The sequence below is a fragment of the Anabaena sp. UHCC 0451 genome, assembly GCF_034931405.1.
In the GTDB taxonomy this organism is placed as follows: Bacteria; Cyanobacteriota; Cyanobacteriia; order Cyanobacteriales; family Nostocaceae; genus RDYJ01.
Genome location: NZ_JAYGHA010000012.1, coordinates 32,164 through 89,322, shown reverse-complemented (window position 1 = coordinate 89,322; position 57,159 = coordinate 32,164). Strand labels below are relative to the sequence as shown.

Annotated in this window: 54 protein-coding genes; 31 read left to right on the top strand and 23 right to left on the bottom strand. The window is 36.6% G+C overall.

The annotated features are described in order from the left end of the window. A partial coding sequence (locus VB694_RS10350; protein ID WP_323360234.1) for a DUF4114 domain-containing protein occupies window positions 1-1,396 on the top strand: 1,396 nt, incomplete at its 5' end. Window positions 1,397-1,731: 335 nt separating this feature from the next. On the opposite strand, the gene VB694_RS10345 is transcribed toward VB694_RS10350, so the two are convergent. Beyond that, a complete protein-coding gene (locus tag VB694_RS10345; RefSeq protein WP_323360233.1) occupies window positions 1,732-2,808 on the bottom strand; it encodes a PIN/TRAM domain-containing protein in 1,077 nt (358 codons plus the stop codon). Window positions 2,809-3,195: 387 nt separating this feature from the next. Here VB694_RS10345 and hemW point away from each other — a divergent pair, with 387 nt between their 5' ends. The 9 genes from hemW to lepB all read left to right on the top strand — a co-directional run bounded on the left by hemW (window position 3,196) and on the right by lepB (window position 20,239). Beyond that, a complete protein-coding gene (gene hemW, locus VB694_RS10340; RefSeq protein ID WP_323360232.1) occupies window positions 3,196-4,380 on the top strand; it encodes a radical SAM family heme chaperone HemW in 1,185 nt (394 codons plus the stop codon). 496 nt (window positions 4,381-4,876) lie between these two features. Then, a complete protein-coding gene (locus tag VB694_RS10335; protein ID WP_323360231.1) occupies window positions 4,877-6,301 on the top strand; it encodes an ATP-binding protein in 1,425 nt (474 codons plus the stop codon). Then, window positions 6,298-12,465, top strand: a complete 6,168-nt coding sequence (locus VB694_RS10330) for an eIF2A-related protein (RefSeq protein WP_323360230.1) — start codon at window positions 6,298-6,300, stop codon at window positions 12,463-12,465. Before VB694_RS10335 ends, VB694_RS10330 begins: the two co-directional genes overlap by 4 nt. A gap of 412 nt (window positions 12,466-12,877) precedes the next feature. Then, a complete protein-coding gene (locus VB694_RS10325) occupies window positions 12,878-15,094 on the top strand; it encodes an Hsp70 family protein (RefSeq protein ID WP_323360229.1) in 2,217 nt (738 codons plus the stop codon). Further along, on the top strand, window positions 15,091-15,582 hold the full coding sequence (locus VB694_RS10320) for a LysM peptidoglycan-binding domain-containing protein (RefSeq protein ID WP_323360228.1): 492 nt from the start codon (window positions 15,091-15,093) through the stop codon (window positions 15,580-15,582). The genes VB694_RS10325 and VB694_RS10320 overlap by 4 nt, the downstream gene beginning before the upstream one ends. After that, window positions 15,583-18,024: a peptidase M, neutral zinc metallopeptidase site gene (locus VB694_RS10315; RefSeq protein WP_323360227.1), complete on the top strand. Its 2,442-nt coding sequence runs from the start codon at window positions 15,583-15,585 to the stop codon at window positions 18,022-18,024. It abuts the gene before it with no gap. A gap of 16 nt (window positions 18,025-18,040) precedes the next feature. Continuing rightward, window positions 18,041-18,676 carry a molecular chaperone DnaJ gene (locus VB694_RS10310; RefSeq protein ID WP_323360226.1) on the top strand — a complete coding sequence of 212 codons (636 nt, stop codon included), beginning with the start codon at window positions 18,041-18,043 and terminating at the stop codon, window positions 18,674-18,676. Next, window positions 18,669-19,220, top strand: coding sequence for a nucleotide exchange factor GrpE (locus VB694_RS10305; RefSeq protein WP_323360225.1), 552 nt, complete (start codon window positions 18,669-18,671; stop codon window positions 19,218-19,220). Before VB694_RS10310 ends, VB694_RS10305 begins: the two co-directional genes overlap by 8 nt. A gap of 446 nt (window positions 19,221-19,666) precedes the next feature. Further along, window positions 19,667-20,239 (top strand): signal peptidase I, encoded by a 573-nt coding sequence (gene lepB / locus VB694_RS10300; RefSeq protein ID WP_323360224.1) that lies wholly within the window; start codon window positions 19,667-19,669, stop codon window positions 20,237-20,239. 97 nt (window positions 20,240-20,336) lie between these two features. Here lepB and VB694_RS10295 read toward each other — a convergent pair whose 3' ends face one another. Both VB694_RS10295 and VB694_RS10290 read right to left on the bottom strand, forming a co-directional pair. After that, a complete protein-coding gene (locus tag VB694_RS10295) occupies window positions 20,337-20,867 on the bottom strand; it encodes a ComEA family DNA-binding protein (RefSeq protein ID WP_323360223.1) in 531 nt (176 codons plus the stop codon). A gap of 11 nt (window positions 20,868-20,878) precedes the next feature. After that, window positions 20,879-21,253: an NINE protein gene (locus tag VB694_RS10290; RefSeq protein ID WP_323360279.1), complete on the bottom strand. Its 375-nt coding sequence runs from the start codon at window positions 21,251-21,253 to the stop codon at window positions 20,879-20,881. 311 nt (window positions 21,254-21,564) lie between these two features. On the opposite strand from VB694_RS10290, the gene VB694_RS10285 reads away from it, so the two are divergent. From VB694_RS10285 to VB694_RS10265, 5 genes are all read left to right on the top strand, one after another. Next, on the top strand, window positions 21,565-22,509 hold the full coding sequence (locus VB694_RS10285) for a J domain-containing protein (RefSeq protein ID WP_323360222.1): 945 nt from the start codon (window positions 21,565-21,567) through the stop codon (window positions 22,507-22,509). A gap of 241 nt (window positions 22,510-22,750) precedes the next feature. Next, window positions 22,751-23,506, top strand: a complete 756-nt coding sequence (locus VB694_RS10280; RefSeq protein ID WP_323360221.1) for a TspO/MBR family protein — start codon at window positions 22,751-22,753, stop codon at window positions 23,504-23,506. Window positions 23,507-23,692: 186 nt separating this feature from the next. Beyond that, window positions 23,693-23,914 carry a hypothetical protein gene (locus VB694_RS10275; protein WP_323360220.1) on the top strand — a complete coding sequence of 74 codons (222 nt, stop codon included), beginning with the start codon at window positions 23,693-23,695 and terminating at the stop codon, window positions 23,912-23,914. Continuing rightward, window positions 23,911-24,327 carry a PIN domain-containing protein gene (locus tag VB694_RS10270; protein WP_323360219.1) on the top strand — a complete coding sequence of 139 codons (417 nt, stop codon included), beginning with the start codon at window positions 23,911-23,913 and terminating at the stop codon, window positions 24,325-24,327. Before VB694_RS10275 ends, VB694_RS10270 begins: the two co-directional genes overlap by 4 nt. 82 nt (window positions 24,328-24,409) lie before the next feature. Beyond that, on the top strand, window positions 24,410-26,239 hold the full coding sequence (locus VB694_RS10265; RefSeq protein ID WP_323360218.1) for a hypothetical protein: 1,830 nt from the start codon (window positions 24,410-24,412) through the stop codon (window positions 26,237-26,239). Window positions 26,240-26,319: 80 nt separating this feature from the next. On the opposite strand, the gene VB694_RS10260 is transcribed toward VB694_RS10265, so the two are convergent. From VB694_RS10260 to rimI, 6 genes are all read right to left on the bottom strand, one after another. Continuing rightward, a complete protein-coding gene (locus tag VB694_RS10260) occupies window positions 26,320-26,766 on the bottom strand; it encodes a hypothetical protein (RefSeq protein WP_323360217.1) in 447 nt (148 codons plus the stop codon). A gap of 93 nt (window positions 26,767-26,859) precedes the next feature. After that, the gene (locus VB694_RS10255; RefSeq protein WP_323360216.1) at window positions 26,860-27,108 is read right to left on the bottom strand and encodes a hypothetical protein; all 249 of its coding nucleotides are present in this window, start codon (window positions 27,106-27,108) and stop codon (window positions 26,860-26,862) included. A 13-nt stretch (window positions 27,109-27,121) separates the two neighbouring features. After that, window positions 27,122-27,514, bottom strand: coding sequence for a hypothetical protein (locus tag VB694_RS10250; protein ID WP_323360215.1), 393 nt, complete (start codon window positions 27,512-27,514; stop codon window positions 27,122-27,124). Then, complete coding sequence (locus VB694_RS10245) at window positions 27,507-28,064, bottom strand: Panacea domain-containing protein (protein ID WP_323360214.1); 558 nt, start codon at window positions 28,062-28,064, stop codon at window positions 27,507-27,509. Before VB694_RS10245 ends, VB694_RS10250 begins: the two co-directional genes overlap by 8 nt. A 226-nt stretch (window positions 28,065-28,290) precedes the next feature. Further along, a complete protein-coding gene (locus VB694_RS10240) occupies window positions 28,291-30,762 on the bottom strand; it encodes an ATP-dependent Clp protease ATP-binding subunit (protein ID WP_323360278.1) in 2,472 nt (823 codons plus the stop codon). 410 nt (window positions 30,763-31,172) lie between these two features. Continuing rightward, window positions 31,173-31,730 (bottom strand): ribosomal protein S18-alanine N-acetyltransferase, encoded by a 558-nt coding sequence (gene rimI, locus VB694_RS10235; protein ID WP_323360213.1) that lies wholly within the window; start codon window positions 31,728-31,730, stop codon window positions 31,173-31,175. A 148-nt stretch (window positions 31,731-31,878) separates the two neighbouring features. Between rimI and lysA the strand changes: the two genes are divergently transcribed. The 4 genes from lysA (at window position 31,879) to VB694_RS10215 (ending at window position 35,567) form a co-directional block, all read left to right on the top strand. Continuing rightward, complete coding sequence (gene lysA / locus VB694_RS10230) at window positions 31,879-33,306, top strand: diaminopimelate decarboxylase (RefSeq protein ID WP_323360212.1); 1,428 nt, start codon at window positions 31,879-31,881, stop codon at window positions 33,304-33,306. Between the two features lie 89 nt (window positions 33,307-33,395). Then, on the top strand, window positions 33,396-34,334 hold the full coding sequence (cdaA, locus tag VB694_RS10225; RefSeq protein WP_323360211.1) for a diadenylate cyclase CdaA: 939 nt from the start codon (window positions 33,396-33,398) through the stop codon (window positions 34,332-34,334). Further along, window positions 34,331-35,080, top strand: a complete 750-nt coding sequence (locus tag VB694_RS10220) for an isoprenyl transferase (RefSeq protein ID WP_323360210.1) — start codon at window positions 34,331-34,333, stop codon at window positions 35,078-35,080. The genes cdaA and VB694_RS10220 overlap by 4 nt, the downstream gene beginning before the upstream one ends. A 46-nt stretch (window positions 35,081-35,126) precedes the next feature. Beyond that, window positions 35,127-35,567, top strand: a complete 441-nt coding sequence (locus VB694_RS10215) for a DUF29 domain-containing protein (protein ID WP_323360209.1) — start codon at window positions 35,127-35,129, stop codon at window positions 35,565-35,567. Between the two features lie 59 nt (window positions 35,568-35,626). On the opposite strand, the gene VB694_RS10210 is transcribed toward VB694_RS10215, so the two are convergent. The 3 genes from VB694_RS10210 to VB694_RS10200 form a co-directional block, all read right to left on the bottom strand. Beyond that, window positions 35,627-35,899 carry a DUF3143 domain-containing protein gene (locus VB694_RS10210; RefSeq protein ID WP_323360208.1) on the bottom strand — a complete coding sequence of 91 codons (273 nt, stop codon included), beginning with the start codon at window positions 35,897-35,899 and terminating at the stop codon, window positions 35,627-35,629. A 7-nt stretch (window positions 35,900-35,906) separates the two neighbouring features. Then, window positions 35,907-36,434 (bottom strand): J domain-containing protein, encoded by a 528-nt coding sequence (locus VB694_RS10205; protein ID WP_323360207.1) that lies wholly within the window; start codon window positions 36,432-36,434, stop codon window positions 35,907-35,909. Between the two features lie 288 nt (window positions 36,435-36,722). Next, window positions 36,723-37,217 (bottom strand): pentapeptide repeat-containing protein, encoded by a 495-nt coding sequence (locus VB694_RS10200; protein ID WP_323360206.1) that lies wholly within the window; start codon window positions 37,215-37,217, stop codon window positions 36,723-36,725. A gap of 172 nt (window positions 37,218-37,389) precedes the next feature. Here VB694_RS10200 and gcvT point away from each other — a divergent pair, with 172 nt between their 5' ends. The 3 genes from gcvT to gcvP all read left to right on the top strand — a co-directional run bounded on the left by gcvT (window position 37,390) and on the right by gcvP (window position 42,339). Then, window positions 37,390-38,526, top strand: coding sequence for a glycine cleavage system aminomethyltransferase GcvT (gcvT, locus tag VB694_RS10195; RefSeq protein WP_323360205.1), 1,137 nt, complete (start codon window positions 37,390-37,392; stop codon window positions 38,524-38,526). 186 nt (window positions 38,527-38,712) lie between these two features. Beyond that, complete coding sequence (gcvH, locus tag VB694_RS10190) at window positions 38,713-39,102, top strand: glycine cleavage system protein GcvH (RefSeq protein ID WP_323360204.1); 390 nt, start codon at window positions 38,713-38,715, stop codon at window positions 39,100-39,102. A 360-nt stretch (window positions 39,103-39,462) separates the two neighbouring features. Continuing rightward, window positions 39,463-42,339 carry an aminomethyl-transferring glycine dehydrogenase gene (gene gcvP / locus VB694_RS10185; protein WP_323360203.1) on the top strand — a complete coding sequence of 959 codons (2,877 nt, stop codon included), beginning with the start codon at window positions 39,463-39,465 and terminating at the stop codon, window positions 42,337-42,339. A gap of 94 nt (window positions 42,340-42,433) precedes the next feature. On the opposite strand, the gene VB694_RS10180 is transcribed toward gcvP, so the two are convergent. The 4 genes from VB694_RS10180 to VB694_RS10165 all read right to left on the bottom strand — a co-directional run bounded on the left by VB694_RS10180 (window position 42,434) and on the right by VB694_RS10165 (window position 46,677). After that, entirely contained in the window at window positions 42,434-44,023 is a 1,590-nt protein-coding gene (locus VB694_RS10180; protein WP_323360202.1) for a hypothetical protein, read from the bottom strand. A 536-nt stretch (window positions 44,024-44,559) separates the two neighbouring features. After that, a complete protein-coding gene (locus VB694_RS10175) occupies window positions 44,560-45,066 on the bottom strand; it encodes a hypothetical protein (RefSeq protein ID WP_323360201.1) in 507 nt (168 codons plus the stop codon). Between the two features lie 1,012 nt (window positions 45,067-46,078). Beyond that, the gene (locus tag VB694_RS10170) at window positions 46,079-46,426 is read right to left on the bottom strand and encodes a type II toxin-antitoxin system RelE/ParE family toxin (protein WP_323360200.1); all 348 of its coding nucleotides are present in this window, start codon (window positions 46,424-46,426) and stop codon (window positions 46,079-46,081) included. Then, entirely contained in the window at window positions 46,423-46,677 is a 255-nt protein-coding gene (locus VB694_RS10165) for a hypothetical protein (protein ID WP_323360199.1), read from the bottom strand. The genes VB694_RS10170 and VB694_RS10165 overlap by 4 nt, the downstream gene beginning before the upstream one ends. Window positions 46,678-46,814: 137 nt before the next feature. On the opposite strand from VB694_RS10165, the gene VB694_RS10160 reads away from it, so the two are divergent. The 4 genes from VB694_RS10160 (at window position 46,815) to VB694_RS10145 (ending at window position 48,362) form a co-directional block, all read left to right on the top strand. Next, on the top strand, window positions 46,815-47,114 hold the full coding sequence (locus VB694_RS10160; RefSeq protein ID WP_323360198.1) for a hypothetical protein: 300 nt from the start codon (window positions 46,815-46,817) through the stop codon (window positions 47,112-47,114). Beyond that, on the top strand, window positions 47,111-47,515 hold the full coding sequence (locus tag VB694_RS10155; protein WP_323360197.1) for a toxin-antitoxin system TumE family protein: 405 nt from the start codon (window positions 47,111-47,113) through the stop codon (window positions 47,513-47,515). Before VB694_RS10160 ends, VB694_RS10155 begins: the two co-directional genes overlap by 4 nt. A gap of 158 nt (window positions 47,516-47,673) precedes the next feature. Next, a complete protein-coding gene (locus tag VB694_RS10150; RefSeq protein WP_026103943.1) occupies window positions 47,674-47,913 on the top strand; it encodes a hypothetical protein in 240 nt (79 codons plus the stop codon). Further along, window positions 47,910-48,362 (top strand): HNH endonuclease, encoded by a 453-nt coding sequence (locus tag VB694_RS10145; RefSeq protein WP_323360196.1) that lies wholly within the window; start codon window positions 47,910-47,912, stop codon window positions 48,360-48,362. Before VB694_RS10150 ends, VB694_RS10145 begins: the two co-directional genes overlap by 4 nt. 47 nt (window positions 48,363-48,409) lie before the next feature. On the opposite strand, the gene VB694_RS10140 is transcribed toward VB694_RS10145, so the two are convergent. Beyond that, window positions 48,410-48,634, bottom strand: a complete 225-nt coding sequence (locus tag VB694_RS10140; RefSeq protein ID WP_323360195.1) for a hypothetical protein — start codon at window positions 48,632-48,634, stop codon at window positions 48,410-48,412. Between the two features lie 122 nt (window positions 48,635-48,756). Between VB694_RS10140 and VB694_RS10135 the strand changes: the two genes are divergently transcribed. Both VB694_RS10135 and VB694_RS10130 read left to right on the top strand, forming a co-directional pair. After that, window positions 48,757-48,969, top strand: a complete 213-nt coding sequence (locus VB694_RS10135) for a type II toxin-antitoxin system VapB family antitoxin (RefSeq protein WP_323360194.1) — start codon at window positions 48,757-48,759, stop codon at window positions 48,967-48,969. Window positions 48,970-49,075: 106 nt separating this feature from the next. Continuing rightward, a complete protein-coding gene (locus tag VB694_RS10130; RefSeq protein WP_323360193.1) occupies window positions 49,076-49,363 on the top strand; it encodes a PIN domain-containing protein in 288 nt (95 codons plus the stop codon). Between the two features lie 363 nt (window positions 49,364-49,726). Here the strand turns inward: VB694_RS10130 and VB694_RS10125 are convergent, their stop codons facing one another. The 6 genes from VB694_RS10125 to VB694_RS10100 form a co-directional block, all read right to left on the bottom strand. Continuing rightward, a complete protein-coding gene (locus VB694_RS10125) occupies window positions 49,727-50,026 on the bottom strand; it encodes a type II toxin-antitoxin system RelE/ParE family toxin (RefSeq protein WP_323360192.1) in 300 nt (99 codons plus the stop codon). Beyond that, entirely contained in the window at window positions 50,023-50,289 is a 267-nt protein-coding gene (locus VB694_RS10120; protein WP_027401608.1) for a ribbon-helix-helix domain-containing protein, read from the bottom strand. The genes VB694_RS10125 and VB694_RS10120 overlap by 4 nt, the downstream gene beginning before the upstream one ends. Before the next feature lie 112 nt (window positions 50,290-50,401). Next, window positions 50,402-50,713, bottom strand: coding sequence for a helix-turn-helix domain-containing protein (locus VB694_RS10115; protein ID WP_323360191.1), 312 nt, complete (start codon window positions 50,711-50,713; stop codon window positions 50,402-50,404). A 134-nt stretch (window positions 50,714-50,847) separates the two neighbouring features. After that, window positions 50,848-51,252 carry a nuclease gene (locus tag VB694_RS10110; RefSeq protein ID WP_323360190.1) on the bottom strand — a complete coding sequence of 135 codons (405 nt, stop codon included), beginning with the start codon at window positions 51,250-51,252 and terminating at the stop codon, window positions 50,848-50,850. A 2-nt stretch (window positions 51,253-51,254) separates the two neighbouring features. Beyond that, on the bottom strand, window positions 51,255-51,491 hold the full coding sequence (locus VB694_RS10105; protein WP_323360189.1) for a hypothetical protein: 237 nt from the start codon (window positions 51,489-51,491) through the stop codon (window positions 51,255-51,257). 340 nt (window positions 51,492-51,831) lie between these two features. Continuing rightward, window positions 51,832-52,848: a ribose-phosphate pyrophosphokinase gene (locus VB694_RS10100; RefSeq protein WP_323360188.1), complete on the bottom strand. Its 1,017-nt coding sequence runs from the start codon at window positions 52,846-52,848 to the stop codon at window positions 51,832-51,834. Between the two features lie 542 nt (window positions 52,849-53,390). Here VB694_RS10100 and VB694_RS10095 point away from each other — a divergent pair. From VB694_RS10095 to VB694_RS10085, 3 genes are all read left to right on the top strand, one after another. Continuing rightward, entirely contained in the window at window positions 53,391-55,082 is a 1,692-nt protein-coding gene (locus VB694_RS10095; protein ID WP_323360187.1) for a serine/threonine-protein kinase, read from the top strand. A 77-nt stretch (window positions 55,083-55,159) separates the two neighbouring features. Then, window positions 55,160-55,840 carry a dethiobiotin synthase gene (gene bioD, locus VB694_RS10090; RefSeq protein ID WP_323360186.1) on the top strand — a complete coding sequence of 227 codons (681 nt, stop codon included), beginning with the start codon at window positions 55,160-55,162 and terminating at the stop codon, window positions 55,838-55,840. 66 nt (window positions 55,841-55,906) lie between these two features. Further along, entirely contained in the window at window positions 55,907-57,124 is a 1,218-nt protein-coding gene (locus VB694_RS10085; RefSeq protein ID WP_323360185.1) for a M20 family metallopeptidase, read from the top strand. Window positions 57,125-57,159 lie beyond the last annotated feature (35 nt).

The following is a 57,159-nucleotide window of genomic DNA, read 5'->3' as shown; positions in this document are numbered from 1 at the left end:
TGTATTTGCGATCGCAGATGCTGAAGCAACTGAAGGTAATGCGCTCACTTTTACCGTTACGCGGACAGGGGATACCCAAACAGCACAAGCAGTAACTTTGGCGACAGCCATTAATGTTAGCGATACAGCTAGTGAAAACGACTTTACACCAAAAACTGAAACTCTCACCTTTGCTGTAGGAGAAACAGAGAAAACCTTTACAGTTGAAACAGCAGAAGATTTCCGGGTGGAAGAAAATGAAACTTTCACAGTCAACTTGAGTAGTGCTGCAAATGGAGCTACTATCAGTTCTACTAACGGCGTAGCTAAGGGAACTATCAATGATGATGATATTCCACTAGCTTCTATTAATAACAACAACATCTTTACCATCAAAGGTATTAGTGAATCTGTAAGACTCAAAGCCACTCTCATTTCTAGTAGTTCTAGTGTTGTTAATGAACTTGGTGTATTTGCTGTTGATGACGAAGACGGTAGCATTGAGGGTATTAAACCTGGAGAACAAGGTTACAACGAAGCAGCTTTAGAACGAGCCAGACTCCAAGGTAAAAGCATTTTCTCGACTCTTGCTAATCTTCCTGATCTGTTTAAAACTGAAATTGACACTAACAGTCTGACACGCTTACTAGGATTTAATTCTGGTAGTCACTTGCAATTCTTTTTAGTCAGAGAGGGTACAATTGATGGTTTCCGGGCTGGAAATATTTCAACTACAAACATTGTCTTTGCTGAATCTTCAACCCAAATAGTTACTCAAGAAGAGGGTAGTTTTACTCTTTCTTGGAAGGAAAGTAGCACTATTACAGAATTTAATTCTTTAGTAGTGAAGATTGAATCTACTGAAGAATTATCAACTATAGGTACAAAATACCAAGGGGATAACCAAGCAGAATTAATTGATTTAACAGGTATAACAGGTACGGTGAGAGCAGATTTTTCTGTTTTCCGAGAAGCAGCATTTAATAACGAAGTCTACTTTTATAAAGTCGATACTGCTCAAGGAGAAATTGGCGGTTTACAAGCCACCGCTGCTAATCGAACAAATTATTTGCAAGCTGCAATCAACAATCTGCTTACAGATGTGGATAGTGGTGAAGCCATCAAATTTGCTGTTGCTAACCAAGGTAAATTTACAGACAGCGCCATAATTGCAGGTGGTTCAATATTTGCGCCGATGATCATTGTCAATGGAAGTTTATCCCAGTTAACTGATAGTAACACTAGCAATGATCCCCAAGTTTATTTCCCTTACTTGGGAGTAAATTCTGATGGAGTAGACCACATTCGTTTGTTGGGAGATAACACTTTTGGTTTTGAAGATTTACCTGGTGGTGGTGATTTGGATTACAATGACATAATTATTAAATTCAATTTTTCGATTACCCCTGTTGGTTAATTGAGTAAATACCTGGGAATTAATTCCCAGGTTAATCACCAATCAATACTTTTCGGTTAAGCCCAAAAAATATAATTATGTAGGTTGGGTTGACGTTAGGAAACCCAACATTGATAGACTTTTGTTGGGTTGCGCTATCGCTTAACCGAACAGTATTGGTTCATACCCAGATCCCCGACTTCACCAGATCAATTTATCATTTATGGACATAATAAATAAAAGAAGTCGGGGATCTTATCGCCTCACCTGAATTTTGACAAGATATCAATAACAAAATCCCCAACTTCTTCAAGAAATCAGGGATTTGAGAACTGCTATTTTTTTTACCATTTCCCTCACGCTAAAGCGGAAGCTTGAGGTTTAGCAAAAATCATTCTTCCGGCTGAAGTTTGTAAAGCACTGGTGACAACTACCCGTAATTCGCCACCAACATAACCGCTTCCTTCTTCGACAACAACCATTGTTCCATCATCCAAATAACCAACACCTTGACTTGGTTCTTTACCTTCTTTGAGAATTTTTAAGTCAAGATTATCGCCAGGTAAATAAGATGGACGAACTGCGTTTACCAAATCATTCACATTCAAAACTGGGACTTTCTGCACACTAGCAACCTTAGATAAATTGTAGTCATTAGTTAACAGAGTACCGTTGATTTCTTGGGCAAATTTTACCAATTTGGCATCAACAGTAGCAATATCTTCGTAATCAGCCGGGTTAATTAAAATCCTTTCTGGATAAGCTTCTTTAATGCGGTTGAGAATTTCTAAACCCCGTCTTCCTCTGACTCGCTTGATGTCTTTAGTTGCGTCTGCGACTTGTTGCAGTTCTTGTAAAACAAACTGCGGTACAATAATTACCCCTTCTAAAAATCCGGTTTCTAGTAAGGTTTCAATGCGGCCATCAATAATGCAGCTAGTGTCTAAAACTTTGGTATTAGCAGGTTTAAGAGTTCCTTCTACTACCAAAGTTTCTACGGTGTTGGGATTAATTAAGCGTAATAAACCCCGTCCGTGAGTATCTGCCAAATTCATGCCAGTGACGGAAAGTATTATACTACCGACAACTGCGACTAGAGGTTTAATAAAGCTGAAATCTGGGGGAATGGGTAGTAAAAATAGCGGGGCTAACATTAAGTTGGCGAGTAATAGCCCAATTACCAAGCCAATAGCACGAGTTAAAATGACTTCGAGGGGCATTTCTCGGACTTGTGCTTCTAAACGACGGTATGTGGTTTGGAAACTTAGCCCAATTGCACCACCAATAATAGCAGCAAAGACAGCAACGACTAACCGCAATGCGTCTAGGTTTGTTACTCCGTCGAGAGTTCCTGCGGGGAGTAGATCGGTGCTAAAGTAACCTACTCCCGACGCTGCCAAAATAAATGAGAGAATGATAATGATATCAAGCATGATTGTGTTTTTTTCCTACAACTGTAGTTACCCAAGAGAGTAAGGTATGTTTTATTTCCACGGTCAGATTGATGAAGAAATAGAGACTTACGCTAGGGATTTCGGCAATAAATACAATATATGCAAACATTATAACCAAAGAGTTTTCCCTGCATAATTATTCTGACAACAGCTATCAGCAGTCAGTAGGGACATTCCGGCGGAACATCTCTACAGCAATCAAATCCTTTTGCTATATGGATTTTTAAACAAAGTGGGGATTTCATTGGTTGGTAATACACTTTATTTTTGTGATCAAAAGTGTGATCAAAAGATTAAAAGTTGTAAACTAAGCACTCATTGTCATTATTTGTAGTTGTTTGTTAATTAAATTAATTCTTGTTCATAATGATTCAAAAAGTGATTATTTCGCAAATACCTAGTGCTGCTTACGTGCATATTCCCTTTTGTCGGCGACGGTGTTTTTATTGTGATTTTCCGGTGTTTGTTGTGGGCGATCGCTTGCGGGGTGAAACTTCTAGTACAATTTCCCAATATGTTCAGGCAGTGTGTCAGGAAATCAGCATTTCACCAGCATTTAGTCAACCCCTAGAAACTATTTTCTTTGGTGGTGGTACACCTTCGCTGCTATCTACAGAACAATTGCAATGTTTATTAACAGCATTAGAAAAGCGTTTTGGCATTACTGAAGGTGCAGAAATTTCTATGGAAATGGACCCCGGTACTTTTGATTTGGCACTTATGGCAGGTTATCGCAGTGCAGGTGTGAACCGGGTAAGCTTAGGGGTGCAGACGTTTCAAGCAGAGTTGTTAAAAATTGCCGGGCGATCGCACTCAGTTGAAGATATTTTTGCAGCTATCGAGTTAATCCACCAAGTCGAGATACCCGAATTTAGCTTAGACCTAATTTCCGGGTTGCCACATCAGTCTTTGGATCAATGGCAAGATTCCCTGACTAAAGCGGTAGAAATTGCCCCCAATCATATCTCTATTTATGATTTAACCATAGAACCAGGTACAGCTTTTGGTCGTTATTACAAACCAGGAGATCAACCTCTACCGACGGATGAAACCACGGTCAAAATGTACCAACTAGGTCAACAGGTTTTAACTGGTGCAGGTTATGAACATTATGAAATTTCCAACTATGCCAAAAGCGGACATCAATGTCAACATAATCGAGTTTATTGGCAAAATCTATCTTATTACGGTTTCGGAATGGGTGCGGCTAGTTATGTGCAAGGTAAACGCTTTACCCGTCCCCGAAAAACCAAAGAATATTATCAATGGTTGGAAAATGGTGCAATCATTGATTGTGAAATCACACCTTTGGCAGAAGAATTATTAGAAACTTTAATGTTGGGTTTGCGTTTAGCAGAAGGTTTGAGTTTAAGGATGTTGGTGGAAAAGTTTGGAACAGAAAAGGTAGAGGAAATTAAACGTTGTTTGCAACCTTATTTTCCTCAAGGTTGGGTGGAAATTATCGGGGAAAGATTGCGGTTAACTGATCCTGATGGGTTTTTGTTTTCTAATGTGGTGTTGGCAGATTTGTTTGATAAATTGGGGGAATGATAAATTATATGCCTTTTCTGAACCAGGAAAAGCATATTTTCATATAAATTAAATTTCTTCTCAAAAGGTAAGAATTCAAGTAAGGCGATAAGATCCCCGACTTCTGAAGATCAATTTATCATTTATGGACACAATAAATAAAAGAAGTCGGGGATCTGGATATGAACGATGGCAAAAGGCAAGAGGCAAGAGTTTGGGCTATCTTTAACAACCAATTTTTCCTTTTATCAGACCCAAAATGCACGCTTTTGATGGTACATCCTTCAAAATACTTGTACCTAATTTTCTGTTTATCAGCCTCAAACCTTTGATTTCTCTAGGTTTCACATTTATATGCCTGACGGCACGCTCCGCGTTAGCGAAGCTTTCGCTTTAGCGATACAGCAAGCCCTAAATAAATTTTTATAACAAAAAATTACATAATATTATAAATAACATCTTACTTGCACCAAAGCTCTCATACTGAAATAGTAATTTTTAGAGAGATCAAGGGTTCATGACATTAGACTTAAAAAAGTTTTTTCAGGCTACAAGTCCTGGAAAGACCCTATTTGTAGATAACAATCAAGAAGATCATAAATATTATATTGATTTTTCCTCAGTTCGAGGTGGTCGAATTATTGAAGAATTAAAAGATAATATTACCTTATGGCATAGAGATGAGGCTTACTGTCAATTATTTACAGGACATATTGGTTGTGGCAAATCTACAGAATTGTTGCTACTGAAGGCACAATTAGAAACAGAAGGGTTTCATGTAGTTTATTTTGATTCTTCCCAAGATTTAGAAATGGGAGATGTTGATGTTAGTGATATTTTACTAGCGATCGCCCGTCGTGTGAGTGAAAGTTTTGACCATTTGGCAAATTCTCAACCAAAAACGATCCAAGATGTAATTAAACAAGTTTCTCGGCTATTACAAACTGAAATTGAACTAACTGCGGATGCTGAAGTACCAGGAATGGGGAAAATATCAGCTAATAGTCAAGGCAAATTTGAGGTGGAAGTGGGGATTCCGGGAATTGGAAAAATTAGCTTTGATCAAAAAGAAGGAGTTTCCTTAGTTGCACCTTTAATTGGTAAAATCAACGCTAAAACTAAAGCTAGTCCCGATTTAAGAGGTAAATTAAGGGGATATCTCGAACCCCGTACCAGTGGTATTTTAGAAGCGATTAACCAAGAATTATTAGCACCAGGAATTAGTCAACTTAAAGAACTGGGTAAAAAAGGATTAGTTGTGATTGTTGACAGCCTTGACAAAATTGATAATATACCTAAACCTTGGGGAAGATCCCAGCAAGAGTATTTATTTGTAGATCGTGGAGAACAATTGCGATCGCTAAACTGTCATGTAGTTTATACAATGCCCTTGGGTTTACGCTTTTCTAATGATTTTAATACTCTCAAACAACGATTTTTAACAACTCCTTTTGTCTTACCAATGGTTTCTCTTAAATTAAAAGATGGCAGCCAGTGTGAAGCAGGAATGGAATTGTTACGACAAATGATTTTAGCACGAGCATTTCCTTATTTAACTGAAGCAGAACGGTTAACTAAAATTGGGGAAATTTTTGATCATGAAGAAACATTCAATTACCTTTGTTTGATGAGTGGAGGTCATGTCAGACAATTATTACGTCTTCTCAATGACTCCCTTAAAAAACAAAAAGGATTGCCGATTTCTCGTGAGACGCTAGAAATGGTAATTACAGTTGATTGCAACGAACAACGTTTAGGAGTCGATCAACATGAATGGCAATTGCTACGCGCTGTGTTTCAAGAGAAAAAAGTCGCAGGTGATCAAGAATATCAAACCCTAATTCGGAGTATGTTTGTATATGAATATCACCAGTCAGAAAAATCAGAATCTTGGTTTGATGTTAATCCGATTTTGGCAACAGCTAAGGAGTTACAACCATGAATAATGATAACCTGAAACCATTTGTTCAAGCTGTTGACTATAACCAACAGGCATTAGAAGAATTTCAGTTTGCCGTTGAAATGTCTCAAGGGCAATTTTCTTTAGTTTTGGTTAAGTGTAACTATGCCGTTTTAAGGGATGGTATTAGAACCAGATTATCAGAACTTTGTCCTAATATTCGAGAACTTGATTTAGAACCTTCTGTTACTAAACTCTACTCAAAAATCCAAGAAATTCAAGGAAATCAGCAGTTAAACGGATTAGTAATTTATGGATTAGAATCTGTTCAGAATATAGAACAATTACTATTATCCTTAAATCCGGTCAGAGAAGAATTTAGAAAAAACTGCCATTTTGCCATATTTTTATGGATTAATGATGATATTGTCCGGCTGTTTAAAAGATTAATCCCTGACTTTGAAAGTTGGACAACTAGGATTAGTTTTATAATTCCACCTGAGATTTTAGTTAGTAAATTACAACATAACTGTCATGTTTTATTTAGCAAAATTTTAGAATTAGGCGCAAATAGTCAATTTGTACCTAATAATCAGCTTTTTAGTACAGATGAACGCTTAGAGATTACAGCAGCACGAAGAAATTTAGAAAATCAGGGATATGAATTAGACTTAGCATTAAGAGCAAGTATCGAATTTGCCCAAGGGCGAAATCTTAATCGGAAAGATGAAATTGATACAGCTTTAGCTCACTATCAACAAAGTTTAGAATTGTGGCAAGAATTAGCCCAAGAATTAAAAAATATAGAACAGCAAAAGCTGGATTCTTCTTCAGTATCTTCTGAACCAGAAGCACAAACAGAAGAACTGCAAGATTTACCATTAAAACAAGCAGTTTTACTATTTTATATTGGGTTATGTCATAGCCGAAAAGCTGAATTATTTTACAAAAATACAACAGGTCAATGGCAACTAGCAAAGCAATATTTTCAACAATGTCTTGATATTTTTGAGGAACAACAGAGATTAGATTTAGTAGCTAAATTTATTTTCCCATACCAAAAGATTTTAAAGGAATTAGAATCTTGGGATGAATTAAAAGAAATTACCCAAAAGGTACAAAAGCTACACCAAACCTACCATAAGCAGGTAGAATTAGCACAAGATTATGCCTTTTTAGCAGAGATAGCATTGAGTAAAAATGATGCGGTGCAAGGGAAAAGCTTAATTGAACAAGCTTTAAGTATTTTGGATGCTCAAGGGACTGAACAAGATCGAGGATGGTATTGGTTTCTATTAGGTAAAGCTCAACGTCAATTAAAAGATATTGACAACGCTGTTACAAGTTTGAAAAATGCTCAAAAAAGCGACCCTTATAAAAATCCTCAACTTTATCTTTCTATTGTCCAAGAATTGCATGATATTTATTACGTTGAACAACATGAATATCTTCAGGCTTTTGAACTAAAAGAAGAACAACGCTATCTTAAAACTCAGCTAGGAATTACGGCTTTTGTTGGTGCAGGACGTTTACAAGCATCAATCAGATTAAAATATCAACAAAGAAAAAACGATAAAAAAGAGCAAATTCCTCAAGAAATTGCTGCATCGGGACGACAATATGATATTGAAGAATTAGTCAGTAGAATTGGTAGCACTCAGCATAAATTGACCGTAATTCATGGTCAGTCAGGAGTGGGTAAAAGTTCCCTTGTTAATGCGGGGTTAGTTCCTGTTTTACAAAGTAAATCCATTGGTACTCTTGATATTTTACCAATTGTTTTAAGAGCTTATACAGATTGGGTGAGAGAACTTGGTAATAGTTGCCAAAAAGCTCTAAAAGAGAAGGAAATTAACGGATTTTTGGTACTAGATTCAACTCAAACAATCATTAATCAGTTAGAGCAAAATGCTCATCATAATTTATTAACAGTATTGATTTTTGATCAATTTGAAGAATTTTTCTTTGTTTCTAATGACCCAACAAAAAAGAAAGAATTTTTTGATTTTCTCAGTCAGCTTTTAAATATTAAAAACAGCGTTGTTAAAATAATTCTTTCTTTGCGTGAAGACTATCTACATTATTTGTTGATTTGCAATCGTCTGGAAAATATGACAGCAATCAACAATGATATCCTGAATAAAAATATTCTTTATCATTTAGGAAATTTCTCCCCTGAAAATGCCAAAGAAGTTATTAAAAGATTAAGCCAAAGTTCTCAATTTCAGTTAGAACCTGAATTAATTGATTATATGGTGGCAGAATTGGCAAAGAGTCTAGGAGAAGTGCGTCCGATTGAAATGCAAGTTATGGGCGCACAAATGCAAGCTGAAGGAATTACCACTTTAGCTAAATATAGAGCATTTGGAACAAAAGAAGAATTAGTAAAAAATTATTTAGCAAATGTTATTCAAGATTGTGGAATTGAAAATAAACAATTAACAGAAGATGTACTTTACCTATTAACTGATGAAAATAATACTCGTCCTCTGAAAACTCGTGAAGAAATTGAAACTGAATTAAAAACTTTAATTTTAGATTCAGCATTTACAGAAGAACAATTAAATTTAGTTTTAGAAATTTTAAAGAAAACAGGGTTGATTTTTCTGATACCAGAACACCCTGCTAATCGTTATCAAATTGTCCATGATTATTTGGTAGCTTTTATTCGCCAACAAAGAGATAATGATTTACACACACAATTGAAACAAGAACGAGAGAAAAGAAAGAAAAGTGAAGCAGAATTAAACCAGGTTCTAAAACGACAATTAAAAATTGTTGGTGCTGGTGGTGCTTTGATGGGAGTTTTAGCTATTCTTGCAGTTGTATTGGGAGTACAAGCTAATATTGGTAAAACCAATGCTGAATTAAGGGAAATGAGTGCTAAATCAGAAACTATTTATACTTCTGGTAAGAAATTTGATGGTTTAGTAGAAGGAATTAACGCTGGGAAAGAATTGCGAGGCGGATTTGGGCAATTTGGAGTCGAAAATGATACTCGTAATCAGGTTATTGCTAGGCTACAAGAAACTGTTTATGGTTTGGATGCTGCTAATCAATTAGAAGGACATAGTAAGGAAATTACAGACGTAAAATTTAGCCCTGATGGTAATATGATAGCCTCTGCAAGTGCAGACAAAACCATAAGGTTGTGGAAATCTGATGGCACTTTAATCAAAACTTTAGGAGGAAATAAAGAGCAATTTAATACGATTAGTTTTAGCCCAGATGGTAAATTTCTTGCTTCAGGAAGTAATGATGGAAAGATCAAACTCTGGCAAATAGATGGTAAGAACGACAAAGAATTACCAACAAACTTTATAGGGCATAATGATAAGATAAATGACATTAGTTTTAGTCCAGATGATAAACTAATTGCGACCGCTAGTAGTGACAGGACTATTAAAATATGGAATCTAGATGGTACAGAAATTCGCACATTAAAAGGACATAAATCTGATGTTAATCGTGTAGTTTTCAGTCATGATGGTAAATTGATTGCCTCAGCTAGTAGTATTAAGAATGAAAGTAATAATAGCGAGATCACTACTATTAAAATTTGGAAAGTTGATAATGATAAACAACTTCAATCCTTAGATATTCCTGATTTAAAAAGTTTCATGTTTAGTCACGACAATAAAATGCTGATGGTCGCTACTAATTCTAATATTGAATTTTGGGATCTTGATGGCAAGTTAGTAAAGACTGCTAATAATAACATACATTTTGCAACCTTCACTACTGATGGTCAAAGATTAGTTTTTCTTGATAGTAATGATAGTAAAATAAAGTTGTTGAGTATAAAAGGAACTCACATTGAATCACTTGAAAAATATATTCAACTTTCTGATATTCCTGAGCAAGCAAAAATAATCTATAATCAGAAACTTGAACAGGTCGTTGTAATAGATAATTCCAGTAATATATTTACACTTAACAACCTAAATAAAAATCATTTCAAGACTAAAGAAGATGATCAAGATACAGGTTATATTGTAGGATTAAGTCCAGATAATTTACTAATATCTGTTAAAGAAAACTTAGTAAAGTTCTGGAAATTTGATGGTACACCAGTAAAACCTAGTATTAAGCTTTCAGATAATATTTCAGATTATATTACTCATTTAAACCCTGATAGTAAGATGATTGCTTCTGCTAGTCCAGATACTGCGGTTCAACTCTTTAATAAAAATGGTGATCTCATCAAAGATTTTTCTAAAGATGTAAACTTATTTGAGTTTAGCCCTGATGGGAAGTTAATTGTTTCTACAGATTGGGACAATAAAGCACAACTATGGAAATCAGACGGCACAGAAATAAAAACTCTTCAAGGACATACGGAAATCATTCGTGAAGTAGTTTTTAGTCCTAATAGTCAAATTATTGCCACTGTGAGTCGAGATAAAACAATAAAATTATGGAAACCTGATGGCACAGAAATTAACACCCTAAAAGGACATAAAGATGGCATCAAAGAAGTGATTTTTAGTCCAGATAGTCAGCTTATTGCTACTGTGGGTTGGGATAATCAGGTTAAACTTTGGGACAAACAAGGCAAACGAATTAAAAATATTGAAGGGTACAAAGATGATGGACATGATATAAAAAAGGGACAAGTAAAATTCAGTCCTGATAGCCAAATCTTATTTGTTCCTAATGATAGTAATAATGATGCCCAGATTTGGGTTAGGAATAACAAGAATATATTGAATATTCCGGGAGATAAACAAATCTTTGAAAATATAATGTTTACTCCTAATAGTCAGATTATTAAAATTAGCAACGATAGGAAAAAATTGGAATTTTGGAATCGAAATGGCATCTCAAATCAGACAATACTAAAAAATATTAAAGAAATTTATAATTTTAGATTTAGCCCTGATATTAAGCTATTTATAATTGAAGATGAAACCAATATCTTAAAAGTCTTCAAGTCTGATGGTTCAATGATTGAAAATTTTCAAATAGATTGCAATAATAATATTGGTTGTATTGGTTTTAGCACCAATGGTCAGACTATTGCCAAAATAACAGAAACTAGTGTGGAATTATGGAATCGAAACGGCGAAAAAATTACAACTGAACCTATCAAATCCAATACTGAAAACCCCAGTTTAACCGTTAATAATATTTCAAAAACTGATACTCGCATATTTGATCGTATTGCTTCAGCGGATAAGGATAATACCATCAAACTTTGGGATACTAAAGGCGAAGAAATTGCAACTCTTTCAGGACATCAAAAGGAAATTACGCAAATCAATTTTAGCCCCGATGGCAAAACTCTTGTTTCTTTAGATAAGAGTCAAACTGTTAAATTTTGGAATAGTGGTAATGGCAAACTAATCAAAACTTTTCAAGGAGATGGAAATCGAATTAGTAATGTCAAAATAAATGCTGATAATCAAACCATAGCTGTTTTTGGAGATAAGGATGTAGTAAAAGTCTGGAATAGGCAGGGAAAATTAATAACTACAGTCAAAGGACATAGTAATTCTATTAACAATTTTAGTTTTAGTCCAGATGGTCAAACTATTGCTTCAGCTAGTTATGACCAAGATACAAAAAATAATACAATCATTCTTTGGAATCTCCTTAAAAAGGAGATAATCGGTAAGCCCTGGAATGGACATACAGAGATAATAAATAGTATTAGTTTTAGTCCAGATGGTCAAACTATTGCTACAGCTAGTGATGATAATACAGTTCAATTATGGAGTCTTGACGGTACAAAAAAACTACCATTAATGGAACATTCTTCTGGTATCAATAAAGTAATTTTTAGTCCAGATGGTAAGACCATTGTTACAGCTAGTAATGACAGTACAATCGAATTATGGAGTCTTGACGGTACAGAAAAAGTACCATTAAAGGGACATTCTTCTAGTGTGACAAATATCAATTTTAGTCCAGATGGTCAAATGATAGTTTCTGTTGATAACCATAACAATATAAAAATCTGGAGTTTGGATGGGAAGTTACTGAAAAGCTTTGATAAAGATACTTTAATGGGTTCAGATGTTAGATTTAGTGCCGATGGAAAACAAATTATTGCCATGTCTGGTGATCAAGTTTTAATTTGGAGTTGGAATCTAGATGAGTTATTAAAGAAAGGTTGTGAACAAGTACGAGATTATCTTAAAACTAACCCTAATGTTAAGGATACAAAATTATGTGATGACATTCTTATGGTTCATGGGAATTGAAACTTTCATCAAGTCTTTTAAGTATATAGGATTTGATTTTTAATTCTCATTATTATCTATCATTTCCATAATCTATAAAACTAGGGTTAGCAAAAGAAAATAGAGATTTTAATTTTATTAATTTATTATAATTTATTAAAATTTTATTTAAATTGCCATTTATCGGGAATATAGATACCCAACTGCTCAAAAAGTGGGGGATATGAGTAATTTGGAAAATTAAAAGTATTAATTTCTAAAGATTAAGTTTTGTAACTACTTACGTAATTTGCGTAAATATTCGGTATACTATGTGCAATAGATATGTATTAATCATAATTAGTAATTAACTCCTCCTCCCAAATTGCGGGTTATCAAGTGGCAGTCTACCTAAATTGTCAAAAAAAATACATAACAGGGCAAAATTTCAGCAATGGTCAAGGCAATTGGTATTGATTTAGGGACGACTAACTCTGTCGCTGCTTTTAAATTGGTAGAAGTAGAAGTAGTGACGGCCAACGATAACACGCCCCCAGACCGAAAACTCACTCGTTCTGTGGTTGCTGACGACCAAGGTAAATTTTTGGTAGGAGATCAAGCTTACAACCAGCTACGCCATGACCCAGAGAATGTGATTATTTCTATCAAACGTTTAATGGGTAGGGGTTTTGGCGACTCAGCAATTCAGAAACAAATGTCAGAATTTGGTTATAAAATTAGCCAACCAATTCAGGGAACAGATAACAGTATTGCGGTGTGGTTGGGAGATAAAGAATATCAACCAGAGGATATTTCGGCGGAAATTATCAAAAAAGTGGTGCAGAATGCCCAGGCCTATTGTCAAGCTATTGGTAAAACTGGGGAGACAATTGACCAAGCTGTAATTACCATCCCCGCCTATTTCAACGATAAACAACGCTACGCCACCCGCACTGCTGTACTTAAAGCCGGACTTACGCCCTTAGAACTGTTAGCAGAACCGACAGCAGCAGCGATATCCTACGGGTTTTCACCTAATAGTGATGATGTCAAGACGATTTTAGTTTATGACTTTGGCGGTGGTACATTTGACGCTTCAGTAATTACCGCAGGTGGAACATCATTTATTGAGCAGGGGAAAGCAGGGGATTTGTGGTTAGGTGGAGATGACATTGACTCACGGTTGATGAAGTTTGTGAAAGAGCAAATCGCCCTACGTGAACAAATCAGTGATACTGAGGGCTTAATTGCGAAAATGCCTTATTATCAACGAGTCCGTTTTCATGCTGATTTAAAGATTGCAGTAGAAAGGGCAAAAGTTGAATTAAGTAGTTCTCAAGTCGTGCGGGTTATCCCTGGTACTCAATTACTAGATGAGTCAGGAATAGCTATTCCCATTGAAGTGGAAATCACCCGCCAGCAATTTGAAGAGATGATTGATGATTTGGTAGAGCGATCGCTGCAAATTTGCCGAGAAGCTTTAGAATATGCTGAATACCATCTAGAAATGGTGGATATAGTATTGTTGGTGGGGGGTTCTTCCCAAATTCCTCTAGTACAAAGCAAACTTAAACAGGCGTTTGGTGCTGATAAAGTGGTGCTGCATCAACGACCAATGTATGCAGTGGCTGAGGGTGCAGCAATTGTCGCTGCTGGACAAACAGATAAAGTGACAACAGTATCCCGTGATTATTTTATTCAATTAGCAGATGGCAAATATAAAGTAATTAGCCAAGGTGATATTTTGCCAGTCACGACTCCAGTTTACACTTTTAAAACAGTGGCAGAAGGACAAAGCTTAATTCACTTTCAGTTTTTCAGCCCGGATAATGTTAAAGAAAAGTTAGATGGTGTCAAAGATGATGAAAGAATTGGGGAAATGTGGTTAAGTTTAAATGAAAAATATCCAGCTGGAACAGAAATTCAAGTGAATTTAGAGTTGGATGAACAAAACAATGATTTGCGAATGACAGCAACTTTAAAAAATGACCCTTCAATCAGAGTCAGTTGTATTTTTTCTCGTGGACGTGCAGATGAAAAGATATATCAAGAATTAGAGCAAGAAATAGATAAACTCAATCATCAAAACTTAACTGCTTATGGTGTGGAAGAAGCCATGAAATTAGCAGTACCAGTTGTGCAGTCAGCCAACCAAATTATTAATCCCATCACAGGAGAAGAAAGCAGCGATTTACGGGAGATTGCTCTTGTAAATCTGCAAAAATTCCAGATTAATATGTCTTCAGATAGACTAGAAGCAGAATCTTTAGTCAATGAATGCGATCTCATTATTAAACTGTGTGAATTTATGATTCTTAAACCACAGCAAGAACGATTACAAAAGTTGAGTGCAGAATTAGAAGCTGCTATTGACAACAATAATCTATTTGAAATGCAGTATCACAGTGAAGAAGCAAGAAAGGAACTAAATAAATTACCGGAAGAAGTACAAGTAATTCAGGCTTGTATTATGGCAATTCAACAAGCTAAAGTTATCGCACCTACCAAAGCAAATGCCATGTCTGATAAACTCTCTCGGCTATTAATAGCGATGAAAAATGGTGATGTTCATGAAGCCGAAATTTTGTTACCTGAATTACAACCAGAAGTACAATATTGGCTAACTCAAAACTTACCCACTAACAGCATTGTGACAGGACTGACACGATGAATAATCAACTTAAACTTAACTGTCCTGTATGTGGATATAAAGAAATTGACGGGAAGACTTGTCCCAATTGTGAAACAGACCTTTCTCTGATTCGCACACTCCAAGACTTAGCCCCAGTCGAAAAAACATCACTGCCAAAAAAGATTAGTAATTTGCCATTGTTAGTAACTTTGTTAATACTAACTATAGGTATTGGTTTGGGAGTAGGAGGCAGTTTTTTACTCATCCAAAATCAATATAGTATAAATTTATTTGCACATAGTTCAACAAAAGTTAATAACTCGGAAACTCTGATCAATAACCCTAAATTAAATATTTACAGGGTTAAACCCGGAGATAACTTAGGTGTAATTGCCGAAAAAGTCTGTGGTAAAGCCAGTGCTTGGAGGCTGATAGCAGAAGCTAATCCCCACTTAGAAAATCGGCGCAACTACTTTATCAATGTGGGAGAAAAGTTAAAAGTTCCTCAATGTCAGGAGAAAAAATAAATGAGTATCCTTGATAATCTAAGGGAAGCCAACCAGAAAGCCCAACAACTAGCCCAAAAAAAGCAACTGCGAGAAGCTATCATCACTGCGGAAACAGCATTGAAACTTTGGGCAGAAAAACCCAATCTTTGGGAACGATTACTGGGTAAATTTTTAGTTGGTAGTGTTATTGAAAGGCTCGAAAAACAGTTAATAAATTGGCGGAAACAAGTTGTCCAAGCTGATAAAATAGTTGCTCAAGCACAAGTGATGTTGAGAAGGGATACCGGTGATCCTTTAGAAATTCAATTTCTCACTAGTGCTATCGATCTTTATCGTCTCTACACTCAAATTATCTGTGATGAATGGACATCACAAGTAATTGAAGAATGTCAACAAATATTATCACAGCGAAAAGAATTTAAATCATTAATAAGCCAGGCAAAATCTCATGCAGAAAATCGCTTTTTTAAACAGGCGATAATTATTTACAAAAAAGCCGAAAAATTATACTCCACTCAGATAATAAGGCAAGCAATTTCCGCTCTTCAAATCCAAGTTTTTCAAGAAGAAATTTATGATTCTGAACTCCAAAAAGCACAGCAAATTGAACAGGAAGGGAAATTAAGGAAAGCAATTACTATTTTAAATTCTGCTTTGACTAATTTTCCTCGCCATGACGGATTTGAGTTACTCAAAAACCTCCAATTAAAACTCCAAGGTAGAGAACTATTTCGTCAAGGATTAGCAGCAGAAAAATCTAGTGATCTCCCAGCGGCTAAATCTTTGTATGAAAATGCAAAAACCCTTTTAGTAAACTCTAGTGATTGTCAAATCCGTTTAGGTTTAGTGGCAATTAAAATGCAAGATTGGACAAATGCACTATTTTATTTACAAGGTTTATCAGGAAAACAAGCCGCTTATCTGCGGGGATTTGCATTAGCTCAACAAGGCAATTTAGATTCAGCAAATCAGGAATGGCAAGGAATATCTGAGCCAACAGTTAACGAGCAAAGAGAACTAATTAAACACATTTCTCAACAGCAACGCTTATTGTCTTTACAGAAGATTGAAGAATTAGTCAATACAAAAAATCTAGAAGCAGCTAAAGTAGAAAGTAGAAAATTTTTGCAAAGATTTGGAACTGAATCTTTAGTAACTACCAATCTTTGGGAACATATTCAACCAAGTTTAGCAGCGGCGGTTTGGCAAGATTCAAATTGGGAAAATATCGCTAACAACACTGAAAAACTCTGGGTTAATAATGCCAATATCACTACATTACATAATTGGACAGTAGCAACTTATTATCATGCCCAAGATAATCAGGCCAACCTGTTTGATTTAATTATTGCTTTATCGACATCATTAGCAAATTTAACCGCAGATCCTCACTTGAAAAATATTCCTTGGTTGGAAAATGGAGAGGTTAACTTTCCTGCTGTATCTTTAGAGTTGAAACAGCATTTAGAAGCAGCAATTGATCAGGTGAAAAATATCAATATAGAAGATTATTTAGATTTTTATTTAGATTTGCGTGATCACTACCGCCGGGAATTAGTTGCACTCAGATTGATGGGAGAACCATCAAACTCAGGAATGAAAATAAATGATGTGTTTATCACTCCTGGTTGTTATCATCGGTTTTTTGCTCAATGGGAAAATAATTTCATTGAAAACATAGATGCTGATCAAAAAATTCTGCGTTGCCTTTATACTGCTTGGGGATTAGCTGTAGCCGCTTGTTTAGAAGGAGATAGCCAACGCGCCATTCAACTTAAACCCACAACTAAGTCAACTATTGAAATTGAAGTATTTGCTGAAAATTTAATCGCTTACCATGATGCTTGTTATCAGCTGCAACAACAAAACTGGCGCGGCGCAATTATGCCTTTACAATCAATAAAACTAGCAATTACAGATCATCAAGATTGGCAACAAGAAATTAATAGACTGTGTGGATTACAGCGCCAAGTAATATCAAATTTTTCTGAACATTTAGAATTTGCTGAGTTTTGGTATGATATTCTAGGAAATAGTAAATCGGCTAGAATCTATTTTGCTGAGTACAAAGCAGAAGAAATAAGACAACAACTTGTGAATGAGCAAATTTCCTTAAACCAAGCTTTAGGAAAACTGCAAAAGCTCCAAAAAATTGAAAGCAGTAATCCTGTTGTTGCTGACATGATAGAAAATGTTGAACTATCCCAGGAACTAAAACAAATTAATCAGCTGTTCCAAACTCGGCAGTATGAGGAAATGCTGAAAACAGCTAAACTTTCCAAACGTGATAAAATTCGTTATATTGTCGCTGAGTTTTTTATCAATATGTTAATTAAGGGTATTCAAGAAGGACGTTTACATGATCCAGCACTCATGTTACAACTAGGAAGTTGGGCTTATGAAATCTGCCCCCATGAACCAGCATTTCAAGAAATTTATCAGAACTTGAAATTATCTTGATCTGACATTTTAACTCGTGACTCCTTATCTTGATGTTATGGAAAAAAACCCCTACGATATTTTAGATTTATCTCAAGCCGCATCGAAAGCAGAAATTACCAAAGCTGTAGCTTTAGCTATGAAGCGTAAGCAATATCCAATAGATGTCATTGCTAAAGCACAAAAAAGCTTAATGAAGCCAGAAACAAGGATTATTGCTGACTATTTGCGTCCGATATTGCCAGCTATTAAGCAATTTCAATACAGTGATTTATCAGCTTTAACTCAAGCCACACCTACACTAACTTTATTATCAGAATTTGATGGATTAGATTTAGCTATTACACAAGCTAATCAACAAGAAAATCTAGAAAGAGAATCTTTACCTATCCCCTTATCACAATTATTAACCGCAGGTATTGCAGCTTGCAAAGAAGGACGTTACCCGAAAGCGATAAAATACTTGGAAGACTACTGCCAAGGCTGCGAAAAACGCAATAATAAAGACTATTTGCAAGCTACAATTTGTTTAATTAAATCCTACCAAATGGGTGGACAATTACACAGAGCAGTTGCCCTTTGTCAGTCTTTGAGTAATCATAATCATCCCCAAGTTAAAACTTGGGCTAAAAAAATCTTAGCCATATTATCTCAAGAGAATTCCCGTGTCTGATTTACCACCAAATTATTTTATCAACCAAGAGTTACGCGATTTGCTCATTCAAAAACTGGGTACTCTCGAAAAAGAAAATGTTATTTTACAGCAATCTTTAAGAGAAAAAGAAACTCAAAATACAGCCCAAACTGAAGATTTGTTTTTAGAACTTTTAGAAATTGCTGATGCGCTGGCAGCCTTACTAAACTATCTAGAAAAAAACCCCAAACCTAGTCCAGAGTTTATAAAACGCTTACCCCGTTCCATCGCCGCAGTTAATCGGAAATTTCTCAGCGTCTTAGGAAAACGTCAACTTATACCAATAGAATTGGTAGGAACAGAACCTGATTTTAACCTGTGTCGTGTAGTTGATCGGGAAGAAAGAACTGATGTACCAGACCAAAGCATTACTAAAATAGTGCGTCGTGGTTTTCGGTGGGCTGATAAAATTCTGCGTCCTACAGAAGTAATTACCGCTAAAACAAAAGTAACTTTAGATGGTAATATTGACGAAACTATACAGAAAAATTCGGAAGTCATGAGCCAGGAATCAGAATCGTAAGTATTCAGCTAGAGAAGTCGTTCATACCCAGATCCCCGACTTCTGACATCAATTGATAATTTGTGGACATAATAAACAACAGAAGTCGGGGATCTTATCGCTTTACCTGAATTCTTACTCAGAAACAATACCCAGATCCCCGACTTCTGACATCAATTGATAATTTGTGGACATAATAAACAACAGAAGTCGGGGATCTTATCGCCGAATTCTTACTCAGAATCAGTAATTGAAAAATTGGCAACCACCACCGATTGAAACTAGCACATTTATTCAGTTATCAATTATCATCAATTACTGTTCATTACCTTGATATCTCCTGACTTCTCTGTTCTTCATTTGTATGGATTTGCACAGAATTAAAATTACTAATAATTCTACCTTTAGAGTCGCAATCATCTCTGACCGCTACTGTAGTTTAAATTTTCAACTGGCTGAAAAATTGTATGAATCCTCACGAAAATAATATTAAAGAAACTGCCAAATCTCCAAAAACATGGGGCGCTTGGCAAGAAAATTTCACTTTAATAGCGATCGCACTAACTTTAGCATTGCTAATCAGAACATTTATCGCCGAACCTCGGTTAATCCCATCAGAATCAATGTACCCTACCTTACAGACAGGCGATCGCTTAGTAGTAGAAAAAGTATCCTACCGTTTTCATCCTCCCACAATCGGCGATATCGTCGTTTTTCAATCACCACCAGAATTACAACGTCGGGGATATGACAAAAACCAAGCCTTTATCAAACGGGTGATTGGGATGCCAGGAGAGGTAATTAGCGTAGCTAATGGTAAAGTATTCCTCAATGGTCAACCCATCCCAGAAGACTACATCGCCGAACCACCAAATCAACCATTTCCACCTGTAAAAATCCCAGAAGATCAATTCTTTGTCATGGGAGACAACCGCAATGATAGTAATGACTCCCGCTACTGGGGCTTTTTACCCAGACAAAATCTCATTGGTCGTGCTACTTTCCGCTTCTGGCCCCTAGACCGCATCGGGTTAATTTAGTGATTGGGGATTGGGGATTGGGTATTGGGGATTGGGTATTGGGGATAAATTGCTTCTTTTGCCTTTTGCCTTTTGCCTTTTGCCTTTTGCCTTTTGCTTAAAACCGCAGATAATACATTAATTGAGCGATCGCCTCACCAGATAGTCCTAACCGTTGCTGAAAATCAACTAGGTTGCGGTAATAACCAGCAGTGAGGCGATTATGCACCACTGCTTCAGCTAGAGATAAATCTATCAACGGAATTTTTGCCAGACTCTCTACAGTCGCAGTATTTGGATTGACTAGCGTAGTATTAGCTAGAGATTCATCATCATAGTAACTAAAGTTGAACAGTGGTTTTAGTGGTTCTAACCGCTGTACAGGTAAACTCAAAGCTGCGGCAATATCTTCAATACAATAAAATTTAACACCAGATCGTGATAATTCGACCAGCGATCGCCCTTGATGAATAGACAACCCCGGTAAGCGCAGCCAATCATCTACAGTTGCTTGATTAGCATCAATACGCACACCCAATTGTGCAGCCATCTGAATTTCTTCACCAGATTGTAGACGATAATAGGGATCATTTAGCAGTTTGGCGCGGAGTTTTTGCAATTTGAGATTTAAAGGTAGCCAGTTGTTCATAATTAATTACATCAAGAAATCTGGTCTAGCATCTGACGGCGCTTTTGCTCAAATTCATACTCAGAAATTAATCCATCTTGGCGCAGTCCATCTAACTCACGCAAAGCATGAGCCAACGATTCTACTTGATGACTTACCTGTGCTGATATCTTCGTTGCTGACTTACCAAAATTAAAGTTTCGGTCAAAAGCTTCTTCATCCTGCGCTAAATACCAAACCCCTTCTATAGCACTAGCTACTTTGGGAATCGGTGTCCAAGATAACAATACATACAAAATTCCCCATAATGGTTGTCCTAAGTAAAATTTATGTAATCCTGAAATCGTTAGTGTACCAGAAAAGGCTAGAATAACAGCAATACTTCGACTTTTTCGTTTGGTTAACATCATCTCTCTAAAATATCCAAATACTACGATTTCCACAATTCCCACAATCAGACAGCTATAATCACAAATTACTTAGATTAATTTAGCATGGTAAAATCTAAAACTAAAAACACATATCTTCATCTATTGTATAGATTTAGTTCATGGCTATCAGCCAATCTAGATCAGTTAGGTAAATTTAAACCACCTCAACTCAATACGAATAGAATAATTTAACTCTTGTCTTGGCATTAATTTAGCCCAATTAACAAAAAAGTTCATATTTAGATTTGATAGTATTCCCAAAATTTTATTTACAAATAAGCACAAATATGTCACAAAACTCCCTGCTTTCGGAAATGCTTGAATTACTTGTTGACCCTTATGCTGTTTTGGGAGTTTCTGTGAATGCTGATGATCGTCAAATTTTTAAGCGATATCATGTTTTAGCCAAGCTACTGCATCCTGATAACTATATAAATATACATAACCCAGACAAAGAGTTAGCCGGAGTAATATTAACTCGTTTGATTAACCCAGCTTACCAAGAATTAAAGCAGACAAAAAAAAGAAACAACGTTGTAGCAACGTTGCGCTCAAAAGCAGAAGGTATGGATAAGCAAGCAATCTTAAATCTTCAAAAAGTTTTTAACTTGGATATCATTTCCATGTCTGCACCAGAGGCTGAATTGTTCTATGAAAAAGCGATTACATCTTACGCATTAGCTCAATATGAATCACTTCAACACTTATATCAGGTTACTAAACGGATGAGTAAACTGAATTTGATTTACTTATCGTTGCAAAAAAATTATTTCATGGAAACACAAACATTAACAGATGAATCTACATCTGAATCTACATCTATTGTCGCTCTGCCAAAAGCCAACTTAGCTGAACTGAAATTATCTGAAGCAAAAAATTCTCAACATCCTGCAATCAACTACGCTCAACGTCATTATGAGCGAGCCATTCAGTATCATCAACAAGGACAATGGTCTTTAGCTGTAAAAGAACTGCGTGATGCTATCAAGTTAGAGCCAAATAACAGTGATCATTATGCTTTGTTAGGAGTGGTACATTTTCAACAGAACTTTACAGGTATGGCTAAAGTTTATATCCGTCAAGCATTAAAACTGAACCCTAAGCACACACTAGCTTTGAAATATGCAGTAACACTAAAAATTGAACAAAACGATACATCTAATCCTAAATCAATGGCAAAAGCTTTAGGTATTGCAGCTTTATTAAGTCGGTTTCTATCTGGGAAAGATTAAATCCGTCGATGGAAAATTTGGGTATGCAGATGCAAGTTTATATCTTAAATACACTGTTGATTTCCATTAAAATAAACCGATTTTGATAATCATCTATTATTACAAATCACACTTGTTTTTCACAATACTTATTTTTATTTAGCTTTTTATTTAGCTTGTGAAAAAACTATTCTTTTTCCCATTACATTATCATATAATAAATAATTATGGTTAACCACAAAATATTCGCCATATCGTAATTATGAATCAATCCAATAATCCTGGAATCCTTGAACAGTTTGTCAACATAGTGATGGGGATAAAACCTGGGAATCAACAAAAGTCTCTAAATACATCAGCCGCAACCACACAAGAACTAGATATCAAAGCAGTTTTAGTTTATAAACTGGGAACTATCCTGCAAATAGGAGTGATGATTCTAGTATTACTGGGAATGGAAAAATTAGTAATGTTGATTGATAATAATTCTGCTTTTCCCAGTTGGTTTAGCACTTTACTAACAGCATTATTTTTTGCTTTATTAAGTATTCGTTCCCGCATTTTTTCGCTTTTAGATAATACCCGTTCTCGAACAACTTATGACCAAGTAATTAGACCAAGATGGTCGCCACCACCTTTAGCATTTCCCATAGTTTGGATGATAATTGCTGTTTTACGGGTTATTTCTTCTGTATTAGTTTGGCAGCATGAAAATCACCAATTTTTAGTATTGCCTTTAATTTTATTTGTGGTACATCTGGCTGTAGGTGATACTTGGAATACAATTTTTACCGTAGAACGGAGATTAGGTGCTGCTGTTCCTGTGGTGATTTTTGGACCCTGGTTATCAGCTATAGTAGTAACATTAATTTATTGGCAAACTGTTCCTTTAGCGGGAATGATTTTATCTTTTTCTTGTGTGTGGTTAACTGTTGCTGCTGCATTGGTATTTAGAATTTGGCAGTTAAATGGATCTGAGCCTTTGTATCCTTTAAAGTTAGCTGCTGTGGAGGAGTAGAGGAATAAATTTAGAATAGGCGATCGCTATTTTTTCTTTGATATAAAATAAAGAGCGATCGCACATTTACACCATAATTTTATCACCACAGAAAGAAACAGCGACTTTGTAACCAATGCTAACACACCACTTCACCATCAGATGAATTGATATATAATGAAAATAAATAATTTTTGATATCTTCTCATGACATTACAAGAATTGCAAAAACAAGTATTACAGTTACCAATGAGCGATCGCTGGCAATTGGTACAAACTGTATTAGAATCAATACAACAAGAAACTATATCACTATCAAAGAAGGGTAATTTATCTCGACTGCGTGGTATTGCTAAGAGTGTAAATATCTCAAATGATGAGAATATTGATGGAGATTATGTCACTTATCTAACTGAAAAATACAAATGAAGCGAGTTTTTATTGATACGAATGTGGTTTTAGATTTTTTACTAGAAAGAAAACCTTTTGTAGAAGATGCAGTCAAGCTATTTGCAAAAATTGATGCAAGTGAAATTATAGGGTTTATTGCTGCTACTACAATTACTAATATTTATTATATTATTCGTAAAGCAGCAGGTGTAAAAGTTGCTCAAGATGCAATTTCTCAAATTCTCACAGATTTACATATTTGCACAGTTGATAAAAATATTTTAGAAACAGCAGTAGCTTTAAATTTTCAAGATTTTGAGGATGCGGTGCAGTATGCTTGTGCTATGAAATCAATGGTAAATGTGATTGTAACTCGTGATGTGTCTGGATTTTTAGGTTCAGAAATTCCAGTAATTTTACCTGGGGAGTTAAATCATATTTCTAGGGAGTAAAAGCGATCGCACTTCTTAACCATTTAACTAAGAGCTATACTTGTGGTAAAATGGTATAAAAAGTGAAATTTAAGGGTGTTTTATGAATAGAGAAGTGGGAGAAGTAAAATGGTATGGAGGTATAAACTCAAAAACAGGTCGTATTAATAATTTTGGATTTATATCTCACATAACTAAGCCTGATGATTTATACTTTCACAAGCGCGATATTAAATGTAATATTGAATTTATTGATAAAGATGTTATTGTTTCTTTTAGTTTAAAAACCATAACAGATAACAATGGGAGACAAAAACTACAAGCTATTGATGTTGATATCATACAAAATGAAGAAGATATAGAAGCTATACAAACCTGTGCTTTAGCTAATAGAGTTCGGTACTGGCAGCCAGTTTTTATTAAGTATTTAAAAATTGTTCTTGCTAACAAAAGTCAATCTCTCGATCATTTAGTGAATCTTTGTCTGAAACAAAATAAATTACTTGCTTCTCGATCAGATTCATTCCTTGAATCACTTCCTATAGAAATTTATATATATTCACAAAAATTACGGCAATCATTAACCCCAAAAAGTTATTTTCAAAAATGCGCTCAACTGATGGATGAATATGAAGAGATATCATTAATTAAAGAAATTTATGAATATCTTAGCCAAGAATCTCATCTTCATTCCCAAAGTATTTGGAAAGATTTACCTTTAAGATTTCTAAACTTTGCAGAAATTTATGAATTAGCACCAAATAACATCAAAGCTGACTATATTATTAACAAAATATCTAACAATAATTTCAGTGAATCTCAAATTAATCAATTAGTTGAGATAATCAAAAGGCTTAATATCACAGAGCTTAAATCTATATGGAAAAATTTACCATTAACATTCCTTAAATATTTAGAAATATATAGATTAGCTCCTGCAAAAATCAAGGCTGATTATATCATTAGTATTGTTAATAATGGACACTTTAGAAACTTCCATTTACAAAAAATATTTGATATATTAAGAAATGCTAATCAGGAAGAACGAGATTATATTATATCTATAATACCATCAAATTTAAAATCAGAACCAAGAATATTTCCATTTTTAACCCCAACAGAGCAAGTAGATATTGTATGGGAAGAATTTAAATCTAATCCGGTTGATATATGGGATAAACTGTCAAGTACAGCAAAAGTATTTATCTTGTATCGAGCAGTTCAGGAAAATTTAAATTTCCAAAATTTAATTACCAAAGTCAATTATGAACATGATCCTATTGTATCTTTCGTTTTAAAAGTTTATTTATATCCTCAAATTTCGTTTCTTGAAATACATCAAGATTTAATCGAAATGATAGTTAAATTTGGTGGAGATATGTCTAAAATATTTCCAATAATGATCAGTGAAGATTCATACTATATGATAATTGGTGATCTAATAAGTAATGTAATGGATAATATCAAAGGAAGTTACAAAGAAACCAAGGAAACAAATTATACATATGACTTATATATTACGGATTTTTTAAATGCTAAAAATGTTGAGATTAAATTTCCTAGAATTACTTTAGATGTATATCAATACATACAAAAAGTAAAACATTGGGCTAGTTTTGTCAAAAATAACTCAGAGAGATTAAAATGTAGATTCTGTGCAGATTTCATGACATTTAATCCTGAATACTCTAAATATTCAACTGTACAAGAAATAACAGTTTTTTGGTGTCCAAATGCTAATCCAAAAGAATGTTCAGGTATTGCAGGGTTAGATGGCAGCAATCATAATTTTAATGTTTATATAAATTATTGTTGGAACTGTTTTAAAACAGTAGATAGTAGGGATAGTTTGGAATTTTACGGACTTAATTATAAAAGTGATGGTTGGGTTAAATGTATTAAGTGCGGTGCAGGAAGAAAGCCAGGATATTAGTTAGCTGATAAACCCCAACACTAAAAATGAATTGGTTGGGGTTCACTTCGTTCAAACTACCCTACTACATGAGAGTCAAGTTAAACTTCTGGATGATTATTTTTTGACAAAATTTGAATTAGTTTTGATATAAATTGGTAAGCTAGTGATGTCAGCACGTTAGCCTCGGCTTCAAGATTACAGTTCTGCGACATGAATGAAATCTGTCTCATTGCTGATTCAGCAAAGTTATCAAATGTTTCTGGTTTAAGAGCTTTATCAACAGTATAGGTATTTGAGTATTGAATTGGAATCAACCCATAATTAAGAGAGACAAGACTGATATTTTCATCGCCAGGTTCTCCACTTAAAGATACACGAATAAAACGAATAGGATAAACACTATTCGATGGTTCAGCAAGTTCAACAGTCAAACTAAAATCTTTTAATTCATTCCTTTCATAAGTAGTAATTTTCCACTCATTTATCTCAGGGATTGTTTGAATAACATCAGTAGCAGCCTGTTCAACTTTTTCTTGATTAAGCATATCGTTTTTCGAGTAGTGTATTTACTTAAACTGTGTATCACTTAGTTTAACATATTTATTTGTGTCTTTGCGCGAAACAAAAAATATACTAACTTATACTAATTCCTTGGCTAAAAGCCTACCTTCAACCGGTTCATATTCATCTTCTAGTAACCATAACTTAGCTGCTTCATAATTATTACTAGAAAATACAACCTTCTCACCTTGTTTTGGATCATAGATTTGACAATTTCCTTCACTGTCACAAAGTAATAACAGAATATATGGAGGTGATAACATCGCATCTATCCATACTTCTGCAAATTTCCAGTTATTCTTGATTTTCAAGTAAACCTTTCCCATTACTAAGTTTAATTTAATCAATTCCTAAAAAATTCTTCAATGCAGTTTTATATTTATTCTTCAACTTCTTAGAAATCAATCCTCCCTGTTGAATTTGTGATACAATATCAGCAGATAAACAATCTTTAGGAATAGGACTACCAGAAGTTATACAAATAGCAAGATCATTTGCATCCATTTCACGAGCAAAATAGTAAGCTATAATAGATTCCTTTTTAATAAAACTTGGTAAACTCGGATCTGGTGCTAAAACACAAACTCTTTCAGAGTTATTTTTCTTGTCTGTTAAATTAACAAATAAATATTTATTACCAGAAGTTTTTGCAATTGCGACATAAAAATGTTGTCCATTAGGAGGTGTATCAATTAAAAATACATCTCCTATGTTTATAGAAATACTAGACACTTAGCACCTCATCTAAATATGCTTCCCTCAGTGCTATTTGTCTAATTTCCTCAATTTCTTCCTGACTTTTACCAACATTTTTCAGAATATCTTCTACTGAAATGGGAATAGCAGAACCATGAGGATCTTTCCACTCTGGTAAATCATGAGTCCATTCAGCAACCTGAAATGGATCAAGATGTCCAAAGGTTTTATATACCTCTTGAAGAATCTCCTCTTCTTCTTCGCATAGTTCATCATTTCCTGGATCTTTGACTAAGTAAACAAAGTTCTTGTCACCAGGAGAAATATACTCAGACCACAGAGGTAGAGCATCATTAATAGGTTTACCTTTAATTAGATCATAAACACCACTAAGAACAGGACCATATTTCATTGATACATAATGATCACCTGTTATGGGTTGTTCTATTCTTTCTAATGCAATTCTATCAGCTATGTAGAGCATCTTCAGCAAACCTAAATATTTGATAGGTTTACCATGCAGCTTCATAAGTATAGCTGCTGCTTCTACAGCTTTTTCTGGGTGAAACCGAAACTGGATAGGCATAATTATCCTTGATAAGCAGTGTAGTACATCTATATTATAAATCTTGATCTGAAAACGCGAAAATTTATTATACAAATCTCAGACTATATCATTACTCAGTTTATTTCAACTTTGATTTTTTCCCTTCTCCTTTCCGCGTCTCTGCGCCTCTGCGTGAGAAAAAAACAAAAAAAACGGTAGAGAACCGAAATCCTCCACCGTTCAATTAACAATTACAAAAACCTAACTAAGACTCAACACCAGGGGTTGATAACTCCCGTGTTTGTCGAGAACTAACTTGGACAATGCCATTTTCATCAACGTCAACAAGAGCAGTATCGCCATCTTTGATGCGTCCAGACAGAATTTCTTCCGCCAAACTATCTTCCAACAAGCGCATAATTGCCCGACGTAATGGCCTTGCACCGTAGCTAGGACTGTAACCCTCAGTGATCAAACGGTCCTTGAAGCGATCGCTCACTTCCAAGACAATTCCCTTCTCCGTCAAGCGACCAAACACTTCCTTCAGCATGATTTCGGCGATTAGGGTAACTTCAGCCTTATTCAATTGACGGAAGACGATAATTTCATCTAACCGGTTCAAGAACTCAGGACGGAAGTATTGTTTCAGTTCCTCATTCACCAAAGAGCGAATTCTGTTGTATTGTGTCTCAGTCGCATCTTCAGAGAACTCGAAGCCGATACCGCTACCACCTTTTTCAATTACCTTAGAACCAATATTGGAAGTCAAAATCAGCAAGGTGTTCTTAAAGTCCACCGTGCGACCTTTCGCGTCAGTTAAGCGACCATCTTCCAAAATTTGTAGAAGCATATTAAATACATCGGGGTGCGCCTTTTCGATTTCGTCGAATAGCACCACGGTGTAAGGACGACGACGGACAGCTTCCGTTAGCTGACCACCTTCGTTGTAGCCGACATAACCAGGAGGTGAACCGATCAATTTACTGACGGTGTGACGCTCCATATATTCGGACATATCCAAGCGAATCATGGCTTCTTCTGAACCGAAGAAGTAGGACGCTAAGGATTTGGCTAATTCGGTTTTACCTACCCCAGTTGGCCCAGAGAAGACAAAACTAGCGATCGGTCGGTTGGGATTTTTCAAACCCACACGAGCGCGACGAATAGCGCGGGAAACAGCCTTCACAGCGTCATCTTGACCGATAAGGCGCTGATGTAAGGTGTCTTCCATGTGCAGCAATTTCTCGGATTCGGACTCAGTGAGTTTATTCACTGGTACACCTGTCCAAGAAGCAACAATGTGAGCAATGTCTTCTTCTGTAACGACAGGTTCTAGACCATCACCACCCGCTGCGTTGGTTTTGGTTTGAGCAATGGTGCGAATTTCCGCTTTGATTTCCATTTCTCGATCGCGCAGTTCACCGGCTTTGTCAAAGTCCTGAGAACGGACAGCATCATCTTTTTCTTTTAAGATTTGCCGTAATTCCTTGTCTAACTCCTTCGCTGCTGGGGGTAGCTGGGAGTTAATCAAGCGGACGCGAGAACCTGCTTCATCAACCAAGTCGATGGCTTTATCTGGTAAATAGCGATCGCTAATATATCGATCAGACAATTTTGCAGCCGCTACTAAAGCTTCATCGGAGATTTTTAACTTGTGGTGTGCTTCATAGCGTTCGCGCAAACCATATAAAATTTCAATTGTTTCATCAACGGAAGGCTCACCCACCATCACAGGCTGGAAGCGTCTTTCCAACGCTGCATCCCGTTCAATGTGCTTCCGGTACTCATCCAAAGTAGTCGCACCGATACATTGCAACTCACCCCTGGCCAAAGCTGGCTTGAGGATATTTGCTGCATCAATTGCCCCTTCAGCTGCACCTGCACCAATCAAAGTGTGAACTTCGTCAATTACCAGGATGACATTACCCGCAGAGCGGATTTCATCCATGATTTTTTTTAGTCGTTCTTCAAATTCACCCCGGTACTTAGTACCTGCTACAAGCAAACCAATATCCAGTGTCACCACCCGCTTGTCTTCCAAGATATCCGGGACATCTTTGTTAGCGATGCGGCTGGCTAAACCTTCAGCAATGGCTGTTTTACCAACCCCAGGTTCACCAATCAACACTGGATTATTTTTAGTCCGGCGACCCAAAATTTGAATCACACGCTCGATTTCCTTGGCGCGTCCCACCACGGGATCGAGTTTGTTATCAACGGCCATTTGGGTCAAATTAGAGCCGAATTCATCCAAAGTCGGGGTTTTTGTGCGACCGGAAGAACCGCCAGGAGTAACTTCCGCAGTTTCTCCCAACATCCTAATCACTTGGGTTCTCACCTTAGACAAATCTACACCCAGGTTTTCTAGCACTCTGGCTGCTACACCTTCCCCTTCGCGGATGAGGCCCAACAGCAGATGCTCGGTGCCAATGTAGTTATGCCCTAGTTGGCGTGCTTCTTCCAAGGATAGTTCTAAAACCCGCTTTGCCCGTGGCGTAAACGGAATTTCCACGGCCACAAAGCCGGAACCTCGGCCTATGATTTTTTCAACTTCAATGCGGGCATCTTTAAGATTGACACCCATTGACTTTAGAACCTTGGCGGCTACTCCTGTGCCTTCCCCAATCAGACCCAGGAGGATCTGCTCAGTTCCAACAAAGTTGTGACCTAAACGGCGGGCCTCTTCTTGGGCCAGCATGATTACCTTAATGGCTTTTTCTGTGAAGCGTTCAAACATGGCATTTTTCCCATCACCTGCGTCGTGCCGGTATGCTGATTTTAGCACAGGCTAAAATTTTGGATATCTGTATCAAGAAAATAGACATCCTTTAGCCACCAGACAAGTTGATGGGTTAATTTTTAAATTTTTATTACTTTTTGTGTAGCTAGTGTGCTGAGGAGGTCGAATTTACCAGCTTTTGTGGGACTAATCACAAACTATATACCGCCAATGTTGAGATTTTGTTGATCTAGTCCCAAACAGAATTAAATATCATATTTTCTGGTACTTTGTCAAATTTTTCTCATTTACTATAAGTTTTTTAAATGAACATCGACTCAAGAATTTAAAATTCTGATATAAATGTGTTGCGGACAATTACATTTTTTGTCAATAAGATGATTGGGGGGTAGTTACCTCGTGATGAATTATGAATTATGAATTATTAAAGACCAAGAGGATTTTTGGAGGCGATCGCTCACAATAATATACCAATTATCCAAATCTTTGAGAAATTTTGGCTGTTGTAAGTCAGAAAGCCACAAAATCAGGGCATCTTCATCATTATCTTTATAGTAACGGGGTCGTCTGCCAGCAGTTTTAAAGCCAAATTTTTGATATAGAGAGATGGCCTCTTGGTTGGAAACTCGGACTTCCAAGGTTGCTCGTTCCAAACCGCGATCGCTTGCGGCCTTCAGTAAAGAATACAATAAAGCCTGTCCTAAACCTTGACAGTGATATTGAGGATGAACCGCCAAAATCGTAATGTGTGCTTCCTCTAAAATTGACCAAAAACAACCCATTCCCAGCAACTCAGAACCAGAAAACGGGGAAAATAAACCCAAAAAAAGACTGTTGGGACTTTCCAACTCTCGTCGGTAGCCTTCCAGAGTCCACAAACCATCAAAGCAAGCTTTATCAAGTTCTAATAAATTACTTAAATGCTCTGAAGTCAAAGATTGAAGTTTTAAGTCTAATAATTTCACGGTTAAGGGGACTTAGAATTGAGGAAGTGGGGAGATAGGGATGGTGAACAACCTAATTACTAATCATCCATTACCAGCAAAGCTGTAAACTAGGAATCGAGAGACTAACTCATGCCCGTCATTGTCACAAGGACAGCTTTTATAAGTTATGGTATCGACTCATCCCGTCGAAGTTCAACCTTCTGGTAATCAATATTTATCTCAAAGACGCAGTGTTACAACTTCGCCTAATCAAGAACTTTTACCCTTGAGCGCCAAAGTTAATCATCACGACTCCCTGGAAATCGGTGGGTGTGATGTTACAACACTGGTTCAGCAGTTTGGTTCACCTTTATATATTTTAGATGAACAAACCCTGCGAACTGCTTGTCAACAATACCGGGATACATTCAAACAATACTACAAAGGTGAATCTCAAGTATTGTACGCCTCTAAAGCATGGAATTGTTTAGCAGTTTGTGCCATTGTGGCTTCAGAAGGTTTAGGAATAGATGTAGTATCTGGTGGTGAATTGTACACAGCTTTAGAAGCTGGCGTGAGTCCAGAGAAAATCTACCTACACGGTAATAATAAATCTCGTGATGAACTAATTTTAGCTATCGAGTCAGGTTGTACCATTGTCGTAGATAACTGGTATGAATTACATACCTTGGTAGAAGTGGCAGATAGGAAGATAGGGAGTGATTCTCTCCCCACCACCCCACCACCCCACCACCCCATCCGTATAATGTTGCGGTTAACTCCGGGGATAGAATGTCATACTCACGAATATATTCGCACTGGACATTTAGATAGTAAATTTGGTTTTGATCCCAATGATTTAGAAGAAGTTTTTGCCTTTGTCAGCAAACAACCAGATTTAAACTGTGTGGGTTTACACGCTCATATTGGTTCACAAATTTTTGAACGTCAACCCCATCGAGATTTGGCTGCTGTGATGGTACAGTGGTTGCGGGATGCGGCCAAATATAACTTGGAACTGACAGAGTTAAATGTTGGTGGTGGTTTAGGGATTAAGTACATAGAATCAGACGATCCCCCCAGCATTGCAGAATGGTCAAAGGCGATTTGTGAAGTAGTACAAGAAGCTTGTGCGGCTGAAAATTTGCCCTTACCTAAATTACTGTGTGAACCAGGGCGATCGCTAATTGCCACAGCTTGCGTTACCGCCTACACTATTGGTTCTGCTAAAACCATTCCCGATATTCGTACTTATGTAACGATTGATGGGGGAATGTCTGATAATCCCCGTCCCATAACATATCAATCGGTTTATCGGGCGGTAGTTGCAAATAAAATGTCTGCTTCCTTAACAGAAACAGTCACATTGGCAGGTAAACATTGCGAATCAGGAGATATCCTGATTAAAAATGCCCAACTGCCAAAAACTGAACCAGGTGATATTCTCGTAGTTATGGGAACTGGTGCATACAATTACAGTATGGCATCTAACTATAATCGGTTGCCTCGACCGGCAGCTGTTTTAGTGGCGAATGGCGAAGCAAATTTAATTTTGCAACGCGAATCTTATCAAGACATAATTCGACAAGATTGCCTACCAGAAAGACTTAAATAGTCATTAGTCCTTGGTCATTAGTTATTAGCTAAGAACCAATGACTAATGACAAATGACAAATGACAAATGACTATTAGAATCCAGATGTCATGAGAGATTGGTGGAAGCAATGGCTGACGACAAACATGGGATGGTCACAGTCCTTGCTGCTTAGGACTCTGGATATTCTGTTAGTGCTGGCGTTGACATACATGATCCTGGTGATTATTAGTGAACGCCGAACGCTGTGGATGGTGCGGGGATTCATACTCTTGATGTTGGCTTCAGCATTAAGTGGCACTTTAGGACTACCTTTACTCAATTTCGTTCTGGAAAAGCTGGTAATTGGTTGTGCTGTAGCAATGGCTGTAGCACTGCAATCAGAGTTTCGCCGATTTTTGGAACAATTGGGACGGGGTGAGTTCAGACTGTTATTTCAACCGAACCGCTTGGCAGTCCCTAAATCTGATAGCGTGATTGATGAAATTGTTGATGCTGTGAAAGAACTGTCAAAAAATCGGATTGGCGCTTTGCTGATTTTGGAAACTTCCGGTCCAATTGATGAGCGAGATTTTTCCGTACCTGGAGTAAAGTTAAATGCAGAGGTGTCTAAGGAACTGATACAAACAATTTTTCAGCCAAAAACTTTATTGCATGATGGGGCAACCTTGATCCGTGGTTCGCGGATTGTATCATCGGGTATAATTTTACCACTTTCAGGACGCACAGCCTCGCGCCAGCTGGGTACACGCCATCGGGCAGCAATGGGAATTACTGAGCGGGTCGAAAATTGTATTTGTGTCGTTGTATCAGAAGAAACGGGTTCTATTTCTTTAGCGGAACGAGGAACTCTATACAGACCATTGACGATTAGAAAGCTAAAAGAGTCTTTAGAGGCTCGATTTTCGCCCACTGTAGATCGGGAAGCTGTAGCACCTGGTCTTTTCAGTCTAATTAGTCAGATTGCTGCTCAGACACTAGCACTGCTTTCACGTTTACTCAGATTACCATCGACGGCTTCTCGCCAAAAAAATAAGACCGAAAAATGACAACACAACATACTGAACTGCAATATTTACCCTCTGATTTAAAAAAAGAATTACTTCCCCAGCACGTTGCGGTGATTATGGATGGCAATGGTCGATGGGCTAAACGTCAAGGTCTACCCCGAATTATGGGGCATAAGCGGGGAGTGGATGCCCTCAAGGATTTGCTGCACTGTTGTAAGGATTGGGGTATTAAAGCCCTGACTGCCTATGCTTTTTCTACGGAGAACTGGAAAAGGCCACAGGAAGAGGTGGAGTTTTTAATGAGTTTGTTCCAGCGGGTTTTGCGGCAAGAATTACGGGAAATGATAGAGGAGAATGTGCAGATTCAGTTTGTGGGCAATTTGCAAGCTTTACCAAAATCCCTGCAAGCAGAAATTTCTCGCTCAATGGCAGAAACTAAGGATAATCTCAGCATTAAGTTTACAGTAGCTACTAATTATGGCGGTAGACAAGAAATTTTACAGGCTTGTCGAGCGATCGCTCAAAAGGTACAGCAGGGTATATTAAATCCTGATGAAATTTCTGAAGAATTATTTGAAAGTCATTTATATACAGCCGGAATAAAAGATCCAGATTTATTGATCCGTACCAGTGGAGAAATGCGATTATCTAATTTCTTACTTTGGCAAATGGCCTATGGGGAAATTTATATTACTGATACTCTCTGGCCAGATTTTGATAGAAAGGAATTTCACCGGGCTTTATGTGCCTATCAACAACGAGAACGGAGATTTGGTAAGGTTTAGGAAGTAATGCTATATTCAATAGTAAGATTTGGGAGAAAAATTAAATATGACACTATCCCTCTATGATCAAGATATTTTACTCTGGGTTGAAGATACTGTTGCCAAGCTCAAAAAACGGGATTTTGAAACCTTGGATATTGAAAATCTGATTGAGGAAGTAGAGGCTTTGGGAACTTCGCAAAAAAGAGAACTACTGAGTCGTTTAATTGTATTACTAGAACATTTACTCAAGCGATTATATGTTGACTTACCCTACGATTATAATGGCTGGGAACGCACGATTCGCACACAACGAACTGAACTTGATGTATTAATTACCCAAGTACCCAGTCTCAAGTCTCTATGGGATACGAGTTTTAAGGAGGCTTGGCGACGAAGTTTAGCTAATGTCAGTAATGAGTATAAATCAGTCAATTTTCCTTCAGAATGGCAGTATTCATCGGAGTTAGAAATACTCCTAAATTCTAACTTTTGGGAGAATAATTAAGCTGATTATTTCTGTCATGAGTTTGTTTGTAGGATGCAAAAGCGATGCTGGAATTGGACTTAAGGACCAGAAAAAACTGCTGCTTGAATATCTTGCCGACTCAGGGAATATTTAAAAGAACGTTGGATATTTTGAGTGGGTTCTGCTGCTTGAATATATCGGACTGTAATTTGCTCGATATCTAACCATAGTTCTGCTTGCCAACTTGGTTTTTGCAAGCGCCAGCAGTGTAACTCAGTTTCATCTTGTTGACAACCTTGGTCTTTTAGCCATTGTTCAATTTGTGGCAAAGAATGGTTATACAGTGGTGTGTCGGCAGATAAAGTAGGCATAGGAAATTCAAGATTGAAAATTATTGGTTGGTATCGGTTGTGGAAATTGTGAAATATGGGTGGTTGGGGTAAGTTGGGTTTGTAAACTAGATTCACCACGAATGATACCAATAGCGATCGCTAGTATTAAACAACCCACAATTGTTAAACTTAACACAAATAATACAAATATTTCTCCAGAGGATAGAGGGCGATCGCTCGCATCAAGATACATTGATTTTGAGTAATCATAAGGTTTATGCACGGAATTGTTTAAATCTGTTGGTGCTTGAATCACGCCAAAGCGAGAGTACCCAATCTTTAAATCATAACTGAAACGCTGTTCTGGATGACTGAGGGTAGCATACGCTTCGTTAATTTCCTGAAATTTAGCGGTAGCAACATAATCAGGTAATTCTGTGGTATCTGGGTGATACTGTTTGCTCAGTTCCCGATAAGCGCGGCGGATATCTATCACTGACGCGGAAGGGTGCAGTCCTAATAGGGAGTAATATGTAGGTTTACTGCTGTGTAGCTTTTTCCCGGTTTGACTCACGACTGTTTAATTTACTTTGCTCAAATCTGTTTTTTATATTTTAGATATTTTATATTCATTTGCTCAGGCAGATTTTACCGTATCTTCATATCAAAATGGTAACAGTAGTGTTGATCCCCAATTTTTTGATCAGTTGGGGATCTAAATATGAAGTTTTTTAAGTCACAGCCATACTAAACACGGTTGAGACATGGACTTTTGCAAGATTACGAAACCTGGATGTGTAGGGGTTTAGCAGTGCTAAACCCCTACCTATAGAATCAAATAATTAAGCCGTTTTGAGTATACTTATTTACAACCTAAAGATTCACGAGTATCTACACCAGTTTTAGAATTTACACCACTAGCATTAACACAAAGTTTTTTGATTTCTACCCCATCTAAAATTGCATTAGTGAAATCTGCACCAGTGACATCAACATGATCAAAAACTGAACGCAGCATCATGGCATCTGTTAATAGTGCATCACTAAAATCAGCATTTTTGAACTTTGCTAAATAAGCTATACCTTGACGAAAATCTACATTATGTAAATTTACTCCTTCCAATATAGTACCGTTAAACACAACACCCCGTAAGTTAGCATTGCTAAAGTTAGTATTTTCTAACTTCACATTGGTATACTCAGTACCGATTAAATTTTGTCCAGAAAAATCTTGACCTTGGACTTCATCACCAGCAGAACGGGTAATGCTGGAAGAACTTGCTGCTTGTGCTGATAAGGGAGACACAAACAACACCACAGCTAAAACAACACTAGCGAGTATTTGCCAATACTTCATAATTTTTGCTTAATAAATCTCAACAATTCCACTATTAACTATTAAACCGTACAAGTGAATAGATCCCCGACTTCTACGACAAGTCGTTTTTTTTATTTGGAAGTCCCTTAAATCAGAACACATCCCGTAGGATAGATAAAGTTGAGGTGCGATCGCATAATCCTAAAATACCGTGGCTAATTCCGAAAATATCACCGAATCTCTAGCGCAAACCCCTTTATACAAACAGGGTGTAGAACTCAAAGCCCGCTTTACCAGCTTTGGTGGTTGGCAAATGCCGGTACAATATAGCGGTATTACTCATGAACATCAAGCTGTAAGAAATGCAGCCGGGATGTTCGATATTTCCCACATGGGTAAATTTACTCTCCAAGGCAAAAACCTGATTTCCCAACTTGATACATTAGTTCCTTCCGATTTGAGTCGTTTACATCCAGGTCAAGCCCAATACACTGTATTATTAAATCATCAAGCGGGAATCATTGACGATATTATTATTTACTTTCAAGGTACAGATACTACTGATATTCAAAAGGTGGTAATTATCGTCAATGCAGCCACCACTCACAAAGATAAAACTTGGATATTACAGCATCTTGACCCAGATACGGTTCAATTTCAAGACATATCACGGGATCAAATCTTAATTGCTGTTCAAGGTCCAAAAGCTACTAGCTATCTTCAATCTTTGGTAACAGCAAATCTAAGCTCAATCAAAGCTTTTGGGCATTTAGAAACAACCATTTTCGATCAACCAGCATTCCTTGCCCGTACAGGTTATACAGGAGAAGATGGCTTTGAAGTCATGGTAGATCACCATCTGGGGTTGGAATTATGGCAACATCTTAATCATGCTGGTGTCCTTCCTTGTGGACTTGGTTGTAGAGATACCCTACGTCTGGAAGCAGCAATGGCACTTTATGGACAAGATATTGATGATACAATTACACCCTTAGAAGCTGGTTTGGGGTGGTTAGTACATTTAGATACCAAAGGAGATTTTATTGGACGTAGTGTTTTAGAACAGCAAAAAGCCCAGGGAGTGCAGCGTAAACTCATAGGTTTGCAAACTCAAGGACGGAATATAGCCCGTCATGGCTACCCAGTTTTAGCCGCAGGTGAAGTTGTCGGAGAAGTCACTAGTGGTACTCTCTCACCCACTCTCAGTTATCCTATTGCTTTAGCTTATGTTCCCACATCCTTAGCAAAGGTTAAACAACAGCTAGAAGTGGAGATTCGCGGTAAAGCTTATCCAGCAACAGTTGTGAAGCGTCCTTTTTATCGCTCAAAAAATCGTGTTAGCAACTGATTAAGTTGTGAGGTTTTTGAGGAATAATGTCTTTTGGGTTACTCTTGTAACACCAAAAATCTGTTGTAGGGTGCGTCAGATATCAACAATCTGTTTATTTGCAGTATTTATGCAGTCTGACGCACCCTACCAATGTGCCAGTTGCATAAGTCCTGACTATTTTTTTTACGTGGAAGAGGAAGTGCTATGTCTTTTGAATATCCCCAGGATCTGCGTTATCTAGATTCCCATGAGTATGTCAGACTAGATGGTGAAATAGCGACTATTGGCATTACTGAGTTTGCGGTGGATCAATTAGGTGATATCGTGTTTTTAGAATTGCCAGAGGTAGGTGATGCTATTAACAAGGATGAGACCTTTGGCAGAATTGAATCCGTCAAAGCTGTTGAAGAACTCAAATCACCAGTGAGTGGAACAGTGGTAGAATGCAATGAAGCTATGGTTGATGCGCCTGAACTCATAGCTGATGATTCCTATGGTGAAGGATGGTTTATTAAGGTGCGTGTTGATGATTTTAGTGAGATTGATGATACATTAACAGCGGTTGAATACCGCGATTTGGTGGAAGGTGAGTAATTAATTCATCATTTACAACTCCTAAAATGTAATGTAAAGACGTTTGAGGAAACGTCTTTACATTTCCAGAAACTACTAATTAATCCAGGTAGATGCAGTCACTTTTAGACATCTAAAATCTAAATTTAATTAACATTAACAACCACTCAGTGAACTAGCATAATAAATTCGCATTATGTCATTGCTATTACACATTTGGTATGCTCCCGTTTAAGCAAACTAAATTTTTGTTGACAAATCTATAGATAATAAAAATCCTGACCTGAAGTAACAAGTCAGTAATTTACATCCTAGAAAAAACCGTAAAATATCAAAGTAATCATTACAATATATTAAACCGTAGCATCTGGAGACAAATTTGTGGTATCCAATCCCCCACGTCCTCACATTTTAGCCCAAACCAGTCAAAAACTCAGCAGCTTTGCACAAAGACACATTGGACCCAATTCCGATGATATTCAGCAAATGCTGGAAGTCTTAGGTTTAAGTAACCTAGATGACTTAATTGATAAAACCGTACCCCAGGGAATTCAGTTTAACAAAACCCTACAACTACCAGCAGCACAAAGCGAATATGCAGCGTTAGCAAAATTAAAACAAATAGCCGATAAAAATCAGGTTTATCGCTCATTTATCGGCATGGGTTATTATGATTGTATTACCCCCGCAGTCATTCAGCGCAACATCTTAGAAAACCCCGGTTGGTATACAGCATACACCCCCTATCAGCCAGAAATTGCCCAAGGACGTTTGGAAGCGTTGTTAAATTTCCAAACCATGATTATTGATTTAACAGGTTTAGAAATTGCTAACGCATCGTTATTAGATGAAGCAACAGCAGCAGCAGAAGCAATGAGTATGAGTTATGGTATCTGCAAAAATAAATCCCATAACTATTTTGTTTCTAGTGAATGTCATCCCCAAACCATTGATGTATTGCAAACACGTGCAAAACCTTTAGGCATAAATATCATTATCGGTAATCATCAAACCTTTGATTTTTCCGAAACTATCTTTGGTGCAGTTCTGCAATATCCCGCAACCGACGGTACTATTTACGACTACTGCGATTTTATCACAAAGTCTCATGCTCAGGGTGCATTGGTGACTGTAGCCGCAGATCCTTTGAGCTTATTATTGCTAACATCTCCCGGTGAATTAGGGGCTGATATTGCCGTAGGTAGCACCCAACGCTTCGGTATTCCCTTGGGATTTGGGGGACCACACGCTGCTTATTTTGCGACGAAAGAAGAGTATAAACGACTTGTTCCAGGGCGAATTGTGGGGGTATCAAAAGATATTCATGGCAAACCTGCATACCGTCTAGCTTTACAAACCCGTGAACAACATATCCGCAGAGATAAAGCTACGAGTAATATCTGCACAGCGCAGGTTTTATTGGCAGTGATGGCGAGTATGTATGCAGTTTATCATGGACCGGACGGACTGAGAGCGATCGCCCAAAATATCCATGAACTTACCGCAACTTTAGCAGCAGGACTGAAAAAATTAGGTTATAAAATCAGTTCGGAAAACTTCTTTGATACCTTGCGGGTAGAATTAGGAAATACGAAATTAGAAGCAATTCTCGACGCTGCAAATGAGAGAAATATCAATTTACGCATTTTTGATAATTCAACTGTGGGTATTTCTTTAGATGAAACTACGACAGAAGCAGATTTAATTGACCTTTGGCAAGTTTTCGCGCTGAAAGATCAATTACCTTTTACCGTTGAAGAATTACCAGTTTCTCATTCTCAATTATCACGTCAAAGTAAATATCTCACCCATCCAGTTTTTAACCGTTATCATTCAGAAACTGAATTATTACGTTATTTACATCAACTAGAAAGCAAGGATTTATCATTAACAACTTCAATGATTCCCTTGGGTTCTTGTACCATGAAGTTAAACGCAACTTCGGAAATGATTCCGGTAACTTGGGCAGAATTTGGTAAAATCCATCCTTTTGCGCCAATTTCCCAAACCAGAGGTTATCAAATTCTCTTCCAACAACTAGAAGCATGGTTAGGAGAAATTACAGGTTTTGCCGGAATTTCCTTACAACCAAATGCAGGGTCTCAAGGTGAATATGCGGGACTGTTGGTAATTCATGAATATCATCAAAGTCGCGGAGAAGGACACAGAAATATTTGTTTAATTCCGCAATCTGCACATGGAACAAATCCCGCGAGTGCGGTAATGTGTGGAATGAAAGTTGTGGGAGTTGCTTGTGATGATCACGGTAATATTGATGTTGAGGATTTAAAAGCTAAAGCTGAAAAACATAGTCATGAATTATCAGCTTTAATGGTGACATATCCATCAACTCATGGGGTATTTGAAGAAGCAATTCAAGAAATTTGTGCGGTAATTCATAGTCACGGTGGACAAGTTTACATGGACGGCGCTAATATGAATGCCCAAGTAGGTATTTGTCGTCCTGGTGATATTGGTGCAGATGTCTGTCATTTGAATTTACACAAAACCTTCTGTATTCCTCATGGTGGTGGTGGTCCCGGTATGGGTCCCATTGGTGTCGCTTCCCACCTTGTACCGTTTTTACCAGGACATTCTGTGGTGAGAATGGGTGGTGATTTGGGTGCTGTTTCGGCTGCACCGTGGGGTAGTGCAAGTATCCTAGTGATTTCTTGGATGTATATTATCATGATGGGTGCAGATGGGTTGACGGAAGCAACCAAAATTGCCATTTTGAATGCTAATTACATCGCTAAGAAATTAGAGTCATATTATCCGGTTTTGTATCAGGGAAAAAATGGTTTGGTGGCACATGAATGTATTTTAGATTTGCGAAGTTTGAAGAAATCAGCGCAGATTGAAATTGATGATGTTGCGAAGCGGTTAATGGATTATGGTTTTCATGCACCTACTGTTTCTTGGCCTGTTGCTGGGACAATTATGGTTGAACCAACGGAAAGTGAATCTAAACAGGAATTAGATCGTTTTTGTGATGCTTTGATTGCGATTCGTGAGGAAGTTGCGGCAATTGAATCTGGTAAGATGGACATTGAAGATAATGTTTTGAAAAATGCCCCTCACACTGCGGAAAGTTTGATTATTGGTGAGTGGAATCATCCCTATTCCCGTGAACAAGCTGCTTATCCTGCACCTTGGAATAAGGAATATAAGTTCTGGCCAAGTGTGGGGAGAATTGACGCGGCTTTTGGGGATAGGAATTTTGTTTGTTCTTGTTTACCGATGGAGGCTTATAGTTAGTTAATTGTAAGGTGCGTTACATTTCATTAACGCACCGTTTTGATTTTCAGTGTTAAAGGTTGTCAAATGTGTATCTTAGGAGTTAGGAGTTAAATTAATTCGGGTTTATCTTTGATGCTATACAAATTGAACGCTGTACTGGCATCGAAATATTAAGCTTGGTTGCTATTTTTTGACGTTCCTTATAACCTATATCGTGCATATATAAATGGCGTAAAATAATCTGTTTTAAAAAGCGATCACAAACAGGATTTTTGGAGAATTCTAAGTGTAATTTTTCAATCTTATCAATATCTAATCTTTTTTCAAATTGCAATTCAATAATTTGTTGAATCAATCGTAATGAAGGATTATTTTTTGTTTCGGTTACTTTACTATAAATTTCTCTACCCTTGTCAGAACCTAGAGAAAAAGAAATTTTGTAAAGCATTGCCAAAATAACCATGTAATTAATCCCTAAGTAAAAAGACTCAATTTCTCGAATAATTTTGGAATTGGGACGATTTGGATTCTCTTCTGATATCTTTTTAATTTTTCTAATTGACTCTTCTCGCACGCATTCCGAAAATCTTAGAAAGACATTAAGAAATCTTAGTGAAACAGAAAGTGATTCTTCATAAATTGACTCTAGAACATTTCTCTCTAGTGATCCAAGTCGATTTCTTAAAATTTGTCCACAGACTTCAATTGCGCGAAATACTTTGTTCACTTTTACCATGAAGTTTTCTAAATTTTCATCATCTTCTATAAGGCTATTATCATCTTCCTGTTGATCAATAATATCTTTCTGATTATCATTTTTTAATCGTTCTTGCCTTGCATCACGATTCTCTAAAACAAGGTCAGGTATTTCTTTAACAAAATCTTGAAGAAAAGATAAAGAACCTGCTTCTAATGTTACTTCTGACTCATCAGAAAAAATATCCATGACAGAAATTAGGATTTCATCAAGAATCCACGGATCTTTGGAATGATGCGTAAGAAACAGAACTATGTTCGATGCCTTTTCGAGATGAATTTTATTGACTAGATTTTGTATTTTCCTTTTAGCTTCCTCTCCTCGGTGAAGAGTATCAGCCAATTTTTTTGCAGCAAAGAAGTAAAATAGATAACGGTAACGAAACTTTAGACCAGTTTCTGATCGTTGTAAAATAAATGAATTGACTAAATCAGTAATTATTTTTTCTTGATCTACTGGAAGAAATTTATTTGAGTATTCTTTAAAGAATAGCTGCAACTCTGAATCATTAAGACTTTCGGATCGAGATTCTAAAATTGCTCCCCCAAGTTCTGATAAAACATTGAGGTATTTTTCAATGTCGGATTGTTTTACATGAACACTCTCTAGAGCTTGATAGATTAGATACTGATAACAGTGTCCGTAAGCAGTAAGTTCAAGTCTTTGTGTAGTCATTGTCTCGAAAGACTGAAGAAGCATCAATATATGAAATGGTTTTGCAGGGACTATATTTTTTCGTACAAGTGAGTCCACATGAAGCCGCAATTCATCTTTTTTTGCCCAAACTTGCTGATCATCTACTTCTTCAGTTAATTCTAGTGCAACCCATTTATTAATTAGTTCGCCAAGATGGACATTACCGAAAGGTAGAATTTCCAACTTCTTATAATCATCAAGTTCAGGAAAATCAGGTAAAACAAATCTAAATGAGTCCTCTGCAATCAAAATAGTACGAGGAAAAATCGAATTAAGATTTGCTATCAGTTTACTTTTTCCTCTCTTATTAATTGTACTTGCTGATATATCATCGACAATACAGAGAAGATTATCTCTTTGAAGGAATTCTTCCGCAGACAGCGATTGATATATATCTGAAACTAGCTTTGGAATTAGTTCCTTAATATTAGAATTTTTTATGGTTGCCCCATTAAGAAGTAAAGGTAAGAATCCGCTAGAAAGAGCATCTTGAAATATTTTTTTTGCAAGAGAAGTTTTGCCAGATTGCTCATCTCCTAAAATAAGGATACGGCTATCATCTTTTAATAGATTTTCACCTAAAATAGTTGATGGTAATGTTTCTAATGATTCCTTTATGACTTTTAATTTAGGAAAGACAAATAAATCATTAAGAGAAATAGATTCACGACTTCGATGTGCAAACTTTATTCCAGTATTCTCAAGAAAATCTCTAAAATCTTTTGTTACTTCTATCTTGAACCTAGAAGAGGTACTTAAATTGCTGAATTGTTCCTCACTGTAATTTAAGAAAGTTGTTTTTTTTTAATGATTCCTGGCATTAATTTAATAAAAGTTGGGAAATTTTTACGCAAGAAATCTTCTGTATCTAACTCTGCTTCGTAAGAAATTCCCACAAAAGGAGGTATTGAAGAAATTACTCCTTTAAGCTTTGCTGCTGCTGACTTACCTGGCTGATTCAGTTTATCTCGAATTTCCTTTAAAAGATTAAGGACTTCATCAGGATAGCTAGATGAGCTTACCTCGATTTTACCTACTTGGTTCACAATTTCTGCAACTACAACCTCTGCTTGTTGTTCTGAAATTTCAATAGATTCTGATTGCTGTGATATCAGTTCCCAGTATTCTTGCTCATACGGGAGGATCTGTGCTTTCAAGTCGATGATCTGCTGCTTAATTCTCTCCTTGTCTTCATCGGGGGTTGTTGTTAATGCTAATTCCTTGCCTGACAACTGTTTACGATAACGGCTCAGAAGGTTCTCAACTTGACCCAGGCGATCACTCGACATCATATAAACTCCAAAACTTTAACTAAGATTATCTAGTCTCCCTTTTTACCATAATTTAGTTCATTATGTCTATAGATTTTTACAGGAATTATCAGCATTTTTACCTTTAAAAGCCTGAAATGCTAAAATTTTCGAGATATAATCTAGGTCATTTTTTAGTAAAAACTGTCTTAAATCGTGATTATTTCGTGTTTTTTATGGTTCAGTATCTTGTCATTTTGCGTAAGTTATACCCTGAACGAATAAATTTAACTCAATCACTATGTAGTAATTAAAACTATTGAACTACAACACACAGATAGCTACATTACTCTGCTCATACTACTCATACTATGTTTTATTGGAATCAATTCCTAGTGCGATCGCTCATCTTCTAGCTTAGATTAAGGAACACAACCCAACATAATAAAAATATCTGATTCATATTTTTTGTCAGAATCAGGATGTCCAGGATTTTAGGATTTACAGGATTGTGATTTGTAAGTTATTGGTGGGATGCTGAAATTGTAATTGTCTGAATCAGGATGTCCAGGATTTGAGGATGTACAGGATTGTTATTGATAAAATGTCTGTGAAGATTTGAAGATTATAAAATACAGTTACAGTAATAGTCAAGAATTAACAGCGGATAATTTAACTGATAACTTATCTATCATCCCAAAATCTCTATATTTTATAGACAATCAAACAACAACATCCTGAAAATCCTCCAATCCTGGTTATCCTGATATGGCTTGCGCCACGCTACGCTATCAGACAGATTGTTATTGATAAATTGTCTGTGAAGATTTGAAGATTATAAAATCCAGTTACAGTAATAGTCAAGAAATAACAGCGAATAATTTAACTGATAACTTATCTATCATCCCAAAATCTGTATATTTTATAGACAATCAAACAACCACATCCTGTAAATCCTTATTAAAATCAAGAATTTTTTGACTTTTGACTTTTGACTTCCCGAAGGGTGTCCTGGGTATCCTGATTCAGAAAATATCTCATCAAAAATGCGATATTATTCTTGTTCAAATTCATCAGGAACTTCACCTATAGTCTGCTGTGCTGCATGACGAATATGAAGAACACGAACTGTAGAAATTTCTTCTCCTTCTATAATTGTGAAAATTATCCTGTATGCGTTGCGTCCTTTTCTATAAATTATCTGCCGCATTTCTTGACTAAAATAATCATTTTCTCTAGCTAAAGAACATCGTTTTGGCATTTTTGATAAAGATTCAATTAGTCGTAGTAACCCTGCATACCACTGACTTGCATTTTCAGGAGAAGTTATTTGAGACATTTGTAAAAATGCTTTATCAGCCTCCACTTCTGCTACACTAGAGATATCAATATAGTATTTCATACTTCACGGGGCAGGTTATATTTACGACGTTGTTCTTCGGCAAAATCATCAAAAGACCGAAAGCGACCTGCTTCAAAATCATCTAATCCTTGCTGAATACCTTGAATAGCTGCTTGTGAATCTTCTAATTCCCAGTCTAGGATATTTTTCAATAATTCAGCCGCAACTAAACTGATATCTTTTCCTTGTTGGGTTGCTTTTTCACGTAGTCTTGCTTCTAGTTCTGGAGTTAGGGAAATAGCGATCGCCATAACTGTATATTTTGGTGAAAGTTTATAAATATTATAACATCCTGTACATCCTTTAATCCTGGTTATCCTGATTCAGACAAAAAATATAAAATGTGCTAAAATATGCAAAGCTAATCAACTTCATGCAATTTAAAATTATGAATACATTAGAAAAATTAGAATTGCTGAGTGAAAACTGTAGCGATAACACAGAATTAGAACGAATTATTGGACAACTTTTAAATGTAATCTTAACCCGTCATAGTCAAAAATTAGCTATCTACAACTCTGATTTAGAACAATTTGAGAAAAAATATCAACTCACATCTGAACAATTTGTAGAACAATTTAACTCAGGAAGTTTAGGGGATGAAATGGATTATTTTGAGTGGTTTGGCTTATGCGAACTCCGCAAAGATATTTTACAAAAAATCCATAAATTAGAACAAGCTTTATGAAAAATGTTAAAAATGCCGATGACTATTTGGCATGGATAAAATCTGTAATTGCACTTTGTCCAGAAGTCGTAAATTTAACTATTCTTCGAGAAGAAGCACAAACTGATAAAGGACTATGGCGTTATCGTTTGACATTAAAAAATGGTAGCTTTTTAGAAATGTTTGAATTTTTTAAAATAGCATCAGGACAAGTAGAAATAATTAAATATAGTTTCCATTGGCAAACTGAAAATAGAGAACTAATAAAACGTTGGGACAACGCACCTCATCATCCTGAAATTGCAACCTATCCTCATCATCTACATGATGGTTCTGAAGATTCTGTTTTTCCATATTTACCTGTTGATATTGAAGAAATTTTAAAACAAGTTTCTAAACATATAAAGTCTCAATTAAGTTAGTGCGACCTAGTAATCGCTCATCTTCTAGCTTAAATTAAGGAACGTAACCCAACATAATGAAAATATCTGATTCTGACAAAAAATATTTTAAATTATCCATATTTTTATTGTTGACTATGTTATAATATAAAAGTTATCAAAATTATTAAAATAATTCTATGATGACTCAAGTAATGATTCAACCCTCATACTGGATAGAATCTGGAATTGAAATCAGCAAAGTCAGAAATTTGAACTTGTTTAAATTCACTCCAGAATTACAATCTAGGTTAGAAGAACTTGCTGATAAAAATAAAGCAGGAATGTTAACTACAACAGAAGAAGCTGAACTAGCAGGAATATTAGAACTGGACAGGATTTTTACTTTATTGAATGCAAAAATAATTGCTGAATCATGACAGTTAACGAGACAACCAAAAAATTAGTCAGAGAAAGAGCAAAATTTCCTTGTGAATACTGTCATTCTTTAGAAGAAGCAAGTGCAGCGTTATTTGCTATTGATCATATTATCCCCCAGTCTATTCCTGGTTCATCAAATGACCCTGAAAATTTAGCTTTAGCTTGTCAACGTTGTAACGGATATCGCTATAATGTCACAACTGGTATCGATCCAGAAACTGGAGATATCATTCCCATATTCAATCCTCGAAAACAGAAATGGTCTGACCATTTTATTTGGTCAGCAGATGGTTTAAAAATTATTGGTATTACTGCTACAGGAAGGGCTACTTGTAATCGCTTAGACCTCAATGATGAAAGGCATAATGAAGGTTCTATTATCAAAGCGCGTCGTTTTTGGATAAAAGGTGGTTGGCATCCACCAGATGAAGACCCGCGACAAAGCTGAGAAAACTCAACACTTTCACAATAGCTTTTTGCAACTTAAACTTTGCATCAGTGCATAATACATTGTGGATGTCTGATAAATGTTTCATCTTGAATACATCCATAAAAATCACTTAATTTCATAGTTTCTTCTATTGGTGTTTGTTCCGGTAGTGATGTTAATTCATAAACAACAATAATATCAAGTTCAGTTCCTTCTTTAGCCTGTGGTAACTGAATTTGTAAAAGTCCATCTTTACCAATACGCGATCTTACTCTTAAACTTTGTATCATTAATTTTTCTCCTTTATTTTTGTCTATAATTATTCTTTCAATGATTAATAATATAATATCATGTATTTGATTAAATATGGTTTATAATACACATATCTATACACATAATCCACCTAAATATCATGCGAACCAATATTGAACTTGACGACGGATTAGTAGAAGAAGCATTTCGTTTAACTAACGTGCGAACCAAAAAAGAATTAATTCATCTAGCATTACAAGAACTAATCTGCGTTCGTAAAAAACGGAATTTACTTGATTTAAGTGGACAAATTCAATTTACTCCTGACTACGATTACAAAGCATTGCGAGAAAATCGAAATGTTTCTGATTGATACTTCCGTTTGGATAAATGTTTTACGCGATAAAACAGGAGTTGCACGTTAAAACCTCCAGACAATTATCAAAGATGAAAATGTCTTTCTCACTTGATTTACCCAAATGGAATTATTACAAAGTTGTCGAGATGAAAGAGAGTGGATGTTATTGCAAACCTACCTGCAAGAACAAGACTATATTGAAGCAACTGATAATACTTGGGTGTTTGCAGCACGAATTTATTATGATTTACAAAGACAAGGGTTAACTGTTAGAAGTAGTATAGATTGTTGTATTGCCCAAATAGCAATAGAAAACCAACTAACCCTAATTCATAATGATCGTGATTTTGAAACTATTCAACAAGTAAGACCTATGTTATGTTTGCGTTTTCCATCTTCTGGAAATTAATAATTAGCACCAAATTAAAAGAGGTACAGGATTGTTATTTGTAAGTTGTTGGTGGGATGCTGAAATTGTAATTGTCTGAATCAGGATGTCCAGGATTTTAGTATGTACAGGATTGTTATTGATGAATTGTCTGTGAAGATTTGAAGATTATAAAATCCAGTTATAGTAATAGTCAAGAAGTAACAGCGGATAATTTAACTGATAACTTATCTATCATCCCAAAATCTCTATATTTCATAGACAATCAAACAACCATATCCTGAAAATCCTTATTAAAATCAAGAATTTTTTGACTTCCCGAAGGGTGTCCTGGTTATCCTGATTCTGACAAAAAAGATATTATGACAGTGATACCTGTTAATTTTATTGAGAATCATCAAACATAGATGAAAGATCACGACGACCACGTACTATTCGTAAAATTTCAATTCCATCATCCAATACTCGATAAAAAATTATATATCCTTCAAGGGATAATCCGCGTAAATCAGGGTTGATTTCTGAGTAGCTTTTACCACTATTGGGAAAGGAAACTAATTGTTTACATTTGCGGTTAAACTCCTGAAAAAATTTTTCACCTGCTTCTAAGTTTTTTTGTGAGAAGTATTCAGCAATTTCATTCAGGTCATAACTAGCGAGAATATTAATAACATAACGATTCATTTTTGCACCTGTCTTTGTTGCTGGAAACGATCTAAAATTTGATTAACAAATGTTTCTCCATCAATAGGTGGTGTGTGTTCAGAAATGGAAATTGCTGCATCAATTTTTTCTCGCACTTTCTTAACCCATTCTGTCTCATTCCGATCATACTCATCTAGTAAATGGAAAGCAATTTCCATCAGTTGTTCTACAGATTGGTATTTTCCTGTTTGCAGTTTTGTTTGAATAAAGTCTTCTTGTTTTGGTGTTAGATTGATAGTCATAGTGAGTTATAGTCAATTTTTGCTAGGTATATACAAACTATTGTAATCTAATTTTAGACTCTAGGAAATAGCGATCGCCATAACTGTATATTTTGGTGAAAGTTTATCAATATTATAACATCCTGTAAATCTCTTCATCCTCATCAACTTCTGATCTTCCTCTTGCTTCATAAATAGAGGCTCTTAAATCAGCTAATGAATCATCATCAGCAAAAGCACCAGCTTGTTGAATTAAAATAGATCGGTGAGATTGAGAACTTAACCATTCATCAATTGCAACTTTTAAAAATCTCCAGTTATTCTCTATTTTTTGTCCGGGAATATTCCCCAGTAATGTTTGACGAATTACCGCTTCTTGAGGTAGACGCAAATATTCGGCAACTTCATCAATTGTGAGAACTTCTGGTAATGTTATTTGACTCATAAGCATCGCCATAACCTTGTATTTTAGTCAATGTTTATAGTTAATATTTTAACTCATAATGTTGATTTTAGTGCAACTATTGGTTTAGGTTATTGGTGGGATGTTGAAATTATCATTGTCAGACAAAAAACATCTTAATCGAAAATAGAAATTACTTTAATACCAACTACTTTGTGCATAGGTTTTGTTTTTTTCTCAGTAGTAATTAACTCCTCAGCAGCAACAGAAAAAGCAGCAGCTACATGAAGTGCATCCATAGCAGCTAATCCATAGTGAGAAGCAATTTTATAAGCCTCTTGTACAATATAATTTAAATCATTTGCCCAGTAAATAACATCATTAAAAAACTCTTCATAAAATTGATATTCTTCCGTTTGCTGATGATAAACTGCTTTAGGACTTACTTCTAATCTGACAAACTCACTAGCAGCAAATACCCGTTGTGAGTCTGATGGTATTTCTAATGCTTTTTCTGCAATTAAACCAGTACCATTGGTTGCACTCAGTAACACACCCGAATCAATATAAGTTATAATCATTCTTAACTACCTTGTATTCCACCTCTACGATCTGCTAATTCTTTTTCTATTTCATCTGCATTTAATAATGGTTTACCAGATGCAACAATTTTAGAGCAAATTTGTCGTAAACGTTCCCCCAAAGGCGGTTTTTTTGCAGTGGTTTTCAATTGCATAAATTCCACAAATTTCAAGACTTCCTGTTGTTTATCCTGGGGTAAAGATCGCCACTTTGTTAATAGTTCTTGTTCTGAAATCATTGATTTTTACAATCTTGGGAAATGAGTTTATGATCATGGTTAATCAAAATATTTTAATCATTCGCCCAAAATTTAAAATATTTTGGGCTATTTTTATCAGGCTTTTCTTAACATTCAACACTTCTGCCGATATACCTCCATAAACTACTCTTTAAACAGACACTTATCGTCCATAACGTAACAATTATACCAATTACCCCTGCATAGACCGAAATTGTTAAAATCTAATTCAGAACAGAATGAGAAACTTTAGCTGCAAATAAAAAATGAAGAACGAAAAGTTTCATCCTTCATAATTTAATTTGATTATTCATCCTTGGGGATGAGAGTTTTTTGTCGATTAACGGAATAAACTACTGAGCGAACTATCTTCGTGAATCCGCCAAATTGCTTCTCCTAGCAGATTAGCAACTGAACGCACTACTAATTGAGGAAAGTGATCACTTTCAGGAATGGGAATGGTGTTAGTGACTATGACTTCCTCAAATAAGCCACTTGATAAACGTTCAATCGCAGGTGGTGAAAATACCGCATGGGTAGCACAGGCGTATACCTGACTTGCACCCTCTTGACGCAGTAACTTAGCGCCTTCGGTAATTGTACCACCTGTATCAATCATGTCATCCACCAACACCGCCGTTTTGCCTTTAACATCACCGATGACGTTCAACACTTCAGCGACATTATGAGCTTGACGACGTTTGTCAATAATTGCCAGAGGTGCATCATTGAGCTTTTTCGCAAATGCTCTGGCTCGGGCGACACCACCGACATCCGGGGAAACAACTACAATATCCTGTAGCTGTTTACTTACTAAATAATCCAGCAACACTGGCGAACCGTAAACATGATCAAAGGGGATATCGAAATAACCCTGTATTTGCGCGGCGTGCAAGTCCATTGCGAGAATGCGGCCAGCACCTGCTTGAGTAATCAGGTTAGCAACCAGTTTGGCAGTAATTGATTCTCGTCCGGCTGTTTTGCGATCAGCGCGAGCATAACCATAATAAGGAATTACTGCGGTAATCTGTCGTGCAGAAGCCCGACGACAGGCATCAATCATGATCAGTAATTCCATCAAGTGGTCGTTAACGGGTTGACAAGTTGGTTGAACCAAATAGACATCACAACCCCGAATTGATTCTTGGATTTGAACATAGAGTTCTCCATCCGCAAATCTTTTACGAATCATTGGACCCAAGTCCATCCCTAGATAACGAGCGACTTCTTGGGACAGTTGTAAATTGGCAGAACCAGAAAACAGCCGCAGACGATGGTTTTCAGTCAGTCCTGTTGTGGCTGATGGTACTGTTAAAGTTGCAGAACTTAGCACAGCAGATCCTCGATGTGCATTCATGGCGATATTATCATCAGAGATTTAGCAGATTTAACCAAAATAGATAGACTAAACGACACATCTGTAAGTTTTGTTGAAATTTCTATACAAATTTGCAATATTTCTCCATATATTTACATTTGCTAATTTTCTAGTTCTTCTGGGAAAAAACCAACGAGGATTACACTGGCATCTATGTTTAAGCTTTCTGGGTACAGCTAGTTATTTTATGATACTAGCGCCAAATTAATAACATAACAGATTTTATTTTCAATATTGAGTTGGTTCATCACACAATCATTCATAGCGGCTGAGTTTGTCAACCTCTCAGCAGAGTATGTTATATTACAGGTTAGCAATAAGCGTTTAAATTCAAAGTCGCATTTAAACTAGCTATAACGTAATTAATCTTTTATATGTACTATCTTCAGCCAGAATATAAAAATGAAGTGAGGCAGGTTTTTCAGACTGACTTAGCATATAGTTCCATAAACTAAACATTTATGCTTTAGTTAACTTCTGGCTCAGTTGCTATTACACTTAATCAATTGATGATCTGAATCATGCAACCACCCATTACAGTTGGTACTGTCCTACAAAATCGTTACCACATCATTCACGTTCTTGGACAGGGGGGATTTGGTAGAACCTATCTCGCAGAAGACCAGAGGCGTTTTAATGAACTTTGTGCAATTAAAGAATTAATGCTCTCAGAACCGGGAGCTTACGGTGGAAAAAAGGCACAAGAGTTATTTGAACGAGAAGCTGCGACTTTATATCAAATCAATCATCCGCAAATACCCAAGTTTCGAGAAAAATTTTCTCAAGACCAACGTTTATTTTTCGTCCAGGATTACGTGGCCGGGAAAACATACCATACTCTGTTAAATGAACGCCGAAGTATTGGTCAAAGTTTCACAGAAACAGAAGTATTACACTTACTGCGCTCTCTGTTACCCGTTTTAGAGCATCTTCACAAAGGGGGAATTATTCACCGGGATATTTCACCGGATAATTTGATTTTACGGGATCTTGATCAAAAACCTGTATTAATTGACTTTGGGGTGGTGAAAGAACTAGCTACGCGGTTATCTAACCCCAATGAAATGCCAGTGACAACTGTGGGTAAACCGGGCTATTCTCCTAGTGAGCAAATGCAGTCTGGTAAAGCTTATCCTAATAGTGATTTGTATGCACTAGCGGTAACAGCAATTGTTTTGTTGACTGGAAAAGAACCAGCCGATCTATTTAATGAAACTGAACTGACTTGGAATTGGCAGCAATGGGTAGAAGTTAATCCCCGATTTGCTGAAGTTTTAAATCGGATGTTAAGTTATGTGCCGGGCGATCGCTACCAAAGTACCAAGGAAGTATTTTTAGCTTTAGAAGCTCTAGACCAGCCTCAGATTCCTCAATCTCATGTCTCTTATGTGCCAACCATTGCTGTTGGTCGTCGTCCTGATCCTTTACCACCAAAACCTCACAGTCCTCGCCCTGTAATTACACCACCGTCAAGTAGTTCTATTTTAGACAACCCGCTGGCCATTGGTGCGATCGGTAGTGCTGTGGTGATCTTAGCCGGATTTGGTTCTTGGGCGGTGGTGAATTCTCTTCGCAATCAATCAAAACAATCACCAGAACAAGCAACCACACCTCAAACTTTTCCTTCTCCAGTTATTCCTGGTGGTACATCTACACCAGATTTGACATTTATCCCGACACCTACACCTACTAATATTGAACCTATTGTCTATAAAAAACGTTTGAGATTAGGTACATCCAACACAGCCCAATTAGATGGTACTCTTAAGGCTAATGAAATAATTCAATACAATTTTGAAGGTGATGTTGGACAGAAGTTAACTTTAGCTGTTAATAAAGGTAGTGGAGTTTTGCTAACTGTATTAACATCTGATAATCAACCTATTGGTTATGGTTCTGAGCAAGTAACTTCATATCAAGGGTTATTATCGAATAGTGGTGAATACATTATTCAATTAAGTTTATCCCAGGGTGTAGCTGAAAGTGATTATAGTTTGAGTGTGGCTGTAGAAAATCCAGTTGAACCTACACCCACAGAAACTCCCACTCCTACAGAAACTCCCACTCCTACGGAAACTCCCACTCCTACGGAAACTCCCACTCCTACGGAAACTCCCACTCCTACAGAAACACCTATTACAGATACAGACTCGTCAGAAAATAATCAAAGACCGGAAACAATACCAATACCAGAAATCACTCCCAATAATTAACGCTAAATTAAAGATAGCCCAGTCTGAAAATTGCTGGGCTAATTTTTCTCAATCCACTGTAATTATTCGTAAGCAAATTGTTAAACACACTACTCATTACAGGAACTGATACCGGGGCTGGTAAAACTTTTTTGACAACAGCCCTAGCCGCCTATTGGCAAAAATATCACCCTCAAAGCAGCTTGGGGATTATGAAACCGATTCAATCTGGGGAGGGTGATAGGGAACTTTACCAGAGTCTTTTTACACTAGATCAGTCCCCTGAAGAAACTACACCTTTGTATTTTAAAGCACCTCTAGCACCACCAATTGCTGCGGCTAAGGAAAATCGCACTATAGATTTAGGTTTAGTTTGGCAGACTTTATTGAAGTTGCAACAGCGGCGTGATTTTTTGTTGGTGGAATCTTTGGGAGGCTTAGGTTCACCGGTTACTGATGAATTTACAGTAGCAGATTTAGCGAGTGAATGGCGTTTACCAACGGTTTTAGTTGTGCCTGTAAGATTAGGTGCGATCGCTCAAGCTGTGGCTAATGTAGCATTAGCAAGACAAGCGAAGGTAAATTTGCTAGGAATTGTTCTGAATTGTACACAACCCCGGTTTGATGAAGAAATAGCCGATTTAACACCACCGGAGTTAATTCAATCATTTACTCACATCCCCGTTTTAGGTTGTTTACCTTATTTAGAAGAACCCCATAACTTAGAACAACTAGCCGAAGTTGGATCTAATTTAGACTGGGAAATATTATCTTTATAGGGAACAGGGAACAGGGAAAAGGGGGATAATAATAACTAACCAATTACCAATTACCAATTACCAATTATGATTTCTACAATTCCAAATTCTGCTACGGAAAATTTTGCTAATGTCCGGTTGCAAATTCGCGCTTTACAACCGCAATTAATAGAATGGAGAAGACACATACATCAAAAACCAGAGTTAGGTTTTCAAGAAAAATTAACGGCTGAATTTATTTCTCAAAAATTGCAAAGTTGGGGAATAGAACATCAAACAGGTATAGCTGAAACTGGTATTGTTGCTATTATCAAAGGTGAAAAATCTGAGCATGGTAAAGTATTAGGAATTCGTGCTGATATGGATGCTTTACCTATACAAGAGGAAAATGAAGTTTCCTATTGTTCCCAACATGATGGAGTGATGCACGCTTGTGGACATGATGGACATACAGCGATCGCTCTCGGTACAGCATACTACCTTAATCAGCATCGTCAAGACTTCAGCGGTACTGTAAAAATCATCTTCCAACCCGCAGAAGAAGGACCCGGTGGTGCAAAACCGATGATAGCAGCAGGAGTCTTGAAAAATCCAGATGTTGATGCCATGATCGGTTTACATCTGTGGAATAATTTACCCTTGGGAACAGTGGGAGTGCGTGCAGGTGCATTAATGGCAGCTGTAGAATTATTCCGTTGTACTATTTTCGGTAAAGGTGGACATGGGGCGATACCTCAACAAACCATAGACTCTATTGTAGTGGCTGCCCAAATTGTTAACGCCTTACAAACTATCGTATCACGTAACGTTAATCCCATTGATTCGGCAGTAGTAACAGTAGGAGAATTACACGCAGGTACAGCAGTTAATATCATCGCCGATACTGCTAGAATGGGTGGAACAGTGAGATATTTTCATCCTGATTTAGTAGGTTTCTTTGAACAAAGAATTGAGCAAACTATCGCTGGAATTTGTCAAATTCATGGTGCTACTTTTGAATTAGATTATATTAATCTTTATCCCCCAGTCATTAATGATGCAGAAATAGCGGAATTAGTCCGTTCTGTTGCCCAAGAAGTTATAGAAACACCCTTGGGTATTGTCCCAGAATGTCAAACAATGGGTGGGGAAGATATGTCATTTTTCCTGCAAGAAGTTCCTGGTTGTTATTTCTTTTTAGGTTCTGCCAATGCAGCAAAAAAATTAAATTATCCTCATCATCATCCCCGATTTGATTTTGATGAAACTGCTTTAGTTATCGGTGTAGAAATGTTTGTTAGATGTGTAGAAAAATTTTTGATATAACAGGAGTCAGGAGTCAGGAGTCAGGAGTCAGGAGT

Excerpts from the sequence above, each read along its gene's own strand:
- VB694_RS10160 (WP_323360198.1), top strand. The coding sequence starts at position 46,815 with ATGAATACATTAGAAAAATTAGAATTGCTGAGTGAAAACTGTAGCGAT.
- VB694_RS10260 (WP_323360217.1), bottom strand. The coding sequence starts at position 26,766 with ATGCTTAATCAAGAAAAAGTTGAACAGGCTGCTACTGATGTTATTCAA.
- VB694_RS10345 (WP_323360233.1), bottom strand. The coding sequence starts at position 2,808 with ATGCTTGATATCATTATCATTCTCTCATTTATTTTGGCAGCGTCGGGA.
- VB694_RS10135 (WP_323360194.1), top strand. The coding sequence starts at position 48,757 with ATGCGAACCAATATTGAACTTGACGACGGATTAGTAGAAGAAGCATTT.
- VB694_RS10095 (WP_323360187.1), top strand. The coding sequence starts at position 53,391 with ATGCAACCACCCATTACAGTTGGTACTGTCCTACAAAATCGTTACCAC.
- lysA (WP_323360212.1), top strand. The coding sequence starts at position 31,879 with ATGGTATCGACTCATCCCGTCGAAGTTCAACCTTCTGGTAATCAATAT.
- VB694_RS10085 (WP_323360185.1), top strand. The coding sequence starts at position 55,907 with ATGATTTCTACAATTCCAAATTCTGCTACGGAAAATTTTGCTAATGTC.
- VB694_RS10120 (WP_027401608.1), bottom strand. The coding sequence starts at position 50,289 with ATGACTATCAATCTAACACCAAAACAAGAAGACTTTATTCAAACAAAA.
- VB694_RS10330 (WP_323360230.1), top strand. The coding sequence starts at position 6,298 with ATGAATAATGATAACCTGAAACCATTTGTTCAAGCTGTTGACTATAAC.
- VB694_RS10325 (WP_323360229.1), top strand. The coding sequence starts at position 12,878 with ATGGTCAAGGCAATTGGTATTGATTTAGGGACGACTAACTCTGTCGCT.
- VB694_RS10320 (WP_323360228.1), top strand. The coding sequence starts at position 15,091 with ATGAATAATCAACTTAAACTTAACTGTCCTGTATGTGGATATAAAGAA.
- VB694_RS10110 (WP_323360190.1), bottom strand. The coding sequence starts at position 51,252 with ATGATTATAACTTATATTGATTCGGGTGTGTTACTGAGTGCAACCAAT.
- gcvH (WP_323360204.1), top strand. The coding sequence starts at position 38,713 with ATGTCTTTTGAATATCCCCAGGATCTGCGTTATCTAGATTCCCATGAG.
- VB694_RS10245 (WP_323360214.1), bottom strand. The coding sequence starts at position 28,064 with ATGCCTATCCAGTTTCGGTTTCACCCAGAAAAAGCTGTAGAAGCAGCA.
- VB694_RS10295 (WP_323360223.1), bottom strand. The coding sequence starts at position 20,867 with ATGAACAACTGGCTACCTTTAAATCTCAAATTGCAAAAACTCCGCGCC.
- VB694_RS10175 (WP_323360201.1), bottom strand. The coding sequence starts at position 45,066 with ATGATGTCGAGTGATCGCCTGGGTCAAGTTGAGAACCTTCTGAGCCGT.
- VB694_RS10215 (WP_323360209.1), top strand. The coding sequence starts at position 35,127 with ATGACACTATCCCTCTATGATCAAGATATTTTACTCTGGGTTGAAGAT.
- VB694_RS10105 (WP_323360189.1), bottom strand. The coding sequence starts at position 51,491 with ATGATTTCAGAACAAGAACTATTAACAAAGTGGCGATCTTTACCCCAG.
- VB694_RS10170 (WP_323360200.1), bottom strand. The coding sequence starts at position 46,426 with ATGAAATACTATATTGATATCTCTAGTGTAGCAGAAGTGGAGGCTGAT.
- VB694_RS10140 (WP_323360195.1), bottom strand. The coding sequence starts at position 48,634 with ATGATACAAAGTTTAAGAGTAAGATCGCGTATTGGTAAAGATGGACTT.
- VB694_RS10280 (WP_323360221.1), top strand. The coding sequence starts at position 22,751 with ATGAATCAATCCAATAATCCTGGAATCCTTGAACAGTTTGTCAACATA.
- VB694_RS10275 (WP_323360220.1), top strand. The coding sequence starts at position 23,693 with ATGACATTACAAGAATTGCAAAAACAAGTATTACAGTTACCAATGAGC.
- VB694_RS10200 (WP_323360206.1), bottom strand. The coding sequence starts at position 37,217 with ATGAAGTATTGGCAAATACTCGCTAGTGTTGTTTTAGCTGTGGTGTTG.
- VB694_RS10115 (WP_323360191.1), bottom strand. The coding sequence starts at position 50,713 with ATGAGTCAAATAACATTACCAGAAGTTCTCACAATTGATGAAGTTGCC.
- VB694_RS10165 (WP_323360199.1), bottom strand. The coding sequence starts at position 46,677 with ATGGCGATCGCTATTTCCCTAACTCCAGAACTAGAAGCAAGACTACGT.
- VB694_RS10240 (WP_323360278.1), bottom strand. The coding sequence starts at position 30,762 with ATGTTTGAACGCTTCACAGAAAAAGCCATTAAGGTAATCATGCTGGCC.
- VB694_RS10100 (WP_323360188.1), bottom strand. The coding sequence starts at position 52,848 with ATGAATGCACATCGAGGATCTGCTGTGCTAAGTTCTGCAACTTTAACA.
- VB694_RS10145 (WP_323360196.1), top strand. The coding sequence starts at position 47,910 with ATGACAGTTAACGAGACAACCAAAAAATTAGTCAGAGAAAGAGCAAAA.
- VB694_RS10315 (WP_323360227.1), top strand. The coding sequence starts at position 15,583 with ATGAGTATCCTTGATAATCTAAGGGAAGCCAACCAGAAAGCCCAACAA.
- VB694_RS10125 (WP_323360192.1), bottom strand. The coding sequence starts at position 50,026 with ATGAATCGTTATGTTATTAATATTCTCGCTAGTTATGACCTGAATGAA.
- VB694_RS10220 (WP_323360210.1), top strand. The coding sequence starts at position 34,331 with ATGACAACACAACATACTGAACTGCAATATTTACCCTCTGATTTAAAA.
- VB694_RS10265 (WP_323360218.1), top strand. The coding sequence starts at position 24,410 with ATGAATAGAGAAGTGGGAGAAGTAAAATGGTATGGAGGTATAAACTCA.
- hemW (WP_323360232.1), top strand. The coding sequence starts at position 3,196 with ATGATTCAAAAAGTGATTATTTCGCAAATACCTAGTGCTGCTTACGTG.
- cdaA (WP_323360211.1), top strand. The coding sequence starts at position 33,396 with ATGAGAGATTGGTGGAAGCAATGGCTGACGACAAACATGGGATGGTCA.
- VB694_RS10155 (WP_323360197.1), top strand. The coding sequence starts at position 47,111 with ATGAAAAATGTTAAAAATGCCGATGACTATTTGGCATGGATAAAATCT.
- VB694_RS10270 (WP_323360219.1), top strand. The coding sequence starts at position 23,911 with ATGAAGCGAGTTTTTATTGATACGAATGTGGTTTTAGATTTTTTACTA.
- VB694_RS10335 (WP_323360231.1), top strand. The coding sequence starts at position 4,877 with ATGACATTAGACTTAAAAAAGTTTTTTCAGGCTACAAGTCCTGGAAAG.
- lepB (WP_323360224.1), top strand. The coding sequence starts at position 19,667 with ATGAATCCTCACGAAAATAATATTAAAGAAACTGCCAAATCTCCAAAA.
- VB694_RS10285 (WP_323360222.1), top strand. The coding sequence starts at position 21,565 with ATGTCACAAAACTCCCTGCTTTCGGAAATGCTTGAATTACTTGTTGAC.
- VB694_RS10255 (WP_323360216.1), bottom strand. The coding sequence starts at position 27,108 with ATGGGAAAGGTTTACTTGAAAATCAAGAATAACTGGAAATTTGCAGAA.
- VB694_RS10150 (WP_026103943.1), top strand. The coding sequence starts at position 47,674 with ATGATGACTCAAGTAATGATTCAACCCTCATACTGGATAGAATCTGGA.
- VB694_RS10210 (WP_323360208.1), bottom strand. The coding sequence starts at position 35,899 with ATGCCTACTTTATCTGCCGACACACCACTGTATAACCATTCTTTGCCA.
- VB694_RS10290 (WP_323360279.1), bottom strand. The coding sequence starts at position 21,253 with ATGTTAACCAAACGAAAAAGTCGAAGTATTGCTGTTATTCTAGCCTTT.
- VB694_RS10130 (WP_323360193.1), top strand. The coding sequence starts at position 49,076 with ATGGAATTATTACAAAGTTGTCGAGATGAAAGAGAGTGGATGTTATTG.